The organism is Catenuloplanes sp. NPDC051500, from assembly GCF_044454585.1.
Classification (GTDB): domain Bacteria; phylum Actinomycetota; class Actinomycetes; order Mycobacteriales; family Micromonosporaceae; genus Catenuloplanes.
The window spans coordinates 57,672-114,333 of record NZ_JBITDX010000024.1 but is presented as its reverse complement, the minus strand read 5'-3'; the positions used below and the strand labels follow the sequence as shown (position 1 = coordinate 114,333).

53 protein-coding genes and 1 pseudogene (1 of these 54 running past the window's edge) are annotated in these 56,662 nt (G+C 72.5%); 32 read left to right on the top strand and 22 right to left on the bottom strand.

What is annotated here, in order from left to right:
* The 22 genes from ACIA8K_RS34595 to ACIA8K_RS34490 form a co-directional block, all read left to right on the top strand.
* On the top strand, positions 1-2,918 hold the 3' portion of the coding sequence (locus tag ACIA8K_RS34595) for an amino acid adenylation domain-containing protein (RefSeq protein ID WP_396067061.1). It extends 262 nt beyond the left edge of the window; only the last 2,918 of its 3,180 coding nucleotides appear in the window; its start codon lies beyond the left edge, outside the window; its stop codon occupies positions 2,916-2,918.
* Positions 2,915-3,640, top strand: coding sequence for an alpha/beta fold hydrolase (locus ACIA8K_RS34590; protein WP_396067059.1), 726 nt, complete (start codon positions 2,915-2,917; stop codon positions 3,638-3,640). Before ACIA8K_RS34595 ends, ACIA8K_RS34590 begins: the two co-directional genes overlap by 4 nt.
* Positions 3,637-4,377, top strand: coding sequence for an SDR family NAD(P)-dependent oxidoreductase (locus tag ACIA8K_RS34585; RefSeq protein ID WP_396067057.1), 741 nt, complete (start codon positions 3,637-3,639; stop codon positions 4,375-4,377). The genes ACIA8K_RS34590 and ACIA8K_RS34585 overlap by 4 nt, the downstream gene beginning before the upstream one ends.
* Positions 4,378-4,382: 5 nt before the next feature.
* Complete coding sequence (locus tag ACIA8K_RS34580; protein WP_396067055.1) at positions 4,383-5,654, top strand: glutamate-5-semialdehyde dehydrogenase; 1,272 nt, start codon at positions 4,383-4,385, stop codon at positions 5,652-5,654.
* The gene (locus tag ACIA8K_RS34575) at positions 5,651-5,920 is read left to right on the top strand and encodes an acyl carrier protein (protein ID WP_396067053.1); all 270 of its coding nucleotides are present in this window, start codon (positions 5,651-5,653) and stop codon (positions 5,918-5,920) included. The genes ACIA8K_RS34580 and ACIA8K_RS34575 overlap by 4 nt, the downstream gene beginning before the upstream one ends.
* Positions 5,917-7,257 (top strand): TrpB-like pyridoxal phosphate-dependent enzyme, encoded by a 1,341-nt coding sequence (locus ACIA8K_RS34570; protein WP_396067051.1) that lies wholly within the window; start codon positions 5,917-5,919, stop codon positions 7,255-7,257. The genes ACIA8K_RS34575 and ACIA8K_RS34570 overlap by 4 nt, the downstream gene beginning before the upstream one ends.
* A gap of 1 nt (position 7,258) precedes the next feature.
* On the top strand, positions 7,259-8,476 hold the full coding sequence (locus ACIA8K_RS34565) for a phosphopantetheine-binding protein (protein ID WP_396067049.1): 1,218 nt from the start codon (positions 7,259-7,261) through the stop codon (positions 8,474-8,476).
* On the top strand, positions 8,473-9,972 hold the full coding sequence (locus ACIA8K_RS34560; protein ID WP_396067047.1) for a class I adenylate-forming enzyme family protein: 1,500 nt from the start codon (positions 8,473-8,475) through the stop codon (positions 9,970-9,972). The genes ACIA8K_RS34565 and ACIA8K_RS34560 overlap by 4 nt, the downstream gene beginning before the upstream one ends.
* The gene (locus ACIA8K_RS34555) at positions 9,965-11,215 is read left to right on the top strand and encodes a type III PLP-dependent enzyme (RefSeq protein WP_396067046.1); all 1,251 of its coding nucleotides are present in this window, start codon (positions 9,965-9,967) and stop codon (positions 11,213-11,215) included. The genes ACIA8K_RS34560 and ACIA8K_RS34555 overlap by 8 nt, the downstream gene beginning before the upstream one ends.
* A 7-nt stretch (positions 11,216-11,222) precedes the next feature.
* Positions 11,223-11,465, top strand: coding sequence for an acyl carrier protein (locus tag ACIA8K_RS34550; protein ID WP_396067044.1), 243 nt, complete (start codon positions 11,223-11,225; stop codon positions 11,463-11,465).
* Complete coding sequence (locus ACIA8K_RS34545; protein WP_396067042.1) at positions 11,462-12,619, top strand: acyl-CoA dehydrogenase family protein; 1,158 nt, start codon at positions 11,462-11,464, stop codon at positions 12,617-12,619. The genes ACIA8K_RS34550 and ACIA8K_RS34545 overlap by 4 nt, the downstream gene beginning before the upstream one ends.
* A 19-nt stretch (positions 12,620-12,638) precedes the next feature.
* The gene (locus tag ACIA8K_RS34540; protein ID WP_396067040.1) at positions 12,639-13,754 is read left to right on the top strand and encodes an acyl-CoA dehydrogenase family protein; all 1,116 of its coding nucleotides are present in this window, start codon (positions 12,639-12,641) and stop codon (positions 13,752-13,754) included.
* Positions 13,748-14,416, top strand: a complete 669-nt coding sequence (locus ACIA8K_RS34535) for a 4'-phosphopantetheinyl transferase family protein (RefSeq protein ID WP_396067038.1) — start codon at positions 13,748-13,750, stop codon at positions 14,414-14,416. The genes ACIA8K_RS34540 and ACIA8K_RS34535 overlap by 7 nt, the downstream gene beginning before the upstream one ends.
* Positions 14,413-15,351, top strand: coding sequence for a hypothetical protein (locus ACIA8K_RS34530; protein ID WP_396067036.1), 939 nt, complete (start codon positions 14,413-14,415; stop codon positions 15,349-15,351). Before ACIA8K_RS34535 ends, ACIA8K_RS34530 begins: the two co-directional genes overlap by 4 nt.
* Positions 15,352-15,361: 10 nt before the next feature.
* Positions 15,362-16,927, top strand: coding sequence for an AMP-binding protein (locus ACIA8K_RS34525; protein WP_396067033.1), 1,566 nt, complete (start codon positions 15,362-15,364; stop codon positions 16,925-16,927).
* On the top strand, positions 16,920-19,340 hold the full coding sequence (locus ACIA8K_RS34520) for a condensation domain-containing protein (RefSeq protein ID WP_396067031.1): 2,421 nt from the start codon (positions 16,920-16,922) through the stop codon (positions 19,338-19,340). Before ACIA8K_RS34525 ends, ACIA8K_RS34520 begins: the two co-directional genes overlap by 8 nt.
* 15 nt (positions 19,341-19,355) lie before the next feature.
* Positions 19,356-20,114, top strand: a complete 759-nt coding sequence (locus ACIA8K_RS34515) for a hypothetical protein (protein WP_396067029.1) — start codon at positions 19,356-19,358, stop codon at positions 20,112-20,114.
* 5 nt (positions 20,115-20,119) lie between these two features.
* Entirely contained in the window at positions 20,120-21,346 is a 1,227-nt protein-coding gene (locus ACIA8K_RS34510; protein WP_396067027.1) for an argininosuccinate synthase, read from the top strand.
* A complete protein-coding gene (locus tag ACIA8K_RS34505) occupies positions 21,343-22,263 on the top strand; it encodes a methionyl-tRNA formyltransferase (protein ID WP_396067025.1) in 921 nt (306 codons plus the stop codon). The genes ACIA8K_RS34510 and ACIA8K_RS34505 overlap by 4 nt, the downstream gene beginning before the upstream one ends.
* A gap of 53 nt (positions 22,264-22,316) precedes the next feature.
* Entirely contained in the window at positions 22,317-22,688 is a 372-nt protein-coding gene (locus tag ACIA8K_RS34500) for a VOC family protein (RefSeq protein WP_396067023.1), read from the top strand.
* A gap of 4 nt (positions 22,689-22,692) precedes the next feature.
* Positions 22,693-23,238, top strand: coding sequence for a flavin reductase family protein (locus ACIA8K_RS34495; RefSeq protein ID WP_396067020.1), 546 nt, complete (start codon positions 22,693-22,695; stop codon positions 23,236-23,238).
* A 189-nt stretch (positions 23,239-23,427) separates the two neighbouring features.
* On the top strand, positions 23,428-24,171 hold the full coding sequence (locus tag ACIA8K_RS34490; RefSeq protein WP_396067018.1) for an SDR family NAD(P)-dependent oxidoreductase: 744 nt from the start codon (positions 23,428-23,430) through the stop codon (positions 24,169-24,171).
* Positions 24,172-24,227: 56 nt separating this feature from the next.
* Here ACIA8K_RS34490 and ACIA8K_RS34485 read toward each other — a convergent pair whose 3' ends face one another.
* Positions 24,228-25,400 carry an ABC transporter permease gene (locus ACIA8K_RS34485; RefSeq protein WP_396067105.1) on the bottom strand — a complete coding sequence of 391 codons (1,173 nt, stop codon included), beginning with the start codon at positions 25,398-25,400 and terminating at the stop codon, positions 24,228-24,230.
* 11 nt (positions 25,401-25,411) lie between these two features.
* Positions 25,412-25,579 (bottom strand): annotated as a pseudogene (locus ACIA8K_RS34480) (ABC transporter ATP-binding protein); the annotation flags it as partial.
* Positions 25,580-25,691: 112 nt separating this feature from the next.
* Here ACIA8K_RS34480 and ACIA8K_RS34475 point away from each other — a divergent pair.
* A complete protein-coding gene (locus ACIA8K_RS34475; protein ID WP_396067016.1) occupies positions 25,692-26,168 on the top strand; it encodes an ATP-binding protein in 477 nt (158 codons plus the stop codon).
* Positions 26,169-26,414: 246 nt separating this feature from the next.
* Here ACIA8K_RS34475 and ACIA8K_RS34470 read toward each other — a convergent pair whose 3' ends face one another.
* The 5 genes from ACIA8K_RS34470 to ACIA8K_RS34450 form a co-directional block, all read right to left on the bottom strand.
* On the bottom strand, positions 26,415-27,065 hold the full coding sequence (locus ACIA8K_RS34470) for a response regulator (RefSeq protein ID WP_396067014.1): 651 nt from the start codon (positions 27,063-27,065) through the stop codon (positions 26,415-26,417).
* The gene (locus tag ACIA8K_RS34465) at positions 27,065-28,246 is read right to left on the bottom strand and encodes a sensor histidine kinase (protein ID WP_396067011.1); all 1,182 of its coding nucleotides are present in this window, start codon (positions 28,244-28,246) and stop codon (positions 27,065-27,067) included. Before ACIA8K_RS34465 ends, ACIA8K_RS34470 begins: the two co-directional genes overlap by 1 nt.
* 9 nt (positions 28,247-28,255) lie before the next feature.
* On the bottom strand, positions 28,256-28,963 hold the full coding sequence (locus ACIA8K_RS34460) for a hypothetical protein (RefSeq protein ID WP_396067007.1): 708 nt from the start codon (positions 28,961-28,963) through the stop codon (positions 28,256-28,258).
* Positions 28,960-29,865, bottom strand: a complete 906-nt coding sequence (locus tag ACIA8K_RS34455) for an ATP-binding cassette domain-containing protein (protein ID WP_396067004.1) — start codon at positions 29,863-29,865, stop codon at positions 28,960-28,962. Before ACIA8K_RS34455 ends, ACIA8K_RS34460 begins: the two co-directional genes overlap by 4 nt.
* A gap of 345 nt (positions 29,866-30,210) precedes the next feature.
* The gene (locus ACIA8K_RS34450; protein ID WP_396067001.1) at positions 30,211-31,119 is read right to left on the bottom strand and encodes a LysR family transcriptional regulator; all 909 of its coding nucleotides are present in this window, start codon (positions 31,117-31,119) and stop codon (positions 30,211-30,213) included.
* Between the two features lie 218 nt (positions 31,120-31,337).
* On the opposite strand from ACIA8K_RS34450, the gene ACIA8K_RS34445 reads away from it, so the two are divergent.
* Both ACIA8K_RS34445 and ACIA8K_RS34440 read left to right on the top strand, forming a co-directional pair.
* Positions 31,338-32,078, top strand: coding sequence for an SDR family NAD(P)-dependent oxidoreductase (locus tag ACIA8K_RS34445; protein WP_396066999.1), 741 nt, complete (start codon positions 31,338-31,340; stop codon positions 32,076-32,078).
* 232 nt (positions 32,079-32,310) lie between these two features.
* Positions 32,311-33,414, top strand: a complete 1,104-nt coding sequence (locus ACIA8K_RS34440; protein ID WP_396066997.1) for an amidohydrolase family protein — start codon at positions 32,311-32,313, stop codon at positions 33,412-33,414.
* 95 nt (positions 33,415-33,509) lie between these two features.
* Here the strand turns inward: ACIA8K_RS34440 and ACIA8K_RS34435 are convergent, their stop codons facing one another.
* On the bottom strand, positions 33,510-34,718 hold the full coding sequence (locus ACIA8K_RS34435; RefSeq protein ID WP_396066995.1) for an MFS transporter: 1,209 nt from the start codon (positions 34,716-34,718) through the stop codon (positions 33,510-33,512).
* Between the two features lie 138 nt (positions 34,719-34,856).
* Here ACIA8K_RS34435 and ACIA8K_RS34430 point away from each other — a divergent pair, with 138 nt between their 5' ends.
* Positions 34,857-36,020: an ROK family protein gene (locus ACIA8K_RS34430; protein WP_396066993.1), complete on the top strand. Its 1,164-nt coding sequence runs from the start codon at positions 34,857-34,859 to the stop codon at positions 36,018-36,020.
* A 13-nt stretch (positions 36,021-36,033) separates the two neighbouring features.
* Here ACIA8K_RS34430 and ACIA8K_RS34425 read toward each other — a convergent pair whose 3' ends face one another.
* Together ACIA8K_RS34425 and ACIA8K_RS34420 are read right to left on the bottom strand one after the other, a co-directional pair.
* The gene (locus tag ACIA8K_RS34425; protein WP_396066991.1) at positions 36,034-37,083 is read right to left on the bottom strand and encodes a hypothetical protein; all 1,050 of its coding nucleotides are present in this window, start codon (positions 37,081-37,083) and stop codon (positions 36,034-36,036) included.
* A complete protein-coding gene (locus ACIA8K_RS34420; protein ID WP_396066989.1) occupies positions 37,080-37,424 on the bottom strand; it encodes a PadR family transcriptional regulator in 345 nt (114 codons plus the stop codon). The genes ACIA8K_RS34425 and ACIA8K_RS34420 overlap by 4 nt, the downstream gene beginning before the upstream one ends.
* A 250-nt stretch (positions 37,425-37,674) precedes the next feature.
* Between ACIA8K_RS34420 and ACIA8K_RS34415 the strand changes: the two genes are divergently transcribed.
* Positions 37,675-38,520: an SDR family NAD(P)-dependent oxidoreductase gene (locus tag ACIA8K_RS34415; protein WP_396066987.1), complete on the top strand. Its 846-nt coding sequence runs from the start codon at positions 37,675-37,677 to the stop codon at positions 38,518-38,520.
* 118 nt (positions 38,521-38,638) lie between these two features.
* Here ACIA8K_RS34415 and ACIA8K_RS34410 read toward each other — a convergent pair whose 3' ends face one another.
* Positions 38,639-40,852, bottom strand: coding sequence for an MMPL family transporter (locus ACIA8K_RS34410; RefSeq protein WP_396066984.1), 2,214 nt, complete (start codon positions 40,850-40,852; stop codon positions 38,639-38,641).
* Between the two features lie 180 nt (positions 40,853-41,032).
* On the opposite strand from ACIA8K_RS34410, the gene ACIA8K_RS34405 reads away from it, so the two are divergent.
* Positions 41,033-42,217, top strand: coding sequence for a sensor histidine kinase (locus ACIA8K_RS34405; protein ID WP_396066982.1), 1,185 nt, complete (start codon positions 41,033-41,035; stop codon positions 42,215-42,217).
* Positions 42,214-42,897, top strand: coding sequence for a response regulator (locus ACIA8K_RS34400; protein WP_396066980.1), 684 nt, complete (start codon positions 42,214-42,216; stop codon positions 42,895-42,897). Before ACIA8K_RS34405 ends, ACIA8K_RS34400 begins: the two co-directional genes overlap by 4 nt.
* A gap of 89 nt (positions 42,898-42,986) precedes the next feature.
* Here ACIA8K_RS34400 and ACIA8K_RS34395 read toward each other — a convergent pair whose 3' ends face one another.
* Genes ACIA8K_RS34395 through ACIA8K_RS34355 form a run of 9 tightly spaced genes read right to left on the bottom strand, consistent with a single transcriptional unit; the run spans position 42,987 to position 51,143 of the window.
* Positions 42,987-43,445 (bottom strand): MaoC family dehydratase, encoded by a 459-nt coding sequence (locus ACIA8K_RS34395; protein WP_396066977.1) that lies wholly within the window; start codon positions 43,443-43,445, stop codon positions 42,987-42,989.
* Positions 43,442-44,926 carry a long-chain fatty acid--CoA ligase gene (locus ACIA8K_RS34390; protein WP_396066975.1) on the bottom strand — a complete coding sequence of 495 codons (1,485 nt, stop codon included), beginning with the start codon at positions 44,924-44,926 and terminating at the stop codon, positions 43,442-43,444. The genes ACIA8K_RS34395 and ACIA8K_RS34390 overlap by 4 nt, the downstream gene beginning before the upstream one ends.
* Positions 44,919-45,788, bottom strand: a complete 870-nt coding sequence (locus ACIA8K_RS34385; RefSeq protein ID WP_396066973.1) for an amidohydrolase family protein — start codon at positions 45,786-45,788, stop codon at positions 44,919-44,921. The genes ACIA8K_RS34390 and ACIA8K_RS34385 overlap by 8 nt, the downstream gene beginning before the upstream one ends.
* Positions 45,785-46,696: an SDR family oxidoreductase gene (locus ACIA8K_RS34380; protein WP_396066971.1), complete on the bottom strand. Its 912-nt coding sequence runs from the start codon at positions 46,694-46,696 to the stop codon at positions 45,785-45,787. The genes ACIA8K_RS34385 and ACIA8K_RS34380 overlap by 4 nt, the downstream gene beginning before the upstream one ends.
* Entirely contained in the window at positions 46,693-47,649 is a 957-nt protein-coding gene (locus ACIA8K_RS34375) for a branched-chain amino acid ABC transporter permease (protein WP_396066969.1), read from the bottom strand. The genes ACIA8K_RS34380 and ACIA8K_RS34375 overlap by 4 nt, the downstream gene beginning before the upstream one ends.
* The gene (locus ACIA8K_RS34370) at positions 47,646-48,506 is read right to left on the bottom strand and encodes a branched-chain amino acid ABC transporter permease (RefSeq protein ID WP_396066967.1); all 861 of its coding nucleotides are present in this window, start codon (positions 48,504-48,506) and stop codon (positions 47,646-47,648) included. Before ACIA8K_RS34370 ends, ACIA8K_RS34375 begins: the two co-directional genes overlap by 4 nt.
* Complete coding sequence (locus ACIA8K_RS34365) at positions 48,503-49,174, bottom strand: ABC transporter ATP-binding protein (RefSeq protein WP_396066965.1); 672 nt, start codon at positions 49,172-49,174, stop codon at positions 48,503-48,505. Before ACIA8K_RS34365 ends, ACIA8K_RS34370 begins: the two co-directional genes overlap by 4 nt.
* Complete coding sequence (locus tag ACIA8K_RS34360) at positions 49,171-49,959, bottom strand: ABC transporter ATP-binding protein (RefSeq protein ID WP_396066963.1); 789 nt, start codon at positions 49,957-49,959, stop codon at positions 49,171-49,173. Before ACIA8K_RS34360 ends, ACIA8K_RS34365 begins: the two co-directional genes overlap by 4 nt.
* The gene (locus ACIA8K_RS34355; protein WP_396066961.1) at positions 49,959-51,143 is read right to left on the bottom strand and encodes an ABC transporter substrate-binding protein; all 1,185 of its coding nucleotides are present in this window, start codon (positions 51,141-51,143) and stop codon (positions 49,959-49,961) included. Before ACIA8K_RS34355 ends, ACIA8K_RS34360 begins: the two co-directional genes overlap by 1 nt.
* Positions 51,144-51,240: 97 nt before the next feature.
* Here ACIA8K_RS34355 and ACIA8K_RS34350 point away from each other — a divergent pair, with 97 nt between their 5' ends.
* Complete coding sequence (locus tag ACIA8K_RS34350) at positions 51,241-52,041, top strand: PaaX family transcriptional regulator C-terminal domain-containing protein (protein WP_396066958.1); 801 nt, start codon at positions 51,241-51,243, stop codon at positions 52,039-52,041.
* A gap of 9 nt (positions 52,042-52,050) precedes the next feature.
* On the opposite strand, the gene ACIA8K_RS34345 is transcribed toward ACIA8K_RS34350, so the two are convergent.
* On the bottom strand, positions 52,051-53,415 hold the full coding sequence (locus ACIA8K_RS34345; RefSeq protein WP_396066956.1) for a PHB depolymerase family esterase: 1,365 nt from the start codon (positions 53,413-53,415) through the stop codon (positions 52,051-52,053).
* Between the two features lie 134 nt (positions 53,416-53,549).
* On the opposite strand from ACIA8K_RS34345, the gene ACIA8K_RS34340 reads away from it, so the two are divergent.
* Positions 53,550-54,503, top strand: coding sequence for a PaaX family transcriptional regulator C-terminal domain-containing protein (locus tag ACIA8K_RS34340; protein ID WP_396066954.1), 954 nt, complete (start codon positions 53,550-53,552; stop codon positions 54,501-54,503).
* Between the two features lie 188 nt (positions 54,504-54,691).
* Here ACIA8K_RS34340 and ACIA8K_RS34335 read toward each other — a convergent pair whose 3' ends face one another.
* A complete protein-coding gene (locus ACIA8K_RS34335) occupies positions 54,692-55,639 on the bottom strand; it encodes a helix-turn-helix transcriptional regulator (RefSeq protein WP_396066951.1) in 948 nt (315 codons plus the stop codon).
* Between the two features lie 63 nt (positions 55,640-55,702).
* Here ACIA8K_RS34335 and ACIA8K_RS34330 point away from each other — a divergent pair, with 63 nt between their 5' ends.
* On the top strand, positions 55,703-56,641 hold the full coding sequence (locus tag ACIA8K_RS34330; protein WP_396066949.1) for an alpha/beta fold hydrolase: 939 nt from the start codon (positions 55,703-55,705) through the stop codon (positions 56,639-56,641).
* The last annotated feature ends 21 nt before the right edge of the window (positions 56,642-56,662 follow it).

The window sequence follows — 56,662 nt, the reverse complement described above, 5'->3', positions numbered from 1 at the left end:
CGGCACCTGAGGACTTCCCGCTCGAGCGGGTCACCGCCCGGCGGCGCGACTTCGAGGACGCGGTCGTCACCGCCCAACGGCGGATCGGCCGCCCGGAGTTCGACCTGGCCAACGGCCCCGCCTACCGGTTCGCGATCATCAGGTGCCTCGACGACGACCGCGTCACGGTCCTCATGTGCGACCACCACATCATCCTTGACGGCCTGTCGATGGGCCCGCTGGTCCGAGACCTCGAACAGGCGCTGTCCGGACGTCTCGACGCGGAGGTCGCCCAGCGGCGCGGCGCCCGCGAGACGGCGTTCGCCAAGGAGCTCGAGGCGCAGAACCGCACCGCCGTCTCCGAGCGCGTCATCGAGCGGTCCCGGGAGTGGGCGGCCCGGCTCCGGGAGATCCCGCCCCTGGTCCTGGCACCGCTGCCCGGCCGCCCCGTGCAGACCGAGTTCACCGGCGACCGGGTCAGCTGGCACCTCGGCGAGGCCGAGACGGCGGCACTGTCGGAGACCTGCCGGCGGCTGGAGATCTCCCCGTTCGTGTTCTTCTCCGGCATCTACGGCACCGTGCTGGCCCGGCACGGCAACGTCGCGAGCGTCCTGGTCGGCAGCCCGTTCATGGCCCGGCGCACGATCGGCGCGTTCGACCTGGGCGGTTTCCTGGTCAACACCCTGCCGGTCACCGTCGACGTGGACTGGAGCCGCACCGTCGACGAACATCTCGGCAAGGTGGTCCGCGAGTCGGTCGACTTCTGCCGGGCGCACATCGACGTCACGTTCAACCGGCTCGTCGCCGACGTACGGCCCGACCGGTCGAGCAACCGCAACCCGCTGTTCTCGGCGATGCTCGCCATGCAGGACACCTTCACACCGGAACCGGGCGGGGCGGTGCTGCGTGTTCTGGAGCCGGGCAACGACACCGCCAAGTTCGACCTGTGGCTGGGCGTCACCCCGGTCGAGGGCCGGTGGCTGCTGGAGCTGGAGTACGACCGTCAGCTGATCACGCCGGTGGTCGCCGACGGGCTGCTCACCTCGCTTCGCGACGCCGTCCGCGCAGCCGTGCGGGACGGCTCGTGCCGCCTCGGCGACCTGTTCGCCGACGCCTCCGCCGACACCAGCGTCCGTTCCGACGGCTGGACGAGCCCGCTACGCGGGGACACCCCCTGGGAGTGGGTGGTGGCGGCCGCCGAGTCCCGGCCCGGCGCCCCGGCCGTCGAGGATCCGGCCCGCCGGCTCGACTACCGCGGGCTGCTGGCCGAATCCGAACGGATCAGTGCCGGGCTCGCCGCGCACGGGGTCGGCCCCGGCGCGGTGGTCGGGCTCGCCGCGACGACCCTCTGCGACACGGTGACCGCCATCCTGGCGATCCTGCGCCGGGGAGCGGCCTACCTCCCGCTGGACCCGGGCCTTCCCGCCGAGCGGCTTGAGTACATGGTCACGCGCGCCGGCTGCGAGTTCGTCGCCGGCGAGCCGCTGGTACCAGGCGTGCGCACGGTCGCGGTGGCGGAACTCGCCGCGTCCACCGAGCCGGTACCCGGCGTGCTTGCCGACCCCGGCGCCCCGGTCTACGTGATGTACACGTCGGGATCATCGGGGGCGCCGAAGGGCGTCCAGATGGGACACGGCCCGCTGGCCAACCTGACCAGCTGGCAGATCGCGGCCCTCGCCATGAACACCGAGACCCGCTTCCTGCAGTACGCCCCGCTGGGGTTCGACGTCTCCTTCCAGGAGATCCTGCCGACGCTCGCCGCGGGCGGGACCGTCGTCTCCCGCGAACCGGCAGACCGGCGGATGTTCACCGCCGTGCTCAGCCGGATCGCCCAGACCGAGGTGACCCACGTCTACCTCCCGGTCGCGGCGTTGCGTCCCCTGGTGCAGGCCGCCTCCCGGGGCACCCGGCTGCCCGCGCTGCGCTATGTGTGCGTCTCCGGCGAGCAGCTCACCGTCGACGACGAGATCCGCGACTTCTTCCTCGCCCGGCCGCACTGCACCCTGGTCAACCTCTACGGTCCCACCGAGACCCACGCGGTCACCTCGTACCGGTTGTCCTACCGGGACGCGACCTGGCCGGCGCACGTACCGATCGGCCTGCCGTACCCCGGGGTGAACGCCTACGTGGTGGACGCCACAGGTCACCTCGCGCCGTCCGGTGTCGCGGGCGAGCTGCTGCTGGGCGGAGACTGCCCCGCGGACGGCTACATCAACAACCCGGAGATCACGGCTGAACGCTTCGTGCCCGACAGGTTCTCCCGCGCACCCGGCGGGATCGCCTACCGCACCGGAGACCTCGTGGTGCGCGACGACCGGGGTGACCTCGTCTTCCTCGGCCGGATGGACACCCAGGTCAAGATCCGCGGGTACCGGATCGAACTGGGCGAGATCGAGACCGTGGCGAACCAGGTCGACGGCGTCCGCCAGGCGGTCGCCGTGGTCCGGGGCACCGGCGCGGACCGGGAGCTCGGGCTCTTCATCCGTGCCGACACCGCCTCGGGCGCGGACCCGGAGAGGGTACGTCTCAGGCTCACCGCGGCGCTGCCTGTGTACATGCGCCCATTGTGGATCTTCCCGGTCGACCGGGTTCCGACCACGCCGACCGGCAAGACGGACCGGGACGCGCTGCTGCGACTCGCAGACGAGCTGCTGACCGCGCAGCAGAGCGCCGAGACCACCGACGCCGCGTACACCGACGAGCTGGAGCGGGAGCTGGCCGAGCTGTGGGGTGGGGTGCTCGACGTGCAGGGCATCCGGCCCGACCGTTCGCTCATCGAGTACGGAGCCCACTCCCTGAACATCTTCACCACCCTCGCCGAGGTGCAGGAACGCTACGAGGTGCCGGTCCCGCTGATCGACTTCTTCTCCGCGCCCACAGTGGCGAACCTGGCCGCGCTCGTCCGGGCGGCACGCGGCACCACGGCGGTGGCGCCGTGACGGCCCGGCTGCCCGGCCGGCTGGTTCCCCTGTTGCGGCGGGGCACCCGGCCCCTGTGCGTCCTGCTGCCGGGCGCCGGCGGCGGACTGCACCCCTACCTGCGGCTCGCCGCGGCGCTCGGCGCGACCCACAATGTCGGGGCCGTCCGCGCCGCCGGCCTGGTGCCCGGCGAGGAGGCGGAGCTGAGCATCGCCGAGATGGCCGACGCCGCGCAGGACGCGCTCGAGGCGGACGGCACCGTCCCGGCTGCCGTGCTCGGCTGGTCCCTGGGCGGCGCGGTCGCCTGGGAGCTGTGCGTCCGGCTGGCCGAGCAGGGCCACCTGCCCGACCTGGTGCTCGTGGACGCCTCACCGCTGCCGCGCCGTGCCGCCGCCGACGAGGACGTCCGCATCCGGGAGACAGTCATCGGGATGCTCGGGCCGCGCCCCGATCCGGCGACGGTCGAGCGGGTCCGGCGGGTCTTCGACACACAGCTCACCGCCCTCGCGAACTACCAGGCGCAACAGTGCTACCCCGGCCGGGTCCTGATGCTCATGTGCACCGACGCGGAGTTCGCGTTCCGCGCCGAGGCCGAGACCCGCTGGCAGGAGCTCGCGCCGCGGCTGAGCACCGGGCGGCTCGACGCGGGCCACTTCGACGTCTTCGAGCCCGAGCACCTGTCACAACTCGTCGGCGAGCTGGACCGGTTCCTCGGCCGTTCCTCCGGGGCGGTGCTGCGATGAGGCCGCTCGCGGTCGTCAGCGGCGGCACCCGGGGCATCGGGTTCACCCTCAGCAGCCGCCTGGTGAAGCTGGGACACCGCGTTGTCGCTCTCTACCGGGCGGACACCGCCGCGGCCGAGGCCGCAGCGGCGGAGCTCGGTACCGCCTTCCACCCGCTCCGGCTCGACATCGCCGACGCCGGCGCGGTGAGCGCCTCCGCGGCGGCGATCCTTGACGAGCACGGCACGCCGACGGTGCTCGTCAACAACGCCGGCATCAACATCGACAGGCCGTTCCTTGAGCTGTCGGCCGAGGACTGGCGGCAGGTGCTCGACACCAACCTCTCCGGCGCCTTCTACCTGACCCGGGCCTTCGCTCCGGCGATGCTGGCGGCCGGCCACGACGGCGTGATCGTCAACGTGGGTGCCACCACCGGGATCCGCCCGCGCCGCGACGGCGCGAACTACTGCGTCAGCAAGGCCGGCCTGCTGCACCTCACCAAGTGTCTGGCCCTTGAGCTGGCTCCTCGGATCAAGGTCAACTGCCTGATCCCGGGCATGATCGAGACGGAGGAGCTGGTGACCCGCTTCCGGCTCCACGATCCGGTCGCCCGAGCGGCGGTGGTCACCGAGATCCCCCGCGGCCGCATCGGCACCACCGAGGAGATCGCCGACGCCCTCGAGTTCCTCGTCGGGCCGGCGAGCGGATACCTGACCGGGCAGAAACTGATCGTGGACGGCGGGCAGTTCATGTGGTGACCGACGTGGACGACCTCCTGCGTACCGCCGCGCGCGCCCGGGCCGCGCTGCCACCACCTGGCGACGCCCGCTACGACAGGTACTGCGAAGCGCTCGCCGACCGGCTCACCTCGGGCTGGGCCGACGTGCTGACGGCGAACGCCTCAGACGTGCGACGGGGCCGTGAGGCGGGCCTCGGCCCGGCACTTATCGACCGCCTGGCGCTCGGCAAACCCCACCTCGACGCCCTGCTCGACCTGATCGACCGGACCCGGGCGGCACTTCCGGAGGTCACCGCCGCCGCCCCCGGGCACCGCGCCGGCAACGGCGCCTCGATCTGGCGGCTGCCCAAGCCGCTTGGTGTCGTCCTCATGATCTTCGAGGCGCGCCCGACGGTGACGGTGGAGGGTGCGCTGCTGCCGGTCGCGGTCGGCAACGTCGCCGTCCTGCGCGGTGGCGCGGAGATCTCGGCCACCAACCGGGCCCTGGCCGCGCTGGTCACCCTGGCGGTGCGGGACGCCCAGCTGCCGGACGGCACGGTGCAGGTCGTCACCGACCCCGACCGGCGACTGGTACGGGCCCTGCTCAAGCGCCACGACGCGGTCGACGTGCTCATCCCCCGGGGCGGCCCGACCTTGATCGACTACTGCCTGACGAGTTCCACGATCCCGGTCATCGCCAGCGGCGGCGGTGTCAACCACCTGTACGTCGACCGCAGCGCCGACCTCGACCTGGCCGCCCGCATCGCGCTCGACAGCAAGCTCGGCGAACCCACCGCCTGCAACACCCTGGAACTGGTGCTGGCCCACGCCGACATCGCGGAGGACCTCACCCGGGCGCTGCTGCACGCCGGCACCGGGCTGGCCGAGCCGTGGCGGCTGCGGGTCGACCCACGCCTGGCCGGCGCCGTACCCCCCGGGGCGTCGGTGACCGCGCTTACCGACACCGACGACGGCAGGGAGTTCCTGGAACGCGCGGTCGGCATCCGGCCCGTCGCCGGGCTGGACGAGGCGGTGACCCACATCCGCCGGTTCGGCTCCCAGCACACCGAGGGCGTGGTGGCCACCGACCGGCCGGTCATCGACGCGTTCCTGGCCGGGGTGGACGCCGCCGCGCTCGTGGTCAACGGTTCCCTGCGCCTGCACGACGGCCCGACGATGGCACTGGGACCTGAGCTGTCCATCGGCACGGGCCGGCTGCACGTCCGCGGGCCCGTCGACCTGTCGGCCCTGCTGACCTGGAGTTGGGTGGTCGACGCCGGCGGCCGGCTGCGCGGCGACGGGGCGGGGGCGTCATGACCGACCAGGCCCGGATCAACGAGGCGGTGAAACGGCTCGTCGTACGCGAGTCAAGGCTCTCGGTCGACCCCAGCAGTATCGACGACCACGAGCCCCTCAACGGTGACCTGCTACGGGTCAACTCGCTCGGCTTCCTCGGCATGCTCGTCCGGCTCGAGGACGAGCTCGACGTGACGCTTCCCGACGACATCTTCGCCGGGCGGGTCTTCACCACCGTCGCCGACCTGGTCGACGTCGTCGCGGACGTGACGCGGGAGGAAGCATGACCACGGTGCCCACGGCGTGGCGCAGCGTCCTGCCCCACCTCGGCGAGCAGCTGCCGGCCGATCTGACCCCGCCGCACACGGCCGGCCCGGTGACCGCCACCCTGCCGCTGGAACTGGTCCGGCAGAGCATCTCGCACCGCGAGTTCTGGCCGATCCCGGAGCCGGTGGCCGAGCGCTACCGGGCCCACCGGCCGACACCGCTGTGGCGGGCCCGGCGATTCGAGGCGGAGATCGGCGCGCGCGTCCCGATCTACGTGAAGTACGAGGGCGGCAACATCTCCGGCAGTCACAAGTGGAACACCGCGCTGGCGCAGGCCTACTACTACCATCGCGCCGGCTTCCGGGAACTTGTCACAGGTACCGGCGCCGGGCAGTGGGGCAGCGCCCTCGCCGCCGCCTGCGCCGCGTTCGGCATGGCCTGCACCGTCTTCATGGTCGGCGGAAGCCTCCGCGACAAGCCCTACCGGGGCAGCCTGATGCGCCTGTTCGACGCGCAGCTGCACGCCAGTCCCAGCCCGCTGACCGCTGTCGGACGTGCCGCCGCCGACCGGCCGGGCCAGGGCAACAGCCTCGCGGTCGCGATCGGCGAAGCCGTCGAGTACGCCCGGGCGGACCCCAAACGGGCGTTCTGCATCGGCAGCGGCGAGACCTACAGCATCCTGCACCAGTCGGTGATCGGCCTGGAGTCGATCGACCAGCTCGCCGCGCTCGGCGCGGACGTGGACGCCGTGGTCGGCTGTGTGGGCGCCGGAAGCAACTTCGGCGGGCTCGCCCTGCCGTTCTTCGCCGCCGCCCGCGCCGGCGAGCGCGCTCTGCCGGCCGACCTGATCGCCGCCGAGTCAAGCACCACCCCGAAACTCACCCGCGGGGTGTACGCCTACGACCACACCGACGCGACCGGCACCGGACCGCTTGAGGCGATGTACACGGTCGGCAGCGGATTCGCGATCCCGTCGTCGCACTCGGCCGGCCTGCGCTTCCACGGCGCGGCGAAGCTTCTCTCCGCCATGCGCTACCGCGACCACATCTCCGCGCTTGCGGTGGGCGAACGCGAGGCGCTCACCGCGGGCCGCACGTTCGCCCTGACCGAACTGGTGCTGCCCGCCCCGGAGTCGGGTCACGCGCTGGCCGTCGCCGCCCGCGTCGCGGCCGGTCGCGAGTCCGGTCACCCGGCCCGGCACGGGGTGCTGGTCTGCGTCAGCGGGCACGGCCTGCTCGACCTGGCCGCCTACGACAAGCTGCTGGCCGGTTCTCCCGAGGACCGGCCGGCCGACACGGACCTGGTGCGGGCGGCGACGGCGTCGCTGCGCGCGGTCCACCCGACGCGAGGGGCGTGACATGGTCGTGGTGCCCGCGGTATCGACCCGCAGCCGGGAGTGGACGCCGGTGCTGACCGGGATCCGCGCCGAGCTGCTGGACTGCCTACAGGCGAATCTGGCCGTACTAGCCGACCACGCCTACCGTCCCGGGGCGCACCTGGCGCTCGGTGCCGCTCCACGGTTCCACTGTGCGACCGGAGCGGCCGGGGTGGCGGTGACCGCCTCGGTCGAGCAGCGGCTGTCGGAGGCGGCCGCCCTGCTCGGCCTGCGGTCGGCGCAGCGCTGGGACGACGTGTCCGGGCCGCGGCTGCGCGCCCTGCTCGCGGACCACTCGCCGCTCTACGTGGTCGCCGACACGTTCACCATGACCTGGCTGCCGTACGCCGGAAATCAGCACATGGAGCACAGCTTCCTGCTCGTCGAGGCGGGCGAGCACTGCGTGGTGGTCGACGGGTACCACAACTCCACCCCGTGGGGCGACGCCCGCCCGGGCACGTGGCGGATGCCGGCCGCCGCCTTCGACGCGGCGGTCCCCCGGGCCGACGCGATGACGATCGTCGCGGGCGGCGCCCCGGTGCTCGACCGGGCGGCGGTGCTGCGAGACAACGCGGCCGCCGCACGCGCCGACGCCGGCCGGGTCGAGGGCTACCTGACGGCCGTGCGGAGCCGGGCCGACGATCCGGACGGGGCGGCCCAGCTGGTGCTCGACATCTGGCTGCTCGGCAGGTCCCGGGCACTTCACGCCGCCTGGCTGGCCGACGACCCGGCCACCGCCGGCGCGGCGCGGGAGGCCGCCGAGCGGGCCGACGCCTGGCGCGCCCTGGCCGGCCAGAGCTACGTGGCCATGCGCCGGGTCCGACGCGGCGGTGCCTTCCCCGGCCACGTCCTCGACCAGCTCACCGGCCTGCTCAGCGACGAGGGGGCGCTGGCCGGGCGGCTCGCCGTGCCGTCCGGCGGCCCGGCCGCCGACCCGGGCCGGATCCGGGAGACCCTGGCCGAGGAGGTACGCGCCGCCCTCGGAATCAGCCCTGACACGCCAGTCGACGGGCGTCCGCTGCGGGCACTGCCCGGCTTCAACTCGTTCCGGCTGGTCGAGGTGATCGAGCGGGTCGAGACGCGGCTGGGCGTGGAGCTGGACCCGGACGAGCTCACCGGCGCGGCCCTGCACGACCTGGACTCGCTGAGCGCCGCGTTCGGCCGGGCCCGCCCGGCCGCGCAGGAGGTGCCGGGCCGATGACCACGCTGCTGCACCACCTGCTGGACCGGGCCGCGGCCGCCCACCCGGACGCGCCGGCGATCTCGCACAGCGGCTCGGTCCACACCTACCGCGACCTGGACGTGGCCAGCCGCCGGCTCGCCGTCTGGCTGACCGGGCGGGGCGTCCGGCGCGGCGACCGGGTGATCGTCTGCCTGCCGACCGGCCCGCTGGTGCCCGCCCTGCTGTACGCCTGTTCCCGGGCGGGCGCCGTCTTCAGCGTCCTCAACGCCCAGTCCCCGGTGGCCGCGCTGGCACACGTTCTCACCGACGCGGCGCCGGCGTTGCTTGTCACCGACAGCCCGCAGGCGACCGCCGCGGCCGCCGCGCACGGCGTGGCGGCCACCGGCACGGCGGACCTGCGCCGCGTGGTGCGCGACGGCCCGGACGACACGCCGCTGCCGCCCCCGATCGCCGTCGACCCGGCCTGCCTGATCTACACCTCCGGCAGCACCGGCCTGCCGAAGGCGGTGGTCTCCACCCACGCGCAGATGGTCTTCGCCGCCGCGGCGATCGCCTCCCAGCTCGCCTACCGGGCCGATGACGTCGTCTGGTGCGCGCTGCCGCTCTCCTTCGACTACGGCATGTACCAGATCTTCCTCAGCACCATCGCCGGCGCACGGCTGCACCTGGCCTCCCCCGCCGACACCGGCCCGACGCTTCCACACCATCTGCTCAGCAGCGGTGCGACGGTGCTGCCGGCCGTACCCGCGCTGGCCCGTGCCCTGGCCCGGATGCTGTCGCGGCCGGGCGCGACGCCGCCTCCGCTGCGTCTGCTCACCAACACCGGCGCGGCGATGCCACCGGAGATCATCCGCGACCTGCGCGCGCGGATCCCCACCCTGCACGTGCAGCTGATGTTCGGGCTGACCGAGTGCAAGCGGGCGGCGATCATGCCGATCGACGAGGACCTGCGCCGGCCCGGTGCCTGCGGGCGGGCGCTGCCCGGCACCGAGATCCTCATCGTCGACGCGGACGGCGCCGCCGTGCCACCTGACACCGTCGGTGAGATCGTGGTCCGGGGTCCGCACGTAATGGCCGGCTACTGGCGGCACCCGGAGCTGACCGCCCAGCGCTTCCCGCGGGTCGAGGGGCTCTTCCCGCAGCTGAGAACGGGCGATCACGGCTGGCTCGACGCCGACGGCTACCTCTACTTCGTCGGCCGGCGCGACGACATCTACAAGGAGCGCGGCACCCGGGTAAGCGTCACCGAGGTCGAGGCCGCGGCCCACCGGATCCCGCAGGTGCAGGCCGCCGCCGTGCTCCCGCCGCGTGCCGACGCCGGTGAGGACTCGGCCACCCTGTTCGTGGTCGGCGAGCTGACCGCGCCGGAGGTCCTCGCCGCACTGCGCGCCGAGCTCGACGAGATCAAGTCGCCGCTGACCTGCCTGGTCGTGCCGGAGATCCCGCTGACCCGCAACGGCAAGGTCGACCGCGCCGGGCTGGTCCGGATCCGGGCGGAGGACTCCCGTGTCTGATCTTTCGGCGCTCTTCGACCGGCCGGACGCGCCGCAGACCCCGGCGTACGTCTACGACCTGGACGAGCTGGACCGTTCGTACGCGGCGCTGCGTGCCGCTCTGCCCGGCTCTGCGGAGCTGTTCTACTCGCTCAAGGCGAACCCGCACCCGGAGGTGGTCGCCGGGCTGGTCGCCGCGGGGTGCCGGGCGGAGATCTGCTCCCCCGGCGAGCTGCGCGTCGCGCTGGCCGCCGGCGCCGATCCGGCCGGGATGCTCTACACCGGTCCGGGCAAGCGGGACGCCGACCTGGCCGAGGCGGTCCGCGCCGAGGTCGGGCTCTTCTCCGTCGACTCGCCGTACGGGCTGGACCAGCTCGACCGGGTGGCCCGCACGCACGGCACCGGGGTGCGCGCGCTGGTGCGGATCAACGACGACACTCCGGCCCCCGGTCAGGGGCTCACCATGACCGGCGTGACCTCACAGTTCGGCGCGGACGTGCGCTGGATGCTTGACCGGCCCGAGCTGTTCGGCCCGCGCCCGCACGTACGGATCGCCGGGTTCCATCTGTACATGGGCAGCAACGTCGACGGCGAGGACGCGCTTATCGCCCAGTTCACCCAGTCGGTGGAGACCGTACGGCGGCTGGCCGCGGCGTCCGGGACGTACCCGGAGCTGATCGACCTCGGGGGTGGTTTCGGGGCGCCGTTCGCCCGCGCCGGCGCTCGGCCGGACCTGCCGAAGCTTGCGGACCGGCTCACCACGCTGCTTGCCGACGCGTTCCCCGGCTGGCCGCGCGAAGGGCCGAGGGTGGCCTTCGAGTCGGGCCGCTACCTGGCCGGTACCTGCGGCACCCTGGTCACCCGGGTGCTCGACGTCAAGCGGTCGCAGGGCGCCACTGTGGTCGTGCTCGAGTCGGGCATCCACCACCTGGGCGGGATGTCGGGTCTGCGCCGGCTGCCGCCGATCGTGCCGGACCTGGTCACGGTGGACGCCGCGGCCGGGCCGCCGCAACCGGGAACCGTCGTCACCGGGCCGCTGTGCACGCCGCTCGACACCTGGGCCCGCGCCGCCGTTCTCCCGAGGGTGCGCCCGGGGGACCTGGTCGCCGTGCCGAACGTGGGCGCGTACGGCCTCTACGCCAGCCTGGTGGCCTTCCTCGCGCATCCCATGCCGGTCGAGGTCACCGTCCGCGGCGACCGGATCATCGCGATGACCCGACTGGAGCTCACCCGGCACACCGTCATCGGCAGCGACAGGGGTTGACCTGACAATGGACGACGCATTTCCGTACCTGATCAAACCGTTCCTCAAGTACGCGGGAACGCAGCCCATCACCGCCGAGTCCTCGCTCAACGAGCTCGGCCTGGACTCGATGCGCGCCATCGAACTGCTGTTCACAATCGAGGACACCTACGGGGTGTCCATGCCGGACGAACTGCTTACCGACAGCACCTTCGCCACCGCGGGCAGCCTCTGGAGCACAATCGAGTCGCTGCGGGGTGGGGCGAGGTGAGCGCCGCGGGTGGAGCCGGCAGCGCGCTGGAGGAGGTGCTGACCGCCGCCGCCGCGCACGCGGACGCCGCGGACGAGACGGCGCGGTTCCCCACGGCGGCGCTGGATGCGATGCGGGCCACCGGGTTGCTGGGCCTGATGGTCCCGGCCGCACACGGCGGCGGTGGTGGCGGGCTCGGCGACCTCGTCGATGTGACAGTCCGGCTGGCGCGGGTGGACATGTCCGTCGCCCTGATCTTCGCGATGCACTGCCAGCAGGTGGTGGCGGTGGTCCGGCACGCGGACGGCGCGCTCGCCCGGCGGCTGCTTCCCGCGCTCGGCAAGGGGGACGTCTACCTCGCCTCGGTCACCACCGAGCGCGGCAAGGGCGGGCATCTGCTCACCTCCGAGTCCGCGGTCCGGCAGGACGCCGGGACGCTGACGATCGACCGGGACGCCCCGATCGTGACCGGTGGTCTGCACGCGGACGCGTTCCTGATCACCACGCTCGCGCCGGACGCGACCTCGCCGAGTCAGGTGTCGCTCGTCTACGCCCACCGCGATCAGCTCACGCTCGAGGTACGCGGTGACTGGCAGCCGCTCGGAATGCGGGCCACCCAGAGCGTGCCGATGCGGCTGACCGGGCGGGTGCCCGCCGACCAGGTGATCGGCGTCCCCGGGAAGTTCCGTGAGATCGTCGCCCCGACCTTCGGCCCGCTTGCGCACATCGGCTGGTCGGCGGCGTGGCTCGGCACGGCGGCCGGAGCGCTGTCGCGGATCCTGCACCACGTCCGCGAGGCGGGCCGGGGGCAGTTCGATCCCTCGTCCGAGCTGCTGCTGACCCGGCTGGCCCGTACCCGCGGCCGTCTTGATCTTGTCAATGCCCTGCTCCGGCACACGGTGGCCGTGGTGGAGAGCGCCCCGGACATGGCCGACCCGTCGGTCCAGCTGCTTGTCAACTCGCTGAAGGTGCACGCCTCGGAGCAGTGTTTCGCCGCCGCCGACGAGATGGTGGAGCTGACCGGGCTCCGGCACGGCTACCTGAGGTCGTCGCCGCTGTTCCTGGAGCGGGTCTTCCGGGATCTGCGCTCGGCGTCGCTCAACTACGCCAACGACCGGCTGCTGCTTGTGAACGGGGCGCTGGCCCTGCGGGACCGGCAGGTGCACCTTGCCTGACCTGCGGACCACATCACCTGTGGCCTCCACGACGGCCGCACCGCACGCGCCCGGCGCCGGCGACACCGCCGCGCGTACCGGGGCGGCGGTGCGGCAGTTGGCGGATCCCGGGGACGCGCGGGCGGTCTGGCAGGCTCTCGGCGCGCACGGCCTGCTGCGGGACCTCGGCGCGGCCGAGCTGCCGGGGCTGTTGCGCGTCCTCGACACGTACTGCCCGGCCGGGGTGGTGCTGTCGATCTGCGTCCAGGTCGCCAGCGCGCTGCCCATCCTGGGCGAGCAGGCGGGTGCGGGACCGGCGGACGAGCCGGTGCGTGCCGCGTATCGCGAGGCGACCGCGGGCCGCGCCGTGCTCGCGCTGGCCGCGACGGACCGCGACGGCGCCGGCTCCGACCTGATGCAGCTCGGCACGACGGTACGCCTGGACGACAGTTCGCTTGTGATCGAGGGCGGGAAGCGGTGGATCACCAACGCCTGTACCGCGGCGTACGCGCTCGTGCTGGCCCGGCACCGCCCGCAGCAACACTTCACAAGCTTCCTCTGGGTCCTGGTCCCGCTTGACGCTCCCGGGGTGCGAGTGTCCGCGACCCACGGCACCCCGCTGCCCGGGGCGGGTCTGGGCGACCTGTACCTCGACGATGTCCGGCTGGACCGCTCGCATCTGGTGGGGCGTCCCGGCCGCGGCATGGTCACCTTCGCCCGGCACATCGCCATGGAGCGCTACGCCGGTGGCGTGTGGGCCGCCGCGATGTGCCGGCGGGTGCTCACCGACACGCACCGCCGGCTCGCCGAGCGCCCGCTCGGCACCGGCCGGGCCTGGGACAACCCGGCGATCCGGGAACGGTTCGCCAGGTGCGTGGTGGAGGCCTGGCGGATCGAGGCCGCCTGTGACGCGCACCGGGCCGGCTCCGAGCCTCTCGTGACAAGCATGCTGCTCAAGGTGGCCGTGGCGCAGGGCCTGGACACGGTGCTCGGCGAATGCGCCGCGCTGCTCGGCGCCGAGGCCTTCGCCGAGGGCGGGCTGGCGCAGTTGCGCGCCGCCGCCGGCATGTTCGCCACGGCCGGCGGCGCCACCGAGGCGATGCTGGCCGGGATCGCCGACCACGTGCCCGGACTGCTCGAGGACCGGCCGTGGTGACCGGACGGGAACGGCCCGCGTACCGCACCGGTCGCCGCGGCGGCACCGTCCGGCTGCGGCTGGGCACCCGGGTACGGGTGGCGGTGGCCGCGCAGCACCTGCTCGCCCACCTTCCACCGTCCCCGCCGGACCTGGCCGGAGTCGGTGACCTCACCGCCGGCCCGCGCGCCGAACGGCTTGCCGCCCGGACCCTGCTGCGCACCCTGCTCGCCGCCGAGCTGGGCCGGGCGGCCGGCACCACGCCGATAGCCGTCCACGGCAGCGGCCAGCCGTACCTGCCCGCCTGGCCGCGGATCACCATCAGCCTCTCCCACGATGCCGGGACGGTGGCCGCCGCGTTCGGGCGCGGCGTGCCGGTCGGCATCGACGTGCAGGTGCCGGTGCCCGCCCCGCCCGCGTTGCTGCGCCGCTGCTGCACCCCGGCGGCCCGGGCCGTCCTCGGCGACCTGCCCGCACCCGTGCGGGATCACGAATTCGCCTGGATCTGGACGGTGCAGGAGGCCTGCGTCAAGGCGACCGGCGCGGGCCTCGCCGGCCGGCCCTGGACCATCCCGGTGCCTGTCGGACGACGGGCCGGGATGTGGAACGACCTGCGGTGGGTAAGCCTGCGCGGGCACAGCCGGGTGCCGGTCAGCGTGGCGCACGGGATCGGCGCGCGATGACCGCCCCGGATCCCCGGTTCGCCGGGCTGAGCTGCTACACAAGCGGCCTGGCCGGCTACCACGCCGCCGAGTTCGCCGGCACCGCGGACCGTTTCGCCGGGTCCGTCCGCGTCGCGGTCCGCACCGACCTGCCGGGCGAGCAGCTGGCCTTCTCCCATCACCGGACGCCGCTCGACCGGCTTCCGGACGGCTCCCGGCTGGTGTGGGCCACCGCCCCGCCCGGCGGCGTCGTCGAGGCCGTCGGTGCGGAGCTTCAACGCCACGGCCGGGTGCTCGTGGTCACCGACAACGCGGCGTTGCCCTGGTCACCCGCGCCCGGTGGCGGTGCGCACGCGCCGCACTGGCTTCTTGTCGACGGCAGGCGCGGCGACGACTGGCACGTGGTCGACGGGTTCAGCGGGCTGCTGCCGGCCGGGGAACAGCACCCGTACGCGGGCTGGCTCGGCACCGCCGGCCTGCTCGCCGCGATGACTCCGCCGCCGTCGTGGCGCGCGGAACAGCAGCGGCGCAACGCGCTGGCCTTCGGGTTCTGGATGCCCACACCCGACGGCGGGCCGCAATGGCTGGTCCGGACCGACCGCGCCGCAGTCGCGCCAGGGCTGCCCGGCGAGTGGCTGCTCGACGAGGACACGGTCCTGGCGTTCCTGTGCGACCACGTCGTCGCGCGCCCGGACGCCGCCGGGACCTATCTGGAGGATCTCTGGGCGGTGTCGCAGCACCGGACCTTCAGGTACCGCCATCTCGGCGACGGCGAGGCCGTACGGGCCTGGGCCGACCTGCCCCGGGCGCTGCGGTTCGCGGTGGAGTCGGCGCAGCGCGGGCGTCCCCGGCCCGCACTGATCCGGACCACCTTCGACAATCTGCGGCGCCTGGAACGAGACCGCGCGACCACCCCCACGCCGGCGGCGGAACTCCCGCACCGGCAGACCCTGTGAAGGATGTGCGATGCAGACCCGCACGCTCTACGGCTGGTTCGACACCTCGGCACGGCTGCACCCGGACAACGTGGCGATCGAGGTCGCCTCGGACGCGCTTACCTACGCCGAGTTGCGGGCCGCGGCCGAGCGGTTGTCGGCCGTCATGACGCAGGCGCCCGGGCGGTCGCCTCGGCGCGTCGGGCTGCTCACCTCCCGCAGCCTCATCGGGTACGCCGCCTACCTGGCCGCCCTGCGGCTTGGCGCGACAGTCGTCCCGCTCAATCCGGCGAACCCGGCCGCGCGTAACCTCGCCATCACCGACGAGGCGGACCTGGACCTCGTCATGATCGACGACTCCTCCGGCGACGGGCTGGCGGAGTTCCGTACGCAGACCACCGCCGCGATCCTCGACCTGACCGGTGCGGGCTGGCGCCGGTTCCTGTCCCCGGACGGCGCCGGGCAGATCCCGCCGGTCGCGGAGCCGGGCGGCGGCGACTTCGCCTACATCATCTTCACAAGCGGGACCACCGGAAAGCCCAAGGGCGTGCCGGCCACCCACGCCAATGTCAGCTCGTTCCTGACCGAGGTGATCGGGCGGTACCGGTTCCGGCCGGAGTCGCGGGTCTCGCAGACCTTCGAGATGTGCTTCGACGGCTCGATCCTGGCCATGTTCGGGGCCTGGGGCACCGGCGCCACCCTGTGCGTCGCTCAGCGCGCCGACGTGCTGACGCCGGTGCGGTTCATCAACACCAAGCGGCTCACCCACTGGCTGTCCGTACCGTCGCTGATCTCGTTCGCCAAACGGTTGCGGGCCCTCGCGCCGGACAGCATGCCGACCCTGCGGCTGAGCTCCTTCGGCGGGGAGCCGCTCACCATCGAGCAGGTCAACGACTGGACGGCCGCCGCACCACACACCGCGGTGATCAACTGTTACGGACCGACCGAGACCACAGTCATCGTCACCGCGTACGAGGTGCCCGCCGACCCGGCCGCCCGGATCGAGTCGTCGAACCGGTCGGTGCCGATCGGGGACATCTACCCGCACCTCGACTACGTACTGCTCGACGACGACCTGCGCCCGTGCGACGACGGCGAGCTGTGTGTGCGCGGCGCGCAGCGGTTCCCCGGCTATCTGGACCCGGCGGAGAACGCCGGCCGGTTCGTCTCCTTCGACGGCGTGCAGGGCCTGCTCTACGACGGCACCGAGCCGTTGACCGCCGCGCACTGGTACCGCACCGGCGATCGGGTCCGCCGCGAGTCGGGCGAGCTTGTGCACCAGGGCCGCATCGACCACCAGGTGAAGGTGCGCGGCAACCGCGTCGAACTGGCCGAGATCGAGGCCGCGCTGCGCGTCCACTCACACGTGGTGGAGGCGGTGGTGCTCACCGTCGCGGGTGATGACGGGGAGCTGGACCTGCACGCGGTCTACACCGGCACGCCGCTCGCCGACGACGACATCACCGGGCTGGTCGGGCACCTGCCGCCGTACATGCGGCCACGGGCGTACCACCACCGGGCGGAGATCCCGCTCACCGAGGTGGACAAGGTCGACCGCAAGCGGCTGGCCTCCGAGCTGCTCACCACCCGTGGCTGAGCAGCCCGCCGGGATTGTCCCGGACGCGGTACCCGCCACGGCGATGCAGGAGGCGCTGTGGTGGGTGCACCAGCGTGCCCGCGACCGGTCCGTCTATCACCTCACCTGGCGGCTCGCGGTGGACACACCGCTCGACGAGCGGGCGCTGGCCGCCGCCTGGCAGGCGATCGTCGACCGGCACGAGGCGCTGCGGACCGCGGTGGTCCGCCCGGCGGACACCGTCACCCTGGTGGTGGCACCCCACGTCGTCGTGGGCCTGCACCGGGTGGAGGTCGACGATCCGGGCGAGGCGGACGCGGGCACCGTGTCGCGGCTGATCGCCGAGGAGGTGCACGCCGCGCCGCTGGATCCGCAGACGGCGCCGCTGGCCCGGCTGACCCTGTCGCGGGTCGGCGACCGCCACGAGGTGCTGCTCACCGTGCACCACATGGTGCTCGACGGCTGGGCGCTGCAGCAGCTGATCAGCGAGCTGTCCGAGGTGTACGCGGCCGAGTGCCGGGGCGGCGCCGCCGACCTCCCGGCGGGCCCGGTGCCGTTCAGCGTCTACGCCCGGGAACAGGCGGCGGCCCGTGCGGACGGCCGGTGGGACAAGAGCCTCGCCTACTGGACCGACGCGCTCACAGGTGCCGCGTCAGTCGTGCTGGAGCCGGATCTGCCCGGCGAGTCGGCGAGCGGCGCGCCCGGCGCGATCCTGCGGTACGCCTTCAGCACCGAGGCAGGATCCGGCGTCGCGGCTCTGGCGAAGGCCACCTTCGCCACCCCGTTCGCGGTCATCCTCGGCGCGGCGCAGCTCGTGCTCGCCCGCGCCGGCGCCGGCCCGGACGTGGCGGTGGGCGTGGTGACCGCGAACCGGATGACCACCCGTGACCAGGCACTGCTCGGCTACACCGCGAACCTCTGCGTGGTACGGGCCCGGGTCGCCGGTACGGACACGGTCGCCGCGGTGATCGGTGCCGCCCGGGACGGGATGTGGCAGATGCTCACCCACCAGGCGGTGCCGTACCCGGTGGTGTTCGGGGCGCTGCCGGAGCAGACCCGGTCAGCGCTCGGCGACCCCGCGCCGCTGCTGCTGAGCTATCTCGGCCCGATCGGCGCCGGCCTGCACCTCGGGCCGGTCCCGGCGACGCTGCTGCCCAGCCCGAACCGGGCGGCGCGCGCCGATGTGGCGATGTCCGTGTGGGAGACCGACGACGGTTACGTGGCCGAGATCGAGTACCACACCGGGCGCTACCGGGAGGGCAGTGTGCTGACGCTGCTGCACGATCTGGACGCGGTCCTGGCCGACGGCGGCGCCGCACCGGACCGTACCGCCGACTCGTTCGACGTCGCCACCCGCGCCCGGACCGGCCGTGCCGTGCCAGGCCCGGCGGTGCGCGGCCCGGCGGCCGATCCGCTGCCCGCGTCGGCGGACTGGGACCGGGTGGCCGCCGCCTGGACCGAGGTGCTGGGTGGCCCGCCGGCCGGGCCGGACGCCGACTTCTTTGCCGCCGGTGGGAACTCGCTGAGCGCCCTGCGGCTGGTGAACGCGCTTGCTGCGGACGGCCGGGCGTCGGCGGACATCGTCCGATGGCTCGGTGAGCCGACCCCGCGCCGGCTGGTCCGCCTGCTCGACGACGGGTCCGCACCGGCCGAGACGGAATCGACGCTTGTCCGGTTGCGTGAGGGCACCGGCCCGCACCTGCACCTGGTGCACGGGGCCGGCGGCAGCCCGCAGGACTACCTGCAGCTGCTGGCCGCGCTTCCGGACCACTGGCGGGTGACCGCCTCCCGGGACAGTGCGCAGCTGCCGACAGTGCCCGAGCTAGCCCGCCGCTACCAGGCCGATCTGGACGAGGCGGGTCTGGACCCGGAGCTGCTCGGCGGGTGGTCGTTCGGCGGTCAGATCGCCTTCCGGATGGCTGCCGGGCGGGCCGGGTCGCCTCCCGGGCTGGTGCTGCTGGACTCCGCCCCGCCGGTCGGCTACCAGCTGCCGGCCGACGGCGCCGGAGACCGCTTCGCGACCTTCACCGAGAACGTCTACCGGGCCCTCGACGTGGAGTCCGACGCTCCCCGGCCCCGGGTGACCGGCGGCGCCGGGTTCGACGCGCGGCTAGCCGCCGGGGCGCTCGCGGCCTGCCTGTCCGCCGCCGGGCAGCCGCTGCCGGCGTCGCTGCTGACGCACAGGTGGCACAGCTACGAACGCCATCTGCGGGCCAGCGCCCGGTACGTCCACGACGGCCCGGTCGACGCGCCCGCGCTCGTGGTCGGCGCTGACCTGCTCGACGCGCAGTTCGACCAGTGGGCGGCCCTGCTCGGGCCGGCCCGTCTCCACCGCATCGACGCCGACCACTTCGGAGTCCTGCAGTCCGGCACCGCTGCGCAGGTGGCGGCGGCCGTCATCGACTTCGCGCGTGTCACGACGGCACCGCGCTAGGCCAAGGAGGATCCCATGCTCGAATCCCATGCCCTGTACCAGGAACTACAACATCATGTGGACCATGACGTGGCACCTGACGACATCGCCACGACCCGCCGTGACTTCTCCTACCTGGGGCACGCGAAGGTCTCCTTCATGGTTCCGGACAGCGTCAAGACCGCCGTCGCCGACGAGGTGAACGCGCTCCTCGACAAAGCCGGCACCCGGCGGGAACTGCAGTTCGCCGAGACCGACTTCTCACCGCGCCGGATGCGCAACGTCACGCGGGCCGAGATCGCCCGCCTGGGCACGGTGATCAACGAGATCTACACCGCGGAGCCGATCCTGCGGATGCTCTCCGCGGTGGCGGGTGAACCGGTGCACCCGTGCCCGTACGAGCCGGAGCAGTTCGTCATCACCTGCCTGGAGCAGGACGGCGACACCCACGGCTGGCACTGGGACGACTTCGCCTTCGCCCTCGTCTGGGTGATCGAATGCCCGCCGGTGGAGCACGGCGGCTTCGTCCAGTGTGTGCCCGGCACCACCTGGAACAAGCAGCACCCGGAGATCAACCGGGCTCTGGTCAGCCGGCCGATCTACTCGATGGAGCTCTTCCCCGGGGATCTCTACCTGATGCGGACCAACACCACGCTGCATCGCGTCGTCCCGGTCCACGAGGGCCGCCGGAAGATCATCAACATGGGGTACGCGTCGGCCTCCGACCTGACCCGCGACTTCACCCACGAAACCATGGACCAGCTGTGGGCCACCGCGCCCGGCGGAGAGGTGTGACAGTCATGTCGTCTCGTAACAGCACTGCCCCCGAGCACATCGTGCTCGCGTTCTCGGGCGGACTCGACACCTCGGTGGCGCTGGTCTGGCTCAAGGAGCGCTACCGCTGCCGGCTGACCGCGTTCATCGCGGACCTCGGGCAGGGTGAGGAGCTGGACACCGCCGCGCGCAAGGCGGAGAAGCTCGGCGCCGACGAGGTGCGTGTCGTCGATCTGCGCGAGGAGTTCGCCCGGGACTACGCCTTCCCGATGTACCGGGCCAACGCCCTGTACGAGGGGCAGTACCTGATGGGGTCGTCCATCGGCCGCCCGCTGATCGCCGCGGCACAGCTGCGGGTGGCCGAGGAGGTCGGCGCCGACGCCGTCGCGCACGGGGCCACCGGCAAGGGCAACGACCAGATCCGCTTCGAGATGACCTACGCGGCGCTGCGCCCCGACATCACGGTGATCAGCCCGTGGCGGGTGTGGGACCTGCAGTCGCGCACCGACCTGCTTGCCTACGCCGACCAGCGCGGCATCGAACTCGACCTCAGCAGCGGCGAACGGCCGTACTCCATCGACAGCAACCTGCTGCACACCTCCTACGAGGGCGAGGCGCTTGAGGACCCGGCGAAGCCCGCACCCGAGGGGCTGCTGTTCCGGGTACGCGACCTGCCCGACACCCCTGCCGAACCGGAGATCGTCGAGATCCACTTCCAGGGCGGCAACCCGGTCGGCGTCAACGGCACGTCGCTGTCGGCAAGCGCCGTCCTGGAGACGCTCGACGGCATCGGCCGCCCGCACGGCATCGGCCGGCTCGACATCGTCGAGAACCGGATCTTCGGCATGAAGACCCGCAACATCTACGAGGCCCCGTCGGGCGCGCTGCTCTGGCACGCCCACCGCGCCGTGGAGTCGCTCGTGCTCGACCCGGAGGTCGCGCAGCTCAAGGAGGAGCTGATGCCGAAATACACCGCCATGGTGTACCGGGGCCTGTGGTTCGCCCCGGAGCGGCAGATGCTGCAGACCGCCATCGACTTCAGCCAGCGGGACGTCACGGGCGACGCGATCCTGCGCGTGCACCGGGGCACCGTCCAGGTGATCGGCCGCCGTTCCCCGCACAGCCGGTACGACACCGCGTTCGCCACCTTCGAGGCCGACGACGTCTTCGACCAGCGGGACTCCTCCGGCTGGCTGCGGGTCAACACGGTCCGCTTCCGTGCCGGGCGTGACGGCAAGGCGGCGCAGCGGTGAGGATCGTCTTCTTCGGGTACGGCGAGCTCGGCGCGACGGTGCTGCGGGGCATCGCGCCACACCACGAGGTGCTGCTGGTGCTCACCCACCGGGTGGACTTCAGCGGGCTCGGCGAACCGGACGTGGAGCAGACCGCCGCGCGGCTGGGGCTGCCGGTGCGCTACTCGGCCACCGCCACCGAGCCGGACCTGCTCCAGCACCTGCGTGACCTCGCGCCCGAGGTGATCGTCTCGACCAACTGGCGCACCCGGGTACCTGCGGAGGTGCTGCGCATCCCGCCGCACGGCGCGATCAACACACACGACGCGCTGTTGCCCGCGTACGCCGGCTTCGGCGCGGTCAACTGGGCGATCCGCAACGGCGAGGAGGAGACCGGCCTCACCGTGCACTACATGCACGACGAACTGGACACCGGGCCGGTGATCACGCAGGCCCGGGTGAAGATCGGTCCGTACGACACGGCAGGCCAGATCCTGGAGCGGCTGATCGCCGAGTACGTGCCGGTCACGCTGACCGCGCTGGACCGGGTCGCCGAGGGGCACCGCGGTGAGCCGCAACAGCCGGACGGCGCGTCGTTCTACCACCGCATCGGGGTCGAGGACACCCGCATCGACTGGCGGGACAGCGCCACCACGATCCTGAACCTGGTGCGCGGCCAGTCGGACCCGTTCGTCAACGCCTGGACGACCCATCATGGGCTGCGGCTGTGGGTCAAGGCGGCCACCCGGCCGACCCGGGCTCACAGCGGCACCCCCGGCCGGATCGTCAAGGCCGACTACGGCGGCGTGGTCATCGCCAGCGGCGGCCCGCGCGACGGCGACGACCGTGGTGTGGTGCTGCTCCAGGTGTCCACCGAGACCGGGCCGCCCGTGCGCGCCATCGACTACTTCACCTCCTTCGGCGGGTACCTTCACTGATCGGTGGACCGGTTCGCCGGTCCACGCACGACGACGATGACGGGAGGGGCCGGATGATCGGCCGACTGCACTCGGTGGTGCTCGACTGCCCGGACGCCGAGGAGCTGGCGACGTTCTACGCCGAGCTGACCGGGCTCGAGTGGGCCGACAGCGACGGGTACTGGGTGACGCTGCGCGGCCCGGACGGGCATCCCCGCCTCTGTCTCCAGAGCGTCGCCGACTTCCGGGCTCCGCAGTGGCCGGACCCCGCCTTCCCTCAGCAGGTCCACCTCGACGTGGAGGTGGACGACATCGGCAAGGCCGAGAAGGCCGTGCTCCGGCTCGGCGCCACCCTGCTACAGGGCGGCGGGAGCCGTAACCACGGCTTCCGGGTCTACGCCGACCCGGTGGGACACCCGTTCTGCCTGGTCTGGGGCCAGGACTGACGCCATGACCCCGGACCAGGACCAGACCGTCGACTTCCGCCGTACGGCGGGCACGTTCGCCACCGGCGTCGGCATCGTCAGCAGCGTGCACGACGACATCCCGCTCGCCACGACGGTCAACTCGTTCACCACCGTGTCGCTGCGCCCCACCCTGGTCCTGACCTGCCTCAGACACCGGAGTCGCCTGCTCGCCCAGATCCGCGACTCCGGCATCCTCGCCGTGACCGTGCTCGCCGCGGACCAGCAGGATCTGGCCCGCTGGTTCGCCGACAACCGGCGTCCCTCGCACGCCGCCGCGTTCGCCGGCGCCCGGGTGCACCGGGCGCCGGCGACCGGTTGCCTGGTCTTCAGCGACGGGCTCGCCTACTTCGACTGCCGGGTCCGTGACCTCTCCGACCAGGGCGACCACGCGATCGTCATCGGCGAGGCCCTGTCCTACGGCCCTCTGCACCCCGCCAAGGCCCCGCTGCTGTACCTGCACGGCGCGTACCGCTCGATCGAGGCGACGCCACCGGCGCCGTCCGCCGCACGGGCCGGCAGAACCGCCTGACCAGCTCGGTTTTCACCGGGCAGGAGAACGGCCACGCGCTGGTGCGCCACCCCGTGACTCCGGTGCGACGCTGAGTTCTCCGCGCCCTGGCGCAAGCGCTGTGCGCCGCAGCGAAAGACCGCGCGCGCCCCGGCCGGGAGTGTTGACCGGGCAAGGACAGGCGCGGATTTCACAAGGAGTGTGTGGCTCGTGAGCGAGAAGATCATGTCGGGCAAGGTGGCGCTGGTGACCGGGGGCAGCCGGGGGATCGGCGCGGCGACGGCCCGGCGGCTTGCCACACTCGGCGCGGACGTGGTGATCACCTATGTCACGCGGGCGGAGCAGGCGAAGACGGTGGTCGAGGAACTGCGGTCGCAGGGCGTGCGCGCCGAGGCCATGCAGGCCGACCAGTCCGACCGGGCGCAGGTGACGGCCCTGGTGGATGCGGTCGCCGCGCAGTTCGGCCGGATCGACATCCTGGTCAACAGCGCCGGCGTCTTCCGGCCCGGGGAGATCACCGACGCCACACGCGATGAGCAGCTCGCGATCAACGTGACAGGTGTCGCCGACACGACCTACCGGGCCGTGCGGCACATGCGGGAGGGCGGCCGGATCGTCAACCTGTCGTCCGGCCTCGCCAGCAAGACCTTCGCCGCCGGCATGTCCGACTACGCGGCGACCAAGGCCGCGGTGACGGCGTACACCCGTGGCTGGGCCCAGGATTTCGCCGCGCGCGGGATCAACGTGAACGTGATCGAGTGCGGCATCATCGACACCGACATGGCCATGGCGAAGGATTCCGAGGGCGGCCGGTTCATGCTTCAGGCGGTCATCCCGATGCACCGGTACGCCACTGCCGACGAGGTCGCGGGTGTGGTGGCGTTCCTGGCCGGGCCGGACGCCGCGTACATCACCGGCAGCACCGTCCGTGTCGACGGCGGCGCCCTCGCCTGAGGCCCCGGCCTCAGCCGGTGCCGATGCGGGAGCCGGCTCCCGCATCGGCACCGGCGCTACGGCACGGCCAGGGCCTCGGTCGGTGACAGCCGGGCGGCGCGCACCGCGGGATACAGCCCGGCCACGCCACCGATCAGCACGGTGACCGCGAGCCCGGCCGCCGCCGCCCAGCCCGGTACGGCCGGCGGCCACCCCCGGGACCAGGCGTACACCCCGGTCACCGCCGCGCCGAGGAGCAGGCCCGTCGCGCCGCCCAGCGCGGACAGCAGCAGCGATTCCACGAGGAACTGGGTGCGGATCTGTGCCCGGGTGGCCCCGAGCGCGCGGCGCAGCCCGACCTCGGACCGGCGTTCCAGCACCGACACGATCATCGTGTTCGCCACCCCGACGCCGCCGACCAGGAGCGCGACCGCGCCGAGCCCGAGCAGCAGCCCGGTCAGCGCGCGGTCGGTGACCTCCTGGGCGAGGAGCGCGTCGGACGGCCGTTCCACGAGCACCTCGTTGGGGCGGGCCGGCGCGACAGTGCGGGCCAGCAGCGCCCGGACGGCGGCGACCCGGTCCGGGTCCGTGCGGACGTAGACGGTGCCGATGCCGCCGTCGAAGCCAAGCAGTTCCTGCGCGGCCGGCCAGCCGACCAGGACCGCGGTGTCCAGCTCCGGGGCCAGCGGGGCCGGCTGGAGCACGCCGGTCACGACGAACCAGCGGTTGCCGAGCCACAGCCGCACGTCCGGGTCGGCCCGGTGGACGCCGAGCAGCCGGGCCGCCTCCGCGCCGAGCACGAGTGCGGGGCCGCGCATCGTGACCTCGTTCAGCCAGGAGCCGTACGCGAGCGCGCCACCGACCGGCCCGAGCAGGTCGGCACGGACCGCCAGCACGCCGAGGCCGTTGGTAAGCCCGGCCGGGATCAGGTCGGAGCGGTAGACGCCCTGGTCCAGCCGCCCGGTCGCGGTGACGCCGGTGACGCCGTCGAGCCGGGCGGCCATGTCCACCGCCTCGTCCGGAAGCCGCGCCTGCTCACCGCCGAACGTCCGGCCCGGCGCGGCCGTGAGCAGGTTCGTGCCGATCGCGGCCAGCTCCCGTTCCACGCCGGCCCGGCTCGACGCGGAGATGCCGACCACGGCCACCATCGCGGCGACGCCGATCGCGATGCCGGTCGCGGCGAGGAACGCGCGCAGCGGGCGGGTGACCAGCCCGGCCGCACCCACCCCGGCCACGTCCGGAAGCGACATGCGGGCGGGTTTCACGAGGCCACCCGCCCGTCGCGCATCGCGATGACCCGCGGCAGGCCGGCCGCCAGCTCCCGGTCGTGCGTGATGATCACGACGGTGGTGCCCGACTCGTGCAGCGCCCGCAGCAGCCGCAGCACCTCCGCGCCGGACGCGGTGTCGAGGTTGCCGGTCGGCTCGTCGGTACGGCGAGGAGTCGTCTTCTCATGGGCGCCACCGTGCCGGGCATGCCGTGGCGCCACCGTGTGCCGCCGCCTCACAGGAACGCCACATCAGCGGAGGAGAATCGCCACCATGCGGGTGCTTGTGGTGGAGGACGACGAGACGTTGGCGGAGATCATCGCGGAGGGCCTGCGCGAACATGATCTCGTAGTCGACGTGGCCGGCGACGGCGCCGAGGCGCTGGAACGCGCCGCGCGGATCGCGCCGGACGCCGACCCGGTGCTGCTCGGCCTGCTGATCCGCAACCTGCTGGAGAACGCGGTCCGCCACAACGTCCCGGGCGGCAGCGTCTGGCTCTCGACCCGTACCGAGGCCGGGACCGCCGTCCTCGAGGTCGCCAACACCGGCCCGATCGTCCCCGCGGACATCATCCCCACGCTCAGGCAGGCGTTCCAGCGCGGCGTTGGTCGTACCCGTGGCGTCGAGGGCTCGGGCCTGGGCCTGGCCATCGTGGACGCCGTCGTCGACGCCCACGACGGCGAGTGGACCGCCACACCCCGCCCCGGCGGCGGCCTGACCGTCACCCTCCGTCTGCCTGCCCGTCACTGACCCTCGAACTGCAATCGTGGCGCGCGGCCATCATGGCCGGCCTCCCCGGCCGCGTCAGCACCGAGAGATCTCCATGCCTCGACCGTGGACGGCGACGGTCATTCGACCCACCCTCTCGCGGGTACGCCCGCGCTGTCCCATCGTTTCGCGAGCCAGGCGGGCGCGGCCTGGCTGCGGCACCGGCGCGAGCGGTGGCCGAAGTCCGCCAACCCGCACCTGCTGGTCAGCCGCGGCCGACAACCGCCCTTACTCGGCGAGGCCTGCCTGGTAGGCGTAGATGGTCGCTTGTACCCGACTGGTGAGGCCGAGTTTGCCGAGCAGGGCACTCACGTGGATTTTCACGGTTCCCTCGGCCAGGTGCAGACGGCGGCCGATTTCGGCGTTGGACAGGCCTGCTCCGACCAGTGCGAGCACATCTCGCTCCCGGGGGGTGAGGGCCTGTATGCCGCTGCGGGCGGCCAGCCGCTTCCGCAGTTCACCCCCGTGCAGCACGTGGACAATCCGGTGGGCGACCGCGGAAGCGAGCACCGTACCTCCGTTCATCGCGGCTTTGATCCCGCCGATCAGCTCGTACGGGTCACTGGACTTGAGCAGGAATCCGTGGACACCGGCGTCGAGCGCGCGAGCGATGTACCGGTCCTCGTCGAACGTCGTGATGATCATGACGCGGAGGGCGGGGTGGCTGGCGCGCAGCGACTCGGCCGCGGTCAGGCCGTCCATGCCCGGCATCCGGATGTCGAGCAGCGCCACATCGGGTCGCGACCGTTCGACCGCTGCCAGCACGGCTCGGCCGTCTGCCGCCTCGGCTACCACTTGCAGTTCAGGGTCGGAGGCCAGCACGGTGTTCAGCCCTGCGCGCACCAGCGGCTGATCGTCGGCAAGCAAAATTCTGATCATCAATTCCGCCCGGTGAGATCTTCCAACCGGGACACCCGGTTCCCCGAGAAGCAGACCACATAGTTCCCGTATGCCAGCGGATAGTTCCCATCCGTGAAGTAGCGGCATCCCGGCTTGCTCGGGCCACCCCACCGGACCGGTGCCTCCCGACCGGGTAGCACCCGGACCGCCGCCGTCTCCGGCATTCCGACCTGCAGCCCGGCGAACACCCGGTCCTCCATCGACGCGTCACGGACCGCCCAGGTGTAGAAGCCGGTCGCGACCACGAGCAGCACAGCGAACGGGATCACGACCGTGCCGGCCAGCATCCGCCGAACCCGGCGCCGACTGGACCGGTAGTCGGCGCCGAGCCGGCCAGTGTCCTCGTCCATGCCGGCTGGCACGTCTGCCACCAACTGGAACATGCCGTCGGTGGAGCCGGCCGTCAGCGAACCGCCGGCCTGTTCGAGACGCGCCGACAGCATCGCCAGCCCGGCGCCCGGCCGGCCCGCGACGGCCTGTTCCGGCACCGGATTGGCAATCCTCACCCGCCGGCCGGCGAAGGTGACGGTCACCAGAGTTCCGGGCGCGTGCCGGACGGCATTGGACAGCGCCTCGGTGACGAGCCGGGCCACGAACGGCTCCCGGGGCACGGTGCCCCTGATCTCGAGCGTCATCCCTGCCTTCCGGGCCCGGTCGAGCACCGTCGCGACGTCGGCGTCCGCGTCGACGTCCAGCAGATCCACAATTCGGCGTACGGTCTCGATCGCCGCCGCCGAGCCCGCGCGGACCGCCGCGGCCAGCTCCCGGGTCTCCGGATCCCGCGCCGCCACCTGGATTCCCGCTGCCTGCAGCGAGAGCAGCGCCAGGTCATGCCCGAGCGTGTCGTGCAGGTCGGCGGCGATCCGGGTGCGCTCGTGCAGCCGCGCGTCGCGGGCATGCGCCCAGCCCTGCTCGACGAACTCGTGACGCAACCGGCGATAGGCGCCGGTCAACGCCGCGAACACGGCGAGCACCACGACGGCCTGGTCGACCAGCCAGGACACGGTGTCCTGGTTACGTGCGACGGCGACCGCGGCGGCCACCTCCACCGCGCTGAGCAGCGCGATGACCGCCCAGACGCGATTACGCGCCCCGGATAGCAAGCAGCCGACGACCACGGCTGCCGCCGCGAGCACATACCACTGGCCCCACCCGTGCATTCCGACAGCCTAGGCATCCCGGCGGACCAGCAGCAGCCCGGCCGCCAGATGGGCGGCGGCGGTCCAGACCACCAAAACCCAGAGATTGCGTACGCCGTCACCGGCCGCGAACGCGACGGCCGCTCCGGCCGGCAGGTACTGGCCGATCCGGGGGTCGACCAGTTGCAGGCCGACGAGCAACACGAACATCGCCGTCAGGGTGCCGGCGGCGCTGCGCAGCAGGAACCCGGCCGCGACGGTGAACATGCAGGCCAGCATCGCCATCACGGCCAGCCGCAGGCACGCCGCGACGGGTTCACCGGTCCCCGCGTGATCACCCAACAGCAGCGCGGCCGCCGCCCAGCCGGCCGCCGCAGATGCGAGACCGGCCGCGAAACCCATCACGGCGGCGACCGCAGTCTTGGCCAGCAACACATCACGTCGCCGCGGACGGGCCAGGAAGGTGGACCGGATCACTCCGGTGCCGTACTCGGAGGTGACCACCAGCATCGCCAGCGCAACGAGGGCGAGCTGGCTGACCTGCATCGCCTGCGTCAGCGGGTCCAGCACAGCCAGTGTCTCGGACTCCGGCAGGCGTCCCTGCGCGATGTTATACAGGAAATCGTTGGCCAGCGTTGCGGCCATGCCGACGGTGAGTAACACCGCCGCGATCACGCAGAACCAGGGTGAACGGAGCGACCAGATCTTGCCCCACTCGGCGGTGATTGCGTTCTTCACGCCGCCACCGCCACGTACTCGGCCTCGTCTTCGACCAGGCGCACATACGCGTCCTCCAGGCTCGGCGCGTCGGTGCGCAGCTCGCGCAGCACCGCACCGGCCTTCTGAGCGCGGCAGCCGACCGCCGCCGCGGCTAGGCCGTGGACCCGTAAGCGGTCAGCACCGATCTGCTCCCCGTGTTCGCCCAGCGCCGCCGCCAGCAGCCGAAAGGAATTGTCGTCTGCCGCTGCCACCTCGACGGCGGCGTGCTGCCCGGCGGTGAAGTCGGCGACCGTCGCATCCGCGAGCAACCGACCCCGGCCGAGCACCACGACACGGTCGGCGATCAGCGCCACCTCGCTCATCAAATGGCTGGAGACCAGGACCGTGCGTCCGTCACCGGCCCACCGCCGCACCAGCCCCCGCACCCACCGCACGCCGTCGGCGTCGAGGCCGTTCACCGGCTCGTCGAGGATGATCGTGCCCGGGTCGCCGAGCATCGCGCCGGCTATCCCGAGTCGCTGCGCCATCCCGAGCGAGTAGGTCCCGGCACGTTTGCCGGCGACCGTGCCGATCCCCACCGCGTCGATCACGGCCTCGACCCGGGCTCGCGGGAAACCGTTGTAGCGGGCCAGCGCGCGCAGACCGGCGCGCCCGGTACGCCGCGGGTGGAAGGCACGGGCGTCCAGGTGGGCGCCGACCAGCCGCAGCGGGTTGCGCAACTCGGCGTACCGCCGGCCGTCGATCAGCGCGGTTCCTGAGGTCGGCCGGTCAAGGCCGAGCACCATGCGCATAGCGGTGGACTTCCCGGCGCCGTTCGGCCCCAGAAGCGCAGTGACCTTTCCCGATGGCACGGTCACCGTGACCTGGTCCACCGCCGTCCGGTCCCCATAACGTTTGGTCAGTTCGTAAAGCTCGATCATGGAATTCAGCCTCGCGAAGAGCCCGGTCGCGCACATCTCCCGTCGGTCAGCGGCCACCTATGTCGTTCGGCATACCCCAGGCCGACCGCAGACCGAAGGATGCCCGGCGGAGTCAGGCATAGACACTGTCGAATCTCAGATGGTGCGCGACGAGACCCAGCGCCGTGACTTCACGAACAACCAGCGGGCAAGCCCCGCCAGCCGCGGAACCCGCACGGCAGTGTCGGCACCAACCGTTGAGCCGGTGCGGGTTCCCGCCCCGACCCATTCAGGAATCTACGAACTCGCGCGCTTCGGTGTGCGTGGCGTAGAAGCCGCCGGGATGGGAGGCCTCATCGGCGGAGGTCAGGCGGAGGCGGGTGGGGCGACAAGGCCCAGACCGCGCCAATCCTCCTCGCGGAGGTGGTCGAGCAGCACCTGCTCCGCCGGCCCCGGGTCGCGCCGCAGCCCGAGGAGGACAGGCTCGGTGAGCGGCGGCAATAGCGGACGGGCCAGCCTTTCGAAGCCTTCGGGGACGGCCGAGGCCGGCACCACTGTGACGCCGAGGCCTTGCGCCGCGAGCCGCACCGCCGTGGTGATCTGCGAGACGCTGGCCACGGTGTGCGGGCTGGCCCCCGTGTCGTCGAGCAGCAGGGCGAGATATTCGTCGAGCTTGCTGGTACGGCGGAATCGCACCCATCCCTCTGTCACCAGGTCGCCGAGGTGCAGGGCCGTCCCGTCGGCAAGCAGCGGGTGCCCGTCCGGCAGTACGGCGACGTAGGACTCCTCTCCCAGGACATGGGTGTCGAAGGTGCACCCGGCCGGGATCCGGTGCACGAGAACCGCGTCCAGGGTGCCCTCCCGGGCCAGTCGCTCCATCTCCGTGGGGTCGGGCTCCTCGTGGAGGGTCACCCGGAGCTTCGGGTAGCGCTGACGCAGCCGCCCCAGCGCCTGAGGCAGCTGGCGCGCGCCCAAGCCCATGTGCACCGCGATGATGAGTTCGCCGACCAGGTCTCCGTTGGCGGCGCGCGCTGCCGCGAGTGCCCGGCGGGATGCGGTCGTCGCGATCCTCGCCTCCGCGAGGAAGGCCCGCCCCGCGACCGTCGCCGCCATTCCGGTTGGCGTGCGGGTGAACAGCCGAACGCCCAGGTGCTTCTCGAGCGCGCCGATCTGCTGGGACAGGGACGGTTGCGACACGCGCAGGCGGTCCGCCGCCGCCGTCAGGGAGCCCTCTTCGGCGACGGTCAGGGCGTACTCGTACTGCCGCAGATTCATGTGCTCTCAGCTCCGCACCGACATAGAGACTACTTATGCCAATCATAGTATTCGATTATTTGATTCTATGCCCGTCCCCTCATAGCGTGATCCGACGTTGAGGGGCTCTTCGTCACGGGCTGGCTCACCTGGACAAACGTCCGGGATCAGCCGCCTGCGGACGATCCGCTGCCCAGCGAAATGAACAGTCAGCCACTCACACCGCAGGGAAGCATCAGATGGATTTCGAGAACCTCACCGCTCTGGTCACCGGCTCCACCACCAACGGCGCCGGACGCGCCACGGCGAGACTGCTCGCCGAACGCGGCGCATCGGTGATCGTCTCCGGGCGTGACAGCGAACGCGGTGACACGGTCGTGCGCGAGATCGAGGCGGCCGGCGGCACCGCTCGCTTCATCCGGGCCGACCTCGCCGATTTCGCCTCGGTCCAGGATCTGGCCGAGGCCGCGGGTCCTATTGACGTGCTTGTCAACAACGCCGGCATCTTTCCCTTCGCGCACACAAGCGAGCAGGGGACCGACACCTTCGATCTGCTGTTCGAGGTGAACGTGCGGGCGCCGTACTTCCTGACCAAGGCGCTGCTGCCGGCGATGATCGAGCGCGGCGGCGGCAGCGTCGTGAGCATCTCCACCCACGCGGTCCGGCAGGCCGAGATCGGCGCGGGCGTCTACAGCGGCACCAAGGCCGCGATCGAGTCGTTCACCCGCACCTGGGCGAAGGAGTTCGCGACATCGGGTGTCCGCTTCAACACCGTCGCGCCCGGAACCTTCATCTCGGACGGCGTCGTGAACATCGCCGGACGGGAGGCCGTCGAAGCCGTCGGAGTGAAGAACAGCGTCCTCGGCCGCGCCGCTCAGCCCCACGAGATCGCGGAGGCGGTGGTCTTCCTGGCCTCGCCCAGGGCCAGCTACATCACCGGGGCGACGCTTGCCGTCGACGGCGGGCGCACCATCCTGTAGCACCATCCACATCGGACTCGCTCGGCGGTGACCAGCGCCGCAACCGCTCGCGGCGAGGGAGACCAGCAGCCTGTCCAGGACTCTTTCGCGGTGCCTGGCGACGAGACGCCGGCCACCGGCCACAACTGATCCAGAACTGATGGAGGCTGCCTTGCTGGACACGCGCACGAGTGCGGTCCGGGTAGGAGCCGTGTTCGACGGGACGCGTCGGCACGGCCCCAGCACGGTCCTGATGCGGGAGGGACGCATCGCCGGGGTGGAGACCGGACGCTTCACTCCGCCGAGCGACGTACCGGTGCTCGATCTCGGCACCGAGTCCTTCCTGATGCCCGGCCTGATCGACGCCCACACCCACCTGGTCTTCGACGCGAGCACCACCGCGACGGCCGCCGTGACCGGGAACTACGACCGCTCGGCGCTGCTGGACCGGATGCGGGCCACGGCCGCCGGCATCCTGCAGGCCGGGATCACCACCGTGCGTGACCTCGGCGACCGCGACTACCTGACGCTGGAGTTGCGGGCGGAGTTCGCGGACCGGCCGGAGCGAGGGCCGCATCTGCTGGCCTCCGGCCCGCCGCTGACCACACCGGGTGGGCACTGCCACTTCCTCGGCGGCGAGACGATCGGCGCCGGCCTGCCGGGGGCGGTACGGGAACGGTACGAACGGGGCTGCGACGTCGTGAAAATCATGGTGGGCGGCGGCCACATGACGCCGGGATCCTCCCCGGAGCGCAGTCAGTACTCCGTCGCCGACCTGACCGTCGCCGTGGACACCGCGCACCGCCTGGGTCTGCCCGTCGCAGCCCATGCGCACGGCCTGCAACCCATCAGGGACGCGATCACGGCCGGGGCCGACTTCATCGAACACTGCTCCTTCCAGCAGGACGGCAAGGTCGTCTCCGACGCCGGCCTGCTGGACGCGATAGCCGACGCCCCGCTCACGGTAAGTGGAACGTTCGGCTTCTCCAGCAGGCCGGAAGAGCCGACCGGGATGTTCGCGGTACTGGACGACATGTACGCCGTGTTCGGCGAACTGGCCGGGCGAGGGGCACGCATCGTTGTCGGTACCGATGGCGGCATCAGTCCCGTCAAACCGCATGACGTGCTCCCGTACGCGGTCACCGACGACCTGAACCGGATCGGTCTCACCCCGGAGCAGGCGCTTGTCGCGGTGACGAGCAATGCCGCCGATGCGCTGGGACTGGGCCGCAGCAAGGGCCGGGTCGTGGAGGGCGCGGACGCCGACCTGCTCGTGGTCGGCGGTGATCCACTCACCGATCCGTCCCGCCTGCGCGATGTCAGCGCGGTGTTCCGGTCGGGAGTCCGCGTCCGCTGATCGACGACTTCGCATGCCGTCGGGGTGGTTCCACCCCGACGGCACGGCATCCTGCGCAGCGCTAAGGCACCACGCTGTCCACCGGGTAGGACTCGTTACCTCGCGGTGGTGAGCGGGGTGCCGGAAGTGGCGCTCCTGAACAGCTGACGCATGATGATCGGGCCGGCCACGGCGATGAAGATCGCCAGGACGGCGGGTATCAGGAGGCCGACGGTCAGGTTCGTCGCCTCTGCGGTGTAGCCGATCGCGGCCGGTCCGAGCAGCAGGCCGGTGGAGCCGGAGATTGAGATCAGGGCGACTGTCGAGGGCGGGCCGCCCGCCTCGCCGATGGCGCTGAAGAGCACCGGGACGATCACCGCGATGCCGGAGCCGGCCAGGATCCAGCCGGCCCAGGCGAGGGGAATTCCGCCTGTCGCCGCCGAGAGAAGGACGAGGGCGTAACCGGCGGCGGCCAGGGTGCCCGCGCCCAGGAGGGTGTACCCGGGGCCGAGTCTGGCGCGGATCGGGTCACCCACGAGGCGGAAGATCGTCATCGCGATGGCGAAGACCGTGTACGACAGCGGCGCAAGCACCTCGTCGGCTTCCAGGACGCGCGCGGCGTGCAGATTGGCCCAGTCGATCGCGCCCGACTCGATGAGGTGGCCGCCGAGGCCGAGAACGAACATCGCGCCGAGGACGATGGTGCCGATCCGCACCGGGCGCCCCGGTGCGGCGGTGCCGTCGGCGGTCGGGTGGCCGGGTGGCGGCAGGAGCGGGAGGGTGAAGCCGGCGAAGACCGCGGCGCTGGCGATCGCGGCGATCACCAGCATGGACTGGCTTCCCAGCCCGAGGGTGAGGCCGAAGGAGGTGAGAGCCCCCGCAGCGGCGCCGCCGAGACTCCAGAAGCCGTGGAACGACGAGAGGATCGGCCGCCTGTAGTACCGCTCGAGTTCGACGGAGTGCGCGTTGAGGCCGACCTCGACGAAGCCGATGCCGATGCCGTAGAGCGCCCCGCAGAGCAGCAGAAGTTCGTAGCTCGGCGCGAGGGCGGGGGCGATCAGGACCAGCTGGGTGGCGGGCCCGGTCCAGCGCAGCAGGCCGCGGCTGGTGATCCGGTCGGCGATCCGTCCGGCGACCATCATGGCGACCAGCCCGACGAGCTGGATCAGCAGCAGCAGCGTGCCGAGACGCGCCTCGCCGAGATCGAGCCGGCGGTCGACGGAGGGCAGGGCGGCGGCCCACGCGCCCATGACGAAGCCGGAGGTGGCGAAGGTGCCGAAGACGCCGACGCGGGCGCGGCGGAGGGCGGGCGGGTCGAGGAGCATGTCGTTCCCTGGTTCGATGATTATGTCCTTGCCGAGAACATAATGCCGGGAAGATCGAAGGTCAAACTTTTTGCTCGGGGCGGAGACAAAAAATGCGGCGACGGTACGGCGCCGGGCATAATCGCTGCCGTGCAGCACATGAAGACCAGCGCTGACCTTCGCATCCACAACCTGGCGCGGTTGCTGCGCGCCGTGCACGACGCCGACGAGCCGCTCACCCGGGCCGGCGTCGCCCGGCTGATCGGCATCGGCCGCAACACCGCCGCCGCGCTCGCCGGTGAACTGGAGGCGGCCGGCCTGCTGCGCGAAGTTCCGGCCACCCCGTTCGGCCGGGGCCGGCCCACCACCTCGTTGCTTCCGCACCCCGACAGCCCTGTCGTCTTCGCCGCCGACATCCGGGAGGACACCTGGACCCTGGCGCGGATCGAGGTGGGCGGCCGGCTCACCGTGCTGGAGGCCGGCGAGCACGACCGCACACCGACCGTGTTCACCGAGGTCCGTACGGCCACCCGGCGGCACGCCGACGACCGTCTCGCCGCGCTCGGCATCGCCATCGCGGGCCCGGTCCGCGACGGCCGCCGCTCACACATCTCCCACCTGGGATGGGACGACGTCGATCTCGACGAGCACCTCGGTGACGAGTGGCCCACGGTGGTGGACAACGACGCCAGGCTGGCCGGGCTCGCCGAGGCCCGGCGCGGGGCCCTGCGCGGGATCGGCACCGCGCTGCACTTCCACATCGACTTCGACATCGGCGGGACGCTGCTGCTGAGCGGGGACGCCCAGCGCGGCGCCGGCAACATCGCGGGCGAGTTCGGGCACATGCCCCTCACCGGCTCCGATATTCAGTGCATGTGTGGCGTCCGCGGATGCTGGAGCCTGGACGTCGGTACCAACGCGCTGCTTCGTCACTTCGCGCAGGAACCCGGCTACGGCCACGGACGGGAGTCGGGCCGCGAGATCCTGGCCCGCGCCGAGGCGGGCGACGGCCTGGCGAACCAGGCGGTCGACGACAACGCCGCCGCCCTGGGGCGCGGGCTCGGCGCGCTTGCGAACGCCCTCGATCCCGAGGTGATCACCCTCTCCGGACTCGGTGCGGACCTGATCCGGCTGCGGCGCGGACTGATCGAACGGACCTGCGCCGAAGGGCTGATGGCGTTCCGGCGCGCCGCCCCGCCCCGGATCCTGGCCGGAGCGGTCGGCGAGACCGGCCCGCTCCGTGGCGCGGCCGAGATCGCCTTCGACACCATCCTGAACCCCGACTGGCTGCGGACGCGGCTCGCGGCGCAGGGCCATCCGTAAGCTGTCCCGAGGGTCAGTGCGGCGCGCGGGTTCCGCGTAGCGGGGCCAGAATCGCGACGGGAAGCACGGCGACGGCCAGGACGGTGGCGAAGACGGTGATGAACCCGGCCTCGTAGTCGTAGACGAGGAAGTGCCAGAACGGTTCGGCGTCGGTGGAGCCGTTCCACACCTCGGCGGCCAGCTTCGTCGCCGCCACGCCGAGCTGGATGCTGAGGAAGGTAAGCGACAGCCCTGTCAGCAGCACGGTGATGGTGGACGCGAGGTGGTGTCGCTCGGTACGGCGGCTCACCCAGCCGGTGAACAACCAGCCGAGCAGCAGGCCGGGTACGAGCCCGGCAAGCGTCGCGACCCGTACCGGCCAAGGGCTCAGGCGTTCGACCTGGACGCCTACCGCGTCAGCCGGTGCGGGGGTGGCCTCGCCCGAGCCGCCGTCGGTCTCAATGGACAGCAGCCAGTCGCCTCGCGCGGCGGACAGCGTCATCCGGGCGCCGAAGGTGATGCCCGACGAGGTCACACCCGCGGCGACGATCTCGTGTTCCCTGATCTCCCAGCCGTTGCTCTCCAGCCGGTTCCGCAGCCCGGCCGCGTACCCGGGAAGGTCACGGGTGGCGGCGTAGTCAGGCGTCCAGTAGGAGGCGGTGTCGAAGCGGACCCCTTCGTCGGTGCTGTGGAACAGGCCCGGCGCGGTCTCGGCGACGGCGGGACGGCCGGGGGTGACGACCTCGCCGATCTGGGCGAGTTGCGCGGCGTTCGGCAGCGGCGGTGCCGCGACCCGCCAGGCGATCACCGACGCGGCGGACGCGGTGTAGAGCCCCGCGACGAGCGACACGAGCACCGCGAGGACGACGATGCTCACGCTGCCGGGGCGGCCGAGTCGCGCTCGGGCGCCGGTGAGCAGCAGGTTGACGGTCTGGCGGGCGCTGGGGCCGGTACGGCCCTCGTCCGCGGCGGCGAGCAGCAGCGTGTCGAGCAGCTCGGCCCGGCGCGGGCCGGCGGGGTAGGCGCGCAGGAGGCGCTGATAGCGGCGCACCACGGCGGCGGACGCGGGCGGGGCGGGGGTCATCCGAAGCTCACCTGACCGAAGGCGGGGTGCGCGGCGAGCAGACGTCTGGCGGTGCGCGCGGTGTGTTCCAGGCGGGCCGTCTCCGCGGTGAGCGCCGAGGCGCCCTGCCTGGTGAGCCGGTAGTAGCGGCGCGGGCGTCCGTCGATGGTCTCCTCGTGGTCCACCTCGACCAGGCCCTCACCGACCAGGCGGTCAAGCGCCGCGTACAGCGTGCCGGCCTGCAGTCGCCGCTGCCCGCCGGACAGCTCGACGACCTGCTTGATCAATCCGTACCCGTGGCGAGGGGCGTCGATCATGGCGGTCAGAATCCAGAACGTGGGTTCGTGCATGGCACGGCTCATGGTGGCCAATATAAAGACCATCTGTATATGCGGCAACCCTCGCCGTGGTGTCCGGTCGCGAGCCGGACCGCGCGGCGCCGCAGGGCCTACGGAATTCGGCCCGGAGGCAAGCCCTGAGTCTGGGATCAACGATCCGTGGCAGCCGTCGCCAGGTTGCCGCAGTATCGAGACTCACGCGCGTCGGCGGAACCGTCGCATCGCCGGCGACGCACACCAGTTGCCGGGCGAGAAAAGTCCACGGAGGCAACACATGGCTGAGGCAGGACGGCAGCCCACCGCTGTCATCACCGGAGCGAGCTCCGGCATCGGGTCGGCCGCCGCCGAACTGCTTGCCGCGCAGGGCTTCCACGTCGTGCTCGTCGGGCGCGATCCGCAGCGGCTGGAGGCGGCAGTCGCGCGCGTCCGGGAGGCGGCACACGGACCCGGCAGCGCACCACAGTCCTTTCAGGCCGACTTCGAACGGCTCGCCGACGTTCACGCACTCGCGAGCCGCGTCCTGGCGATGTATCCGACGATCGATGTCCTGGTCAACAACGCGGGTATGCGCGTGCCGGCGTACCGGCGGACGGTGGACGGCAACGAGGCCACGATTCAGGTGAACCATCTGAGCCACTTCCTGCTCAGCCACCTGCTCCGGGAGAGTCTGCGGGGTGGGCGGATCGTGAACACCTCGGTGCTGCCGGGGCCCGGCGTGCGGCTGGACCCCGACGACCTGAACGGCTCGGAGCAGCGGTATCGAAGCATTCCCGCCTACCAGAGCTCCAAGGCGGCGAACGTGCTGTTCGCAATGGAGGCGGCCTCGCGCTGGCCGGACATCCTCAGCGTCAGCTTCCATCCCGGCCTCGTCCGCACGAACATCAACGAGGGCACGAATCTTCAGTCCTTCTTCCGGTACGCGCCGTTCCTGCGCAGTCCGCGACAGGCCGCCGAACGACTGGTCCGGCTGGCCACAGTTCCCGCCGATGAGCTCAGCACCGGTGGTTTCTACGTCGCCGAACGGCCCACCCGGCTCCGCCACCGGATCTTCAACCCGCAGGTCGCGTCGCGTCTCTGGACGACCTCCGAGAAGGCCGTCAGCGTCGATCGGACATCGTGAGGAACCGGCGCCAGGGCCTGACGGCCGAAGCCGGCAGACCCTGGATGGCGTGCGCATCGTGCGGCACGTGGTCGTCGCCGCCGATCGAGAGGCGTCCGGCCGGGGCCGGTCGCCCGGATTACTGACGCTGTGCGCCGACGGTCTCCCCCGGCACCGGGCCGCCCCCGGCCGGTGACTCCTCACCTGCGAGTCGCCGGGTCAGCCGCTCCCCCTCGACGTCGACATCGGGAATGATCCGGCCGAGCCACGCCGGCAGCCACCACGCCGACCTGCCGAGCAGCGACAGCACCGCCGGGACGATGGTCATCCGGACCAGGAAGGCGTCGACAGCCACGCCGAACGCGAGGGCGAAACCGAGCGACTTGATGATGATGTCGTCGGCGAGGACGAAGCCCGCGAAGACGCTCATCATGATCAGCGCCGCCGCGGTGACGACCCGCGCGCCGTGCCTCAGGCCGGACACGATGGCGTCGTTCGGGGTGGACCCGCGCACGAACTCCTCCCGGGCCCGGATGATCAGGAAGACCTCGTAGTCCATGGCCAGCCCGAACAGGATGCCGATCAGGAAGATCGGGATGAAGCTGACGATCGGCCCGGTCGACTCGATGCCGACCAGATCGGCGAGGTGGCCCTGTTGGAAGATGAAGACCAGGGCGCCGAACGAGGCGGCCACCGACAGCAGGAACCCGAGCGTTGCCTTGATCGGCACCAGGATGCTGCGGAACACCACGAGCAGGAGCAGGAACGCGAGGCCCACGACGACCGCCAGATAGGGCAGCAGCGCGTCGTTGATCTTCTCCGACACGTCGATGTCGACAGCGGTCCGGCCGGTGACGGCGAGCGTGGCGCCGCCGGTGGCCGCGGTGAAGCTCCCCTGCCTGGCGCGGATGTCGTGCACGAGTTCCCTGGTGTCCTCGCTGAGCGGACCGCTCCGCGGGATGACCGTGAGGGTGGCGACGTCCCCGGCCCGGTTCGGCTCCGCCGGGGTCACGAGCAGCACGCCGTCCAGACCGGAGATGATCCTCCGCGCCTGTTCGCCCGCTCCGGAGGCCTGGCCGGCGGCGGCCTCGACCACCACGAGCAAAGGGCCGTTCATGCCGGCTCCGAAGCCCGCGGCCAGCTGGTCGTACGCCCGTCGCTGGGTGGACTCGCCGGCCGCGGTGCTGTCGTCGGGCAGCGCAAGCGTCAGGCCGAGCCCGGGGAGCGCCACGATCCCGACCACCACCAACGACAGGACCAGCGCGGGTACGCGATGCCGGACCACGCCGCGGGCCCAGCGCTCGCCCATCGGAGTCCCGGCGGGCCGGTCGACGCCGCGGCGCTGGGCCCGGGGCAGGACCCTACGGCCGGCGAAGCCGAGCAGAGCGGGCACCAGGGACAGACTGATCACCACAGCCACGGCGACGGTGCCCGCCGCGGCGACGCCCATCGAGGCCAGGAACGGGATGCCGACCACGGCGAGGGCGGCCAGCGCGATGATGACTGTCAGCCCGGCGAAGACGACAGCGGAACCGGCGGCGCCCGCGGCCCGGCCGGCAGCCTCCTCGCCGCTGTGGCCGTTCGTGAGTTCGTGGCGGTAGCGCGACAGGATGAACAGCGCGTAGTCGATGCCGACCGCCAGGCCGAGCATGACGGCCAGGTCGGCGGTGTTCGACGTCAGGTCGAGGAAGCCTGTGGAGATCTGGATGCCGAGCAGGCCGATGCCGACACCGATGAGCGCGGTCAGCACCGGCAGGCCCGCGGCGACGAGTGAGCCGAAGGTGATCACCAGGACGACGGCGGCCACGATGAGGCCGAGGCCCTCGGTGCCACTTCCCGCGTCGTCAAGCTCGGTGACCTCTCCGGAGTACTCGACGCCGATACCGGCCTGTCGCGCGGGGTCACCGGCGGCGAGCAGCGCCTCGCGTGAGGTGGCATCCACCTCGGCCGCCACCACCGCGTAGTCGACAGTCGCGTAGGCAGTCCTCCCGTCCGGCGCGATCGTCATCGCCTCATACGGGTCCTCGACCGCCGTGACCTGGGGCGCCGTGCGCAGAGCGCCGATCGCGGCCCGGACCGCGGCCTGCTGTTGCGGGCCGGTCAGCCCGGCCTCGCCGGGGGCGGTGAACACCACCCGCGCCGAGGCGGTGTCCGTACCCCCGTGGAACTGGTCCGTGACCACCTCCAACGCCTGCAACGACTCGGTGCCGGGGATGGCCAGCTCGTCACTCGTCGGCCCGGACAGGTTGGCCGCCCCCACTCCGAACAGGCCCAGGAGCATCACCCAGGCGACGAGCGTCAGCCACCTGCGCCGGAACGAGAACCGTCCCAGCCGGTACAAAAGGGTCGCCACGAACGTCCTCCTACTGTCGGGTGGCCCCCGTTCAGGGGCCGTCTCACCATCGCCGGAGGCACCGGGGCGTGTCGTCCTGCAAGCGCAAGCGGCCGGCTACTGCGAACGCGGTACTGCGGTGGCGGCCGGTACCGCGGGAGGAGGTCGATGTGATCGGCTCGCCGCACTACCGTCGTGACCATGCACGCGGCAAAGACCTACCTCGACCGCTACCGGGGCCTGCTCGGCAATGTGACGCCGGCGGCGATCGGGGCCGCACTGCTGCTGTACCTGGGCCCGGCACCGGCGCGCGGTCACATGGTGCTGCTCGCGGTGGCGTGCGCGGTGCTGATCCTGTCCAGCCGCTGGTATCCGGTGCCGGCGCTGCTGGCCGGCACCGCCGTCTTCATGCTCGCCACCGCGCTGGCCCGGCCCCCGGACGGGATGTTCATCGTCGCCGGCATGCTCGCCTACTCCGCCGCGCTGTCCGCCCCGCGGCGCCGGCCCTGGTTCTACGCGATGCTCATGTGGGGTGGGCTCATGATCGCCGGCTCGATCACGTACCTCGACGACTGGTGGACCACCGACCAGGTCACGACGTACGCGCTCGTCTTCGGTGGCGCGGCGGTGGGTGACTCGGGCCGGATGCGCCGGGCGTACGTCGCCGAGGTGACCGAGCGGGCCAGGCAGGCGGAGATGAACCGTGAGGAGGAGGCGCGCCGTCAGGTGATGAACGAGCGGCTGCGCATCGCGCGGGAACTGCACGACGTCGTCGCCCACCACATCGCGGTGATCAGCGTGCACGCCGGTGCCGCCGGCCACGTGCTGCGCAACGAGCCGGACAAGGTGTGGCCGGTGCTCGGGCACATCCGCACCGCCGCGGACACCGTCCTGGAGGAGATGAAGTCGGTGGTCAGCGTGCTGCGTGACCCGGACGACGCCCGCAGCACCGAACCGGCGCCCGGGGTGGAGCGCCTTGATGAGCTGCTGAGCGGGCTGGGTGCCACGGGTTTCGCCGTACGGCACCGGCAGCGCGGCGAGCCCCGGCCGTTGCCGGCTGTGGTGAACCTGGCCGCGTACCGGATCGTGCAGGAGGCGCTGACCAACGCGCACCGCTACGGTGACGGCGGCGCCGACCTGGAGCTCGAATACACGGTGGACACGCTGCGCATCGACATCACGAACCGTGTCGCCGCGGCCGGCAGCCGGTCGCCCGGTTCCGGATTCGGGCTGCTCGGCATGCGGGAACGAGCCGCTGCCACGCGCGGCACGATCGCGGCCGGGCCGGTCGGCGGTGGCCGGTTCCGGGTCCACGCCGAGTTGCCCACCGCCGACCGGGCGGCCGACCGCCTCAACGCCCCCGTGCCCGAGGAGCAGGTGGCGTGAGCATCCGCGTTCTCCTCGCCGACGACCAGGCTCTCATCCGCGCCGGCTTCAGGATGATCATCGACGCCGACCCCGGCCTGGAGGTCGTCGGGGAGGCCTCCGACGGCGCCGAGGCCGTCGAGCTGTGCCACAGCGGCCGGGTCGACGTCGTCCTGATGGACCTCCGGATGCCGCACGTGGACGGCATCGAGGCGACCCGCCGCATCAACGCCGACGAGCGCCTCGCCGGCGTACGCGTGCTCGTCCTCACCACGTTCGACGACGACGACAACGTGATCCACGCCCTGCAGGCCGGGGCGAGCGGATTCCTGGGCAAGAACGTGATGCCGGGCGATCTGGTCAACGCCATCCGGGTGGTCGCTGACGGCGAGGCGCTGCTGTCCCCGCGGGCCACGAGCGGTCTGGTCAGCCGGCTGATCCACCACATCCGGCCGCCGGTCACCGACGTGCCGGGGCTCGCACTCGTCACCGAGCGGGAGAGGGAGATCCTGCTGCTCGTCGCGCACGGCCTGTCCAACTGTGACATCGCCGAGCGGCTGTACCTGTCGCCGCTGACGGTGAAGACGCACATCAACCGCACGATGATCAAACTGCACGCGCGCGACCGGGCCCAACTCGTGGTGTTCGCCTACCAGCATCACCTGGTCAAGCCCGGCGACTCCCTGCCCGACCGGAGGTGACGGCCGCTCCCCCAGGCTCTGAGAGTGCACCCGGCGGATCTGCGACGCCACCCCGGCTCCGCGGAATCGGGTGCGCTGCTGCCTGCGGCTCAGCGCGGGTGGTACCGGTAGACGGCCTCGGCCGCCACCGCCGGTTTCGCGGCCCCCTCGCGGTGGACGGTCATCGCCACCGTGAGCTCCACGCCGTCGCCCGCCACCTCCCGGGCCCCCAGGACGGCCGCGTGCAGCCGCACCTTCGACCCGGCGGGGACCGGGGAGGGGAACCGCACCTTGTTGAGGCCGTAGTTGACGGCCATCCCCACGTCCTCGATTACCAGCAGGGATGTCCACAGTGGGATGACCAGGGCCAGTGTCAGGTAGCCGTGCGCGATGGTCCCGCCGAACGGGCCGGCCGCCGCCCGTACCGGGTCGACGTGGATCCACTGGTGGTCTCCGGTGGCGTCGGCGAAGGTGTCGATCCGCTGCTGGGTGACCTCGATCCAGTCGCTGTGGCCGAGGTCGAGCCCGGCGGTTCCGGCGAGTTCGCCGAGCGTGCGGACTGTGGTCATGGCTCTCTCCGATCGGATGCGGGCGCGCGCAACCGCGCCTTGACGACCTTGCCGGAGGCGGTACGCGGCAGGGCCTCGGCGAACACGACTGACTTCGGGATCTTGTAGCGGGCGATCCGGCCGTCGAGGAAGGCGAGCAGCTCGGCGGCCTCCACCGGGGCGGCGGGGACCACGAACGCCCGGCCGACCTCACCCCAGCGCGCGTCGGGCACGCCGATGACGGCGCACTCGGCGACGGCCGGGTGGGCGAGCAGCGCGGACTCCACCTCAGCCGGGTAGATGTTCTCCCCACCCGAGATGATCATGTCCTTGATCCGGTCGCGGACGTAGACGAAGCCGTCGGTGTCGGTGACGGCCAGGTCGCCGGTGCGCAGCCAGCCGTCGTCGCCGAGCGCCGCGCGGGTCTCGCCTGGCAGCCCCCAGTAGCCGGCCATCACCGCCGGTCCCCGCACCAGGATCTCCCCGGTCTCGCCGGGCGGGGCGTCGGCGCCGTCGGGGGTGCTCACCCGCACATCGCCGAAGAACACGGGAGTGCCCGCCGATCCGGCCTTGCGCACGCTCTCCGGCGCGCGCAGGAACAGTGCGCCGGGCGAGCACTCGGTCATCCCGTACCCCTGGAGGAATGTCAGTCCACGCCGCTGGTAGGTGGCGATCAGCGGCTCCGGGACCGGTGCGCCGCCGCAGAGCAGCGACCGGACCGAGCGGAGGTCGGCGGTGCCGAACCGCGGTGAGCGGGCGATCGTGGCGAACATCGCGGGCACGCCGAACAGGCAGGTCACCCGGTGCGCGGCGATCAGGTCGAGCGTCGCCTCCGGGTCGAACCCGCCGGTCAGCACGCAGGCACCGCCCTTGAGGAAGGTCGGCAGCACCGTCTGGTTGAGCGCGGCGACGTGGAACATCGGCGCGCTGACCAGGGTGATCTCGTCGGAGGTGAGGTCGACGTCGATGAGCAGGTTGACGCAGTTCCAGGCGATGTTGGCGTGGGTGAGCATGGCGCCCTTGGGCCGCCCGGTGGTCCCCGAGGTGTACATGATCATGCAGGTCTCGGCGCCGGTGACCTCGATGTCGACAGGCGCGGAGTCCACAACCGACCCCGAGTCGATCGGTACGGCCCGCACCGCCGCGCCGAGCCGTGTCACAGTCGTCTCGCAGCCGGGCGAGAAGAGCAGCACCCGCGCGCCGCAGTCGTCGATGATGTAGTCCAGCTCGGGCGCGGCCAGCCGGGTGTTGAGCGGCACGAACACGGCCCCGAGCAGCCCGGTGGCGAACAGCGCGTCGAGGAACGCGGGATGGTTCGGCCCGAGGTGGGCGACCCGGTCACCGCGGCCCACGCCGAGCGCGGCCAGCCGGTGCGCCAGCGCGTTGGCACGGGCGGCCACCTCACCGTAGGTGTGCGACAATCCATCGTGGATCAGCGCGATCCGGTCCGGGGCCATCCGGGCCCGGCGGGCCGCCCACGAGCCGACGCCCTGGTTACGCATCGGCGAGTCCGAGCAGCCGGGCCGCGTTGTCGCGCAGGATCTTCGGCCGCACCTCAGGCTTGATGTCGAGCGCGGCGAAGTCGGCGAGCCAGCGGTCGGGTGTCAGCACCGGGAAGTCCGAGCCGAACAGCACCCGGTCGGACAGCAGCGTGTTGGCGTAGCGGACGAGCTGCGGCGGGAAGTACTTCGGCGACCAGCCGGACAGGTCGATGTACACGTTCGGCTTGTGGGTGGCCACCGCGAGCGCCTCGTCCTGCCAGGGGAACGACGGGTGCGCGATGACGATCCGCAGATCCGGGAAGTCCGCGGCCACGTCGTCGAGGTCGAGCGGGTTCGCGTACCGCAGCCGGATCCCCGAGCCGCCCGGCGTGCCCGCGCCGATCCCGGTCTGCCCACTGTGGAACAACGCGATCACCCCCAGAGCTTCAAGCTCCGCATACAGGGGGTACGCCCTGCGGTCGTTGACGGCGAAGGCCTGCAGGCTCGGATGGAACTTGAAGCCGCGCACCCCGTGCCGCTCGACGAGTCCACGGGCCTGCCGCACCGCCGCCCGCCCGCGCCACGGATCGACGCTTCCGAACGGGATCAGCGTGCCGGCGTGTTTCGCGCACGCGTCGGCGATCTCCTCGCTGGAGATCGGCGGATGCCCGGTGGCGGTCTCCGCGTCGACGGTGAAGACGACGGCTGCCATCCGGCGCTCCCGGTAGTAGGCGGCGATCTCGTCCACCCCCGGCTGCCGTGCCCCGCCGGCCACCTTGAAGTACGCCGCCGACGCGGCCATCAGGTGCTCCGGCAGCGACGGGTGCCCGTCCGCCGACACCTCGACGTGCACGTGCATGTCGATCGCGGCGAGGTCGCTCATGACCGCGGCTCCCGGGGTGCCGGGATCCCCACCGGCTGCGCGGCCGCCCCGAACACCGGCTCCCACACCCCGGCGATCGCGTCGGCGTCCCAGCCGCCGTCCCGGTGCGCGGCCACCGCCTCCGCCGGATGCGTCCAGAGCGTCAGCCGGTCGCCGCCGATCCCGATCGCCTGGCCGGTCACCCCGTCCGAGGCCGCGGAGGCGAGGAAGACCACGAGCCCGGCCGCGTCCTCGACGGTGCCGAACCCCTCCCCGGCGCGCAGCCAGGCCGGCAGCGGCACCCCCCGCTCCTGCCAGGCGCTCACGTGCGGGGCGAACGCGGGGATCGTCGCGGTCATCGCGGTCGCGGCGACCGGCACGACCGCGTTGACTGTGATCCGGTCCCGGGCGCACTCGAGCGCCCAGGTGCGCGTCATCCCGACGATCGCCGCCTTGGCCGCGGAGTAGTTCGTCTGCCCCGGGTTGCCGCGCTGACCGGCCGGGGAGCCGACGGTGATGATCCGCCCGCCCTCGCCCTGCGCCCGCAACCGCCGTACGGCCGCCCGCACACAGGTGAACGTGCCGCGCAGGTGCACGGCGACCACCTCGTCGAACTCGTCGTCGGTCATCTTCCACAGGATCCGGTCGCGCAGCACGCCCGCGTTGGTGACCAGCGCGTCCAGCCTGCCGAACGTGGCCACCGCCCGCGCGACCAGCTCCTCCGCCACCTCGCCCGGCCCGACCGCGCCGGGCACTGCGACCGCCCGGCCGCCCGCCGCCTCGATCTCGCCGGCCGCCGCGGCCGCGCTCGACTCGTCGGCGTCGTTGACCACTACCGCCGCGCCGGCCGCGCCGAGCGCCCGCGCGTAGGCCAGGCCGAGCCCGCGACCGGCACCGGTCACGATGACCACCCTGCCGCTGAGATTCACGACTTCCTCCTCGGGATGCGCAGTGCGCCGTGGACGGACGGGACGATGCCGCGCGGCAGGTAGAGCACCGCGACGACGAGGACGAGGCCGTAGACGGCGTAGGAGAGCACCGCCGGGGCGTACCCGGGCATGCCGGGCTGGGTTCCCAGCACGGTCAGCGCCTGCACCAGCAGCGTGATCACGGTGGCGCCGACCAGCGGGCCGGCGATGGTGCCCAGGCCGCCGACGGCCGCCATCACCACGAACTCGATTGACAGCAGCACCGGGAACGAGCCCGGCGACAGGTAGCCGAGGTAGAACGCGTAGACGCCGCCGGCCAGCCCGGCGAACGCGGCGGAGAGTGCGAAGACCGCCAGCCGGTAGCGGCCGACCGGCACCCCGCAGGCGGCCGCGGCGGCCTCCCCGGTGGCGGCGGCCCGCAGCGCCCGGCCGACCCGGGAGACGACCACGTTGCGGTAGATCAGCATCACCAGTGCCAGCACGGCAAGCGCCAGGTACGCGTAGCCGACGTCGTCGCGCACCTGCACGCCGGCCACCGAGAACCGGGGGATGCCCTGCAGGCCGATCGCGCCCCCGGCCCACTCGCCGCGGCTGAGCAGCCCGAGCAGGATCAGCTGCATGGCCAGGGTGGCGAAGGCCAGGTGGTGCCCGCGCAGGCGCAGCAGCGGCGCGCCGACGAGCAGCGCGGCCGCGGCGGCGACGAGCGGGGCGGCCAGCAGCCCGAGCAGCGGCGGCAGCCCGTGCACGGCGAGCAGGCCTGCGGCGTACGCGCCGATGGCGTAGAACGACGCCTGGCCGAGCGAGACCTGCCCGGCGTACCCCATCAGCATCGACACGCCGACCGCGACCGCCGCGGTGAGGGCCAGCAGCACGTAGACCGCCAGGTGCCGCTGCGGCAGCAGCACCGGCGCGGCGAGCGCCAGCAGTCCCGCCGCGATCCAGCCCGCCCTCATGCGGCCGCCTCCTGCACCGGCGGGGTGCGCACGGCCTGCGCGATCATCACGGCCAGCAGCACCACGAGGGCCACCTCCAGCCGGTACGCGCCGCCGCCGTAACCGGCCACGACCGTCTGCGCCACCCCGAGCAGCAGCCCGCCGGCGAGCGCGACGCCCGGCCGGGTGAGCCCGCCGAGCACCGCCGCGGCGAACCCGTTGACGATCAGCGCCACGTCGCTGTCGAAGGTCACCTGCTGCACCGGCGTGGTAAGCACCCCGGCCAGACCGCCCAGCGCGCCGCCGAGCGCGAAGGACAGCAGCCCCATCCGGCGCACGTCGATGCCGACGACCCGGGCCGCGTACGGGTTGGACGCGCACGCCGACAGCGCCTTGCCCAGATCGGTGCGCGCGAAGAACAGTGCCAGCGCCGTGAACACCGGGACGGTGACCGCGACGATCAGCAGGTAGTGCGCCTGCACCCGGGCACCGGCCACCTCGACCGCGCCGCCCAGCCCCGCGAACGAGCGCGGCTGGTCACCCCAGATGAGGATCTCCACCGCGTAGGCCAGCAGCCCCAGGCCGAGCGTGACGATCAGCGACGCGCCCGGCGCGGTGCCCGGCCGGCCGATCGCCACCACGCCGGCCAGCAGCCCGGCGGCCGCCCCGGCCAGCACCCCGAGCGCCTCCGCGGCCCCGTGCGGCAGCCCGGCGGACAGCAGCGACGCGGTGAGCATCGCGGCAAGCACCGCGAGCGCGCCCTGCGCGAAGTTGACCACCCGGGTGACCCGGTAGATCACCACAAGCCCGCTGCCGACGAGCGCGAACCCCGCGCCGAGGCCGAGCCCGGTGACCAGGTAGCCGATCAGGTCCGTCACGGCGTCACCGCCACGTGCCCGCCCAGGTAGGCGGCGGCGACCCGGGGGTCGGCGGCCAGCGCGGCGGCGTCGCCGGTCAGTGCCAGCCGGCCCGCCTCGAGCACGTAGCCGCGGTCGCACAACTCGAGCGCGAGCCGCGCGTTCTGCTCGATCAGCAGCAGCGCCAGATCCAGCGCGCGCAGGTGGCCGGTGATCTCCTCGACGGCGAGCGGGGCCAGGCCGAGGCTCAGCTCGTCGATGACGAGCACGTCCGGGCGGGCCATCAGCGCCCGGCCGATCGCCACCATCTGCTGCTGACCGCCGGAGAGCGTGCCGGCGCGCCGCCGCCGCAACCCGGACAGGCCCGGGAACAGCTCGTAGATCGCCGCGGTGTCCCGGCCCCGGCGGCCGTTGCGCCAGCCGCCCAGCCGGAGGTTGTCGTCGACGGTGAGGTCACCGAAGACCTCCCGGCCCTCGGGCACCTGCGCCAGCCGGCCGTGCACCGTCACCGTGCCGGCGGCCGGGCGGACCAGGCCGGAGACCGCGCGGACAAGTGTGGTCTTGCCGGCGCCGTTCGCCCCGATCAGCGCGACCCGCTCCCCGGCGGACACGGTGAGCGACACATCGTCGAGCGCGGTGGCGCCCGCGTAGCGCACGGTCAGGTCACGGACCTCCAGGACGGCGCTCATGCCGCGGCCCGGCGATCAGCTGTGGAACCGAGGTAGGCGGCGATCACGGCCGGGTCCGCGCGGACCTCGGCAGGCGGGCCGTCGGCGATGACCCGGCCCAGATCGAGCACGGTGATCCGGTCGGCCAGCCTCATCACGAACGCCACGTCATGCTCGACGAGCAGGATGGTGAGCCCCTCGGCCCGCAACGACGCCACCAGCTCGGCCAGCCGCTCCCGCTCGGCCGCCCGCAGCCCGGAGGCGGGCTCGTCGAGCAGCAGCAGCCGGGGCGCTCCGCACAGCGCACGGGCCAGTTGCAGGGCGCGCTGCTGGCCGAGGGGCAGCTCGCCGGCGGGCCGGTCCGCCCACCGGGTGAGGCCGGTGCGGGCCAGGCACTCGTCGGCGCGGTCCCGGATCAGCCGCTCCTGCCGGTGGTGGGCGGGCAGCCGCAGCGCCGCCGCCACGAAGCCGGCACTCGTGGTGGCGTGCGCGCCGACCATCACGTTCTCCCTGGTGGTCAGGCCGGTGAAGATCCTTGCGGCCTGAAACACCACAGCCACACCCAACCCCGCCCGGCGGTACGGCGGGAGCCGGTCGATGCGCCGCCCATCGAGGCGCACCGCACCGGCGTCCGCCGCGAGCTGGCCGCCGATCAGCGCGAACAGCGTGGTCTTACCCGCCCCGTTCGGCCCGATCACGGCACGCAACTCCCCCGGCGCGACGCTCAGGTGCGTGTCGCGCACCGCGTAGACCCCGCCGAACGCGCGGGCGAGGCCTGCGACGTCGAGGGCGGCGCCGGCCGCCATCACCTGCCGCCGATCGAGGCCAGCCGGGCCGCGGAGTAGCCGGTGGGCACGAAGGCACCGCCGCGGACCGTGCTGATCGCGATGAAGTCGGTCGTCAGCCCACTGTGGTCGGTGGCCGAGTAGCGGTAGACGCCGTTCGGCGTGGTGAGGGTCAGGCCCTCAAGCGCGTCGCGCACCTTCGCGCGGTCGGTGCCGCCGGCCTTCTCGACGGCGGCCGCCAGGAGCTTGACGCCGCTCCAGCCGTCCTGGGCGAACTGCGGCGGCGGGTAGCCGTGCGCCTGGGTGAACGCGGTGGTCAGCTCGTCCACCGCGGTCTTCAGCTCACCGGCGGGCAGGGCGGCGCCGGCCACGCCGATCGAGTGCGCGATCGTGACGCCCTCGGCGGCCGGGCCGGCCGGGTCAAGGAAGAGCTTGCTGGCCTGGGCGCCGGTGAGGATCAGCGGGAGATCCAGACCGGCGGTGGAGTACTGCTTGGTGAGCGCGACGGCCGGCGGTCCGGTGGCCCAGACCATCAGCGCCTGCGCGTCGGACGAGCGCACGTGGGTGAAGACCGCACCGAACTCGGTGGCGCTCGTCTGGAACTCCTCGGTGGGGGCGAGGCTCACGCCGTACCCACCGGATCGTGTTTGCAGGCCTTTGAAACCGGCGGCGGCGTAACTGCTGCGGCCGTCGTAGGCGACCGCGAGCCGGCTGATGCCGGTTACCTTGAGGTATTCGAGCGTCGCCTGGGCGTAGGTGGCCGAGGTCGCCGGCACCACGAACACCCACGGGTGGACGGGGTCGACCTGCTCGTCCGCCGGGGTCAGCGAGATGTAGGGGATCTCCTCGCGGTCGACGAGCGGGATGACGGCGAGCGCGGAGTTGGAGAACGGCGAGCCGATGATCGCGTCGGAGTCGCCCTTGAGCTCGTTGAAGGCGAGCACCGCCTGGTCGGGGGCGCTCTTGTCGTCGCGCACCGTCAGCTCAATGCGGCGCCCGCCGATGCCGCCGGCGGTGTTGATCCGGTCGACGGCGAGCGCGACGGACTTCTGGTTCTCACTGCCCAGCGGCGAGTAGTTGCCGGTGAGCGAGACGATCTGACCGATCCGGATGGGCTCGTCGCCGCCGCTGTCGCCGGTGGAGCCGCAACCGGCGACGGCGATCGTGAGGGTCAGGGTGGCGAGGAGCGGCACGGGGTTGCGCACGGGTTCCTCCCAGGTATTCGTTTCGGGAGCGTTTCATCGAAGCTAGGCTCTTTGCTGACGGCCGTCAATATTCTGCCCAACATCGGAGTCGTGCTCGTTGACCACACCGCAGACCCTGCTGCTCATGCTGCTCGGCGACTTCGTGCTGGACCGGGAGGTGTGCGTCTTCTCCGGCAGCGTGGTCGACGCCCTCGGCCGGCTCGGCGTGTCCGCGCACGCCGCCCGCTCCACCCTGACCCGGATGGCCGCACGTGACCTGCTGCGCCGCCGCCGGCACGGCCGCCGGATGTACGTCGGGCTCACCGACAGGTCCACGGCGGTGCTGCGCGACGGCCGCGCCCGCATCTGGCGCGCCGGCGCGGTCAACGACGATTGGGACGGCACCTGGACGCTGCTGTGCTTCTCGCTTCCCGAGTCGTGGCAGCGCCAGCGGCACGACCTGCGCTCCCAGCTCGCCTGGGCCGGCTTCGGGCCGCTGCAGGGCGGCCTGTGGATCGCGCCCGGGCACGCCGCGACCGCGGAGATCGTGGCCGGGCTGGGCCTGGCCGCGCACGTGCGGGTCTTCCGGGCGCGGGCCGACGAGCTGACCGATGTCACCTCCATGATCGGCGACGCCTACGACCTGCCCGGCCTGGCCGCCCGGTACGAGGCGTTCCTGGCCCGCTGGGACGGTCAGGTACCGGCCGACCCGTTCGCCGCGCGACTGCGGCTGATCGCCGAGTGGCACGACGTGATCCGCAACGACCCGCGGCTGCCCGTCGCCCACCTGCCCCACGACTGGCCGGGGGTACGGGCGCAGAAGGTGTTCCAGGAGCTGGAGACGACGCTCGGCGCGCCGGCCAGGGCGGTCGCCGCGGGCCTGCTCGACCTGCGGCCGGACACCCCGGCCGGCGCGTGAGGCGGCTCCTCAGGCGACAGTGCAGGCCGCGCCGTTGAGCGTGAACGCGGCGGGCCGGCCGGTGTCGCCGGTGTGGGTGGCCTGGAAGCCGAGCCCGGTCGAGGCGCCCGGTGGCAGCGACGCGTTGTAGGAGACGTTCCGGGCGGTCACCGCGCCGCTGGCCGGGCTGAAGGTGGCGTTCCAGCCGGAGGTGATGCTCTGGCCGGAGGGCAGCGTGAACGCCAGCGTCCAGCCGTTGACCGCGGTCGTGCCAGTGTTGGTGACGGTGATGCCGGCGGTCAGCCCGCTGGGCCAGGAGTTGACCGTGTAGCCCACCCGGCAGGCGCCGGCCGGCGGCGGGGTCGGCGTGACCGGCGGCGTCGGTGTGGACGTCGGTGTGGACGTCGGTGTGGACGTCGGCGTCGGCGTGGCCGGCGGGCTGGTCGGGGCGGTGCCGGTCAGCCCGAAGAACGCGACGGCCTGCGCCGCCATGCCCGTCGACGGCAGCGTGTGCCCGGCGCCGGCGATGCTGTACGCCTCGACCTGCACGGTCCCGGACGCGTCGGCGTACCGGCGGCGGTTCCAGCCGTTCTGCGGCGTGTCGGTGGAGCTCGGCGTCTGGCTGAGCCCGAAGACGTTCGTCCACTGCTCGATCGACTCGGTGAGCAGCGAGTACGGCACGAGCGTGTCGTTGGTGCCGTGCCAGAGCTGGATGCGCGGGCGCGGCCCGGAGTAGCCCGGGTAGGCCTGCCGGACGGCGTCGCCCCACTGCTGCGGCGTGCGGTCCATGCTGCCGCCGGTGCAGCGGCTGGCGCCCGGCGGGTAGTCGGACGCGCCGGCGAAGCAGTCGAACGGCACGCCCATGAACGACGCGCCCGCCTTGAACACGTCGGGGTAGAGCGCCAGCATGTGCTGGGTCATCATCCCGCCGGACGAGCTGCCGGTGGCGTACACCCGGTTCGGGTCGCCGCCGTGCTGGCGCTGCACGTAGTTGACCATCGAGACGATCGAGACCGGGTCGCTGCCGCCGCCGCGCCGCTTGGACGCGGGCGACCAGGTGTCGAAGCAGTTGCCGAAGCCGGCCTGCTGGGTGGCCGAGGGGTAGATGACGATGAAGCCGTGCTGGTCGGCCAGGCGGGCGAACTCGCTTCCGGAGTAGAACCCCGGGCCGGAGCCGCCGCAGCCGTGCATGGCGACCACGATCGCCGGGTTGGCCGGGCGCTGGTCCGGCAGGTAGAGGTGCATGCGCATGCCGCCGGGGTTGTCGCCGAAGGCGGTGACCTCCTGCAGCGATGCGGCGGCGGCCGGGCCGGCCGGTGCCAGGGCGAGGACGGCCGCGACTCCGGCGGTCAGCGCGACCGCCAGGGTGCCGAGCCTGGTGCGGGCGGTTCTCATGAGGCGACTCCTCGATCCGAGGTGCGGGTAAGACAATGACGTGCGTCTATGAATGTCCTTCCGGGACGAAAAAGTGTCAAGCATCAATATGCCTGTAGAGTGCTGCTGTCCCCGCCGCACCGGAGCCGCCAGTGATGCCACCGCTCGACCTCGCCGAACTGCTGCCGGGGTACGACGCGACCGTGGCCCGGCTCCCCCGCGCGCAGAACGGCCTCGCCCCGCAGGGGCTCACCGTGACGCTGCTCGCCGACTACACCCTGCGTACCCGCGCCCGGCTTCCGTCCGCGGTGATCGTGGCCCTGCTCGCCGAGGCCGGTGTGACCCCCGGCGGTGCCCGCGCCGCGATCAGCCGGCTCGCCCGCCGCGGCATGATCGAGGGCACCCGGCAGGGGCGCCACACCTCCTACGGCCTGACCGCCCCGGCCGCCGCCGCGCTCACCGTCGGCGGCCGCGCCGTGGTCGGCCTCACCGTCAAGGCCGAGTCGTGGGACGGCTTGTGGACGCTCATCGCGTTCTCGCTGCCCCAGGCCGGCGACGCCGCACGGCGGTCGTTGCGCGGGCGGCTCCGCTGGCTCGGATACGCACCGCTCTACGACGGGCTCTGGATCTCCCCGCACGGCCACCCCGAGCACGACCTCGCGGCGGTCGAGGGGATCGGCCGCGGCGCGCTGACCGTCTTCCGCGCCCGGAGCCTCGCCCCGGCCGGCCACCTCGGCCGCGATCCGCTGCAGGCCTGGGACCTGGCCGGCATCGGCGACCGGTACGAGGCATTCGTCACCCGGTGGAGCCCGCTGCTGCCCCGCGTCAGGGACGGCGCCGTCACCGGCGCCGAGGCCCTGCGGGAACGCACCGCCGTGATGGAGACGTACCGCCGGTTCCTGATGCTCGACCCCCGGCTGCCCACCCGGATGATGCCGGCCGGCTGGCCCCGCGACCGCGCCCGCGACGTGTTCGCCGCGATCTACGACGGCCTCGCCGCACCGGCGCTGGCCCACGTCCTGGCCGTGTCCACCCGCGCGGGAGGCGGCGTGGTGGGCGGCGTCAGCGTGCACACCGTCGCGGAACTGCTGACCGGCGACACAGTCTAGAGCGGCCCGCGTCTGTGCTCTCTCCTCCAGATGCGGGCCGTCCGTCCACAAGCGCCACCGCGACCCCGGATCGCCGATGGCGTACCGGCGCCGACGGGTGCGGTGCAGGCGGTGCAGCACCCCGGGACAGGTCTCGATGCCTGGGCACCGCTGCGGAAGACTCCGCCGCACGACGTCCGCGCCCGCCCTCAGCCGTATCGCGCGACGAGCGTCTTGCCGATCGCGGCCAGGTGGTCGCGTACAGCCGGAGGGCCGGTGACCTCGATCCATTCGACAAGCCCGGCGAGCTCGCCGGCGAGTTTGTACTCGTCGTTGCCGCGGATCACGACCTCGATGCGGCCGTCGGCCCTGGAGCCTCCCACCTCGAGCCGGCTGCCGAACCCGATCCGGAGCACGCTCATCCCGCCGGGCGTGCACACCGCCCGGGCCTCGATCGGCGTTCGTCTGCGGTCGACCTCGTCCGCGATCGCGCGCCAGCTCTCGGCGAGGTCGAAGTCCTCGGGCCGGTGCACGGGATCGCCGGTCGGGTCGACGGAGGACACGCGGTCGATGCGGAAGGTCCGCCGACCGGCCCCGGTCGTGGCGATGAGGTACCACGACGGGCCTTTGGCGACGATGCCCAGCGGATGGACGATGCGCTCGGTGGCGGCGCCTTCGCGGTCGACGTAGCCGAGCCGGACCTGGGCGCCGCGGATCACCGCGTCCTGGAGGTCGTCGAGGAATCGGGGCGGCCGGGGTTCGATCCGGCTCGACCCCCAGCGTTGCGGGTCCAGGACGAGCGACGACGCGGCCGCCTCGGCCTGCGCCCGGAACGGCTCCGGCAGGGCGCGGACGAGCTTGCGCAGCGCCGCTTTCACGGCCGGCGTCGCGGACGAGGCGGGGCCGGCGACCAGGAACAGCGCGCGGGCCTCCCCCGCGGTCAGCCCGGACAGGTCGGTGCGGGCGCCGCCCACGAGACGCCAGCCGCCACCTCGGCCCTGCATGGAGTAGACCGGGACGCCGGCCATGCCGAGGGCGTCGAGGTCGCGGCGGGCGGTGCGCTCGGAGATCTCCAGCTCCCGGGCGACCTCCGCCGCTGTCACCTGCTCGCGTTGTTGCAGCAGCAGGAGGATGGCCATCAACCGGTCGGCTCGCACTCCGGCAACTCTTCCGCAGAAACCGGTCAGGAGGTGACCGGTTTAGCTAGGCACGATGCCGGCATGACAATCGATTTTCCCGAGCCCACCCGCGTTTCGGTAAACGGTGTGGAACTCGAAGTCTTCGAAGCCGGCCGGGAGAACGCGGGGAACCCCATCGTGCTCTGTCACGGCTGGCCGGAGCACGCCTTCTCCTGGCGTCATCAGATGCCCGCGCTCGCGGCGGCCGGCTACCACGTCATCGTCCCGAACCAGCGCGGTTACGGCAGCTCGTCCCGCCCGGCCCACGTCACCGACTACGACATCGCACACCTGTCGGGTGACCTCGTCGCACTGCTCGACCACTACGGGTACGCCGATGCCACCTTCGTCGGCCATGACTGGGGTGCCGCCGTCGTGTGGGGCCTGACCCTGTTGCACCCACACCGGGTCAACAAGGTGATCAACCTGAGCCTGCCGTACCTCGAACGCGGGGAGACGCCCTGGATCGAGGGCATGGAGGCCGTCCTCGGCAGCGACTTCTACTTCGTCCACTTCAACAGACAGCCGGGCGTCGCGGACGCCGTGTTCGAGGAGCACACGTTCCAGTTCCTGCGGAACCTGTATCGGAAGAACGTGCCTCTCGCGGAGCCCGCGCCGGGCAATGCGTTGATCAACCTTGCCAGGGCGGAGACCCCACTCGGTGAGCCGGTCATGAGCGACGGCGAACTGGCGGTCTTCGTCTCCGCCTTCGCCTCGGCGGGGTTCACCGGCGGCATCAACTGGTACCGGAACCTGGACCGCAACTGGCACCTGCTCGCGGACGTGGACCCGATCATCCGCCAGCCCACCCTCATGATCTACGGCGACCGCGACACGGTCGCCAGGTCTGAAAGGCTGACGGAATTCGTACCCAATGTGGAGGTGGTCAGTCTGGACTGCGGTCACTGGATCCAGCAGGAGAAGCCGCGGGAAACGACCGAGGTGATTCTGCGATGGCTGGGCCGGCGGGATGCCGCCTAGCATCCCCGCGGGAGATCCACA

Excerpts from the sequence above, each read along its gene's own strand:
- ACIA8K_RS34585 (WP_396067057.1), top strand. The coding sequence starts at position 3,637 with ATGAGGCCGCTCGCGGTCGTCAGCGGCGGCACCCGGGGCATCGGGTTC.
- ACIA8K_RS34575 (WP_396067053.1), top strand. The coding sequence starts at position 5,651 with ATGACCGACCAGGCCCGGATCAACGAGGCGGTGAAACGGCTCGTCGTA.
- ACIA8K_RS34570 (WP_396067051.1), top strand. The coding sequence starts at position 5,917 with ATGACCACGGTGCCCACGGCGTGGCGCAGCGTCCTGCCCCACCTCGGC.
- ACIA8K_RS34565 (WP_396067049.1), top strand. The coding sequence starts at position 7,259 with ATGGTCGTGGTGCCCGCGGTATCGACCCGCAGCCGGGAGTGGACGCCG.
- ACIA8K_RS34560 (WP_396067047.1), top strand. The coding sequence starts at position 8,473 with ATGACCACGCTGCTGCACCACCTGCTGGACCGGGCCGCGGCCGCCCAC.
- ACIA8K_RS34550 (WP_396067044.1), top strand. The coding sequence starts at position 11,223 with ATGGACGACGCATTTCCGTACCTGATCAAACCGTTCCTCAAGTACGCG.
- ACIA8K_RS34530 (WP_396067036.1), top strand. The coding sequence starts at position 14,413 with ATGACCGCCCCGGATCCCCGGTTCGCCGGGCTGAGCTGCTACACAAGC.
- ACIA8K_RS34525 (WP_396067033.1), top strand. The coding sequence starts at position 15,362 with ATGCAGACCCGCACGCTCTACGGCTGGTTCGACACCTCGGCACGGCTG.
- ACIA8K_RS34515 (WP_396067029.1), top strand. The coding sequence starts at position 19,356 with ATGCTCGAATCCCATGCCCTGTACCAGGAACTACAACATCATGTGGAC.
- ACIA8K_RS34510 (WP_396067027.1), top strand. The coding sequence starts at position 20,120 with ATGTCGTCTCGTAACAGCACTGCCCCCGAGCACATCGTGCTCGCGTTC.
- ACIA8K_RS34500 (WP_396067023.1), top strand. The coding sequence starts at position 22,317 with ATGATCGGCCGACTGCACTCGGTGGTGCTCGACTGCCCGGACGCCGAG.
- ACIA8K_RS34495 (WP_396067020.1), top strand. The coding sequence starts at position 22,693 with ATGACCCCGGACCAGGACCAGACCGTCGACTTCCGCCGTACGGCGGGC.
- ACIA8K_RS34485 (WP_396067105.1), bottom strand. The coding sequence starts at position 25,400 with ATGTCGCTTCCGGACGTGGCCGGGGTGGGTGCGGCCGGGCTGGTCACC.
- ACIA8K_RS34475 (WP_396067016.1), top strand. The coding sequence starts at position 25,692 with ATGCGGGTGCTTGTGGTGGAGGACGACGAGACGTTGGCGGAGATCATC.
- ACIA8K_RS34470 (WP_396067014.1), bottom strand. The coding sequence starts at position 27,065 with ATGATCAGAATTTTGCTTGCCGACGATCAGCCGCTGGTGCGCGCAGGG.
- ACIA8K_RS34465 (WP_396067011.1), bottom strand. The coding sequence starts at position 28,246 with ATGCACGGGTGGGGCCAGTGGTATGTGCTCGCGGCGGCAGCCGTGGTC.
- ACIA8K_RS34455 (WP_396067004.1), bottom strand. The coding sequence starts at position 29,865 with ATGATCGAGCTTTACGAACTGACCAAACGTTATGGGGACCGGACGGCG.
- ACIA8K_RS34450 (WP_396067001.1), bottom strand. The coding sequence starts at position 31,119 with ATGAATCTGCGGCAGTACGAGTACGCCCTGACCGTCGCCGAAGAGGGC.
- ACIA8K_RS34445 (WP_396066999.1), top strand. The coding sequence starts at position 31,338 with ATGGATTTCGAGAACCTCACCGCTCTGGTCACCGGCTCCACCACCAAC.
- ACIA8K_RS34440 (WP_396066997.1), top strand. The coding sequence starts at position 32,311 with ATGCGGGAGGGACGCATCGCCGGGGTGGAGACCGGACGCTTCACTCCG.
- ACIA8K_RS34435 (WP_396066995.1), bottom strand. The coding sequence starts at position 34,718 with ATGCTCCTCGACCCGCCCGCCCTCCGCCGCGCCCGCGTCGGCGTCTTC.
- ACIA8K_RS34430 (WP_396066993.1), top strand. The coding sequence starts at position 34,857 with ATGAAGACCAGCGCTGACCTTCGCATCCACAACCTGGCGCGGTTGCTG.
- ACIA8K_RS34425 (WP_396066991.1), bottom strand. The coding sequence starts at position 37,083 with ATGACCCCCGCCCCGCCCGCGTCCGCCGCCGTGGTGCGCCGCTATCAG.
- ACIA8K_RS34420 (WP_396066989.1), bottom strand. The coding sequence starts at position 37,424 with ATGAGCCGTGCCATGCACGAACCCACGTTCTGGATTCTGACCGCCATG.
- ACIA8K_RS34415 (WP_396066987.1), top strand. The coding sequence starts at position 37,675 with ATGGCTGAGGCAGGACGGCAGCCCACCGCTGTCATCACCGGAGCGAGC.
- ACIA8K_RS34405 (WP_396066982.1), top strand. The coding sequence starts at position 41,033 with ATGCACGCGGCAAAGACCTACCTCGACCGCTACCGGGGCCTGCTCGGC.
- ACIA8K_RS34395 (WP_396066977.1), bottom strand. The coding sequence starts at position 43,445 with ATGACCACAGTCCGCACGCTCGGCGAACTCGCCGGAACCGCCGGGCTC.
- ACIA8K_RS34390 (WP_396066975.1), bottom strand. The coding sequence starts at position 44,926 with ATGCGTAACCAGGGCGTCGGCTCGTGGGCGGCCCGCCGGGCCCGGATG.
- ACIA8K_RS34385 (WP_396066973.1), bottom strand. The coding sequence starts at position 45,788 with ATGAGCGACCTCGCCGCGATCGACATGCACGTGCACGTCGAGGTGTCG.
- ACIA8K_RS34375 (WP_396066969.1), bottom strand. The coding sequence starts at position 47,649 with ATGAGGGCGGGCTGGATCGCGGCGGGACTGCTGGCGCTCGCCGCGCCG.
- ACIA8K_RS34365 (WP_396066965.1), bottom strand. The coding sequence starts at position 49,174 with ATGAGCGCCGTCCTGGAGGTCCGTGACCTGACCGTGCGCTACGCGGGC.
- ACIA8K_RS34360 (WP_396066963.1), bottom strand. The coding sequence starts at position 49,959 with ATGGCGGCCGGCGCCGCCCTCGACGTCGCAGGCCTCGCCCGCGCGTTC.
- ACIA8K_RS34345 (WP_396066956.1), bottom strand. The coding sequence starts at position 53,415 with ATGAGAACCGCCCGCACCAGGCTCGGCACCCTGGCGGTCGCGCTGACC.
- ACIA8K_RS34340 (WP_396066954.1), top strand. The coding sequence starts at position 53,550 with ATGCCACCGCTCGACCTCGCCGAACTGCTGCCGGGGTACGACGCGACC.
- ACIA8K_RS34330 (WP_396066949.1), top strand. The coding sequence starts at position 55,703 with ATGACAATCGATTTTCCCGAGCCCACCCGCGTTTCGGTAAACGGTGTG.